The following is a 57,671-nucleotide window of genomic DNA, read 5'->3' on the forward strand; positions in this document are numbered from 1 at the left end:
GGGTGCAGAGGGCTGGGTCACGGGATTCTCCTCGGATCGTGCGGAATTCTCTGCCAGGAGTGCAGATCGTCGTACGTGCAGGCAGGCATCGGCGCAGGGTGGAGCGTCAGCGCGGAGTGTGGCGACGGTGCGGATGCGGCGGCCCGGTGGTGGGGCGCGGTGGGTCGTCATCGTCGTGGTGGTGGTGATCCGGAGTCGCTCGCCGAGGTGGCGGCTCCGGATGTGTGTCAGCGCAGGATGAACTCGTCTCGGTCGTGGGGGATGGATGCCCGCGAGTTCCGTACCGCGGACAGCTGCGCCTGGATGCTCGACCGGTTGTTACCGGGAACGATGTGATGGAGGAGGAGCTGCTGGGCTGAAGCGGAGTCAGCCACCCTCAGTGCATCGGCGACAGTCGTGTGGGACCTCAGGTGGTGGGCCCGTGAGGCGCGGGCGACGGGGTCGGTCGGCGAGCCGTGGACGGCGTTGATCCACTCTTCGTCGATCGCCTCGTGGAGGAGGATGTCGGCATTGTCGGCCAGCGCGATCATATTCGGGGTGAACGTCGTGTCCCCGGAGATCGCGACGACGCCGTCGTCGGTTTCGATGCGGAAACCGAAGGCCGGTGCCACGGGCGGATGGAGTGCCAGGGTGGCGAGCACTCGGACGCGATCGTCCTCGTAGACCGTGAACGGCGCGATCTCCGGGGCCGGATTGTCGTCGGTGTGGTAGCCGATGGACGTGGGCACGGCGATGTCGGAGGCGGTGAAGAGCTGCTTCGCGGTGGGTTTGAGCCCGTCGAGGTAGCGGTCGTTGAGGTCGGTGGCGAAAGCGCGGAAGAGCAGGTCGACCATGTCGGCGGTGCCCGGCGTCGGCTTCTCCGGGTAGAGCGGGGTGCGGGCTGCCGTGCCGTCGGAGGCTGCGGCGTGCTCCGACAGCGGTGGGGGCGTGCCGCGGTCACCGGGGCCGAGGATCTGCACGGGGTCGCTGTCTTCGCGCTTGCGGTCGTAGCTGCTGAAGAGCAGGAGGCTCGGGAGGGCAGCGACGTGGTCTGAGTGGAGGTGGGTGAGGAACATCGCTCGCATCCGGTCCATCGGCAGGCCCGCACGGACGAGGTTGCGTCCGGTGCCCGAGCCGGCGTCGATGAGGTAGAAGGCGTCGCCGACGACGACGGCGGTCGCGATGCCCGAGGGCTCTTCGGAGGCGGTGGCCGGCCACCAGCGGGGTCCGCCTGCCACGCCCAGGGTGATGACGCGGGTGGCAGTGGAGCTGGTGGATGGCATAGCGGTGACCTCTCGTCGGTGTCGGGGTTTCATCCAGTGTGGCCGAGGTCATAAAATTGATCCAATTAATTAAATGTCGAACGCACATAGGGAACTTCAATGAGCGACATCACACTGCGGCAGCTCGAATACTTCCTCGCCGCCCTCGACGACGGGTCGATCACAGCGGCAGCGCGCACGTGCAGCGTCACGCAGGCGACGGTGTCGACGGCGCTCAACGAACTCGAGCGCGCGGTGGGCACCCGTCTGCTCGTGCGCAGTCGCACAGCGGGAGTCCGGCCGACGAGCGCGGGGACGGCCCTGGTGTCACGGGCCAGAGCGATGCTCGATCTGGCCCGCGAGATCCCCGATGTCGCGATGGGGGACCAGTCGACGATCGTCGGTTTGGTCCGGGTCGGGTGCATCTTTCCGCTCGGACCGTATCTGCTGCCGCAGCTGATCAGTGATTTCGCCGAGGCGCACCCCGAGTTGGACATCTCTTTCGTAGAAGGGGCGACCGGGGATCTGCGGCGAGAGCTCGACGTCGGTCGTCTCGATCTCGTCCTCACCTTCGGCGGTCAGCTTCCGCCGACGGTGCCGGCGCAGGAGATCGCGAGCTTCCGTCAGATGATCCTCCTTGCGGCCGACCATCCGCTGGCCGGCCGCAAGGAGATCGCCTTCCGCGACGTTGCCGAGATGCCGGTCATCCTCTTCAACCAGCCGCCGTCGCGCGACAGGGTCGAGGCGATGATCCGCGGGGCCGGAGTCGAGCCCGATGTCCGCTGGGAGAGTGCGAGTCCGGAGACGGTGCGCGGACTCGTTCGCCGGGGGCTGGGCTATTCCGTGGGCAACATCGGCTCGGAGGCCGAGGGCCGGGACTCCGACGACGGCATCGCCTACATCCCCATCGATGACCCGCAGGCACCGAACTCGATCGTCGCCGTCTACGAGACCGGGCATCCGGTGCCGCGGCGGGTGAGCAGCATCGTCGACTACTTCATCGAGCAGAGCCCGACCTGGGAGTGGCTCTCCGAGTGACTTGTGTGCGATCGCCTGTGCATGAGTCGCCGACTCGTGTGCGCTGGGCCTGTGGACGCCCGGGCAGTGTCCACAGGGGTGTTCTCGGGTCTCGACGTCCGTGGTGATCGCTGACCAGTCTGGAGGTCGGTCCGCGCAGGGTGTGCGGGCCTGTCCCCGAGGAGGAGACCATGAGCACAGACACGATGAGCACTGGCACTATGAGCACTGGCACTATGAGCACTGACGCCATGCCGGCCGGCCCCGCGTGGGGGAGTGGACCCGCACCGACCGGGGGCGACGATTCAGTCGGCTCCGGGACGAGCGCCGACACCGCGTCGTCGCTCGAATCGACACCGGGCACCGATCTGCTCCCGGCCGACCCCTCCGGAGCGGGTGACCACCCCACTGGAATAGTGCGGGCAGACGCGGGGTGGGGTGCCGACACCGGGGCGACGACGGCGGAGTACGCGATCACCACGCTCGCGGCCTGCGGCTTCGCCGCGCTCCTCGTCGTCATCCTCAAATCGGAGCCGATCAAGGAACTCGTCACCGGCGTCATCCAGGCAGCTCTCGGCCTCGGCGCCTGACATGCGCGCGCCCGGGTCCCGCGGTCACGACGATGCCGGCACGGCGACCGCGGAGTTCGCCGTCGTCCTCCCTGCCCTCGTGCTGCTCGTCGTCGTGCTCGCGGGAGCCGCCGCCGTGGGATTCTCCCAGTTGAGAGCCTTCGACGCCGCGCGGTCGGCGGCACGTGAGATCGCGCGCGGCGAACCGCAGGCCGCCGTCGTCGACGAGGCGAAGAAGCATGCGGGCGCGTCCTCGAGAATCGCCGTCGGCACCGACGGCGGGTATGCGACGGTGACCGTGACGATCGCCCTGCCCGACGCGATCTTCTTCCTCGACGAGGTCAGCGCCGAGGCGACGGCGCGTTCCGAGGGCGGACGGGGAGACGGGTCATGACGAACATCGTCATCGGACTGTGCGGGATGATCCTCGCCTTCGTCACGGCGATCGGGGCCCTCAGTCAGGCGTTCGTCGCCCACAGCACCGCACAGGCGGCCGCCGATCTCGCAGCGCTCGCCGCCGCGGACGCCGCGCGGGGACTGGCCACCGGCGACCCCTGTGAGACGGCGAAGGAGGTGGCTGAGCGCAACGGTGCGACGCTGCGGGACTGTCGGGCCTCGAGCGCGCAGCAGAGTGCGTTCGTCGAAGTCGACGTCGACATTCCCGGACCTCTGCCGGCGGTGCGGGAGGCGGCCGTGGCGGGAAAGTAGGGATGCGAGGCAGCGGCGTCAGGATGAGACGCCGGTGGCCTCAGTCGAGGACGCCGCGCAGCAGGCGCAGAGCGGCAGCCTTGTCGAGCGGTTCGTTGCCGTTGCCGCACTTCGGTGACTGCACACACGACGGGCAGCCGTCGACGCACTCGCAGGCCGCGATCGCATCCCGGGTGGCGCCGAGCCACTCCTCGATGACCTCGCTGCCGCGCTCGGAGAATCCGGCCCCGCCGGCCAGTCCGTCGTAGACGAAGACCGTGGCCATGCCGGTGTCGGCGTGCAGCGATGTCGAGACCCCGCCGATGTCCCAGCGGTCGCACCCGGCGAAGAGAGGCAGCAGGCCGATCGAGGCGTGCTCGGCGGCATGGACGGCTCCGGGCAGATCCGCCTTGAGGACCTCGGTCTCCTCGATCAGTGCCTGGGGGATCGTCCACCACACCGCCGAGGTCCGCAGGGTGCGCTCGGGCAGGTCGAGGTCGTGTTCGGCGATGATCGCGCCACCGCGCTTCGCTCGCATCCGGTAGGCGATGACCTGATCGGTGACGTCGACGGTGCCGCTGGCCACGGTCACTCCCGACGGCAGGGTGCGCTGGGAGGCGGTGTCGACGATGGAGATCTCCGTCGTCGACCGCGGCTGCGTCGTGTAGTCGACGTCGGCGCGCTCGATGAACGCGACCCTTTCGTCGAGATCGAGGTCGGCGACGAAGAAGTCCGTGCCCTGATGCGTGTAGACGGCCCCCGGGTGGGCGCCGGTGTGCGCGCCTGCCTCGTCGACGGTGCCGAGCAGCGTTCCCGTGCTCGCCTCGACTAGGCGGAACTGACCGCCGCCGGTGCCGCGGATGTCGGCGAGGTCGGTGGCGGGCATTTCCTTGGCCCAGAACCACCCGGCCGGCCGGGCCCGCAGCATCTTCTGCTCGACGAGGTCGTCGACGACCTCGGCGGCGTTGTCGGGGAAATGGGTGAGGTCGGCCGGTGTCAGCGGCACCTCGGCGGCGGCCGCGCACAGGTGCTCGCTGAGGACGTACGGGTTGCCGGGATTGATGACCCCGGCATCGACGGGCGCGTCGAAGATGACCTCCGGGTGGTGGACGACGTACGTGTCGAGCGGGTCGTCCCGAGCGATGAAGACGGCCATCCACTTCTGCCCGGCCCGGCCCGCACGGCCGGCCTGCTGCCACAGTGAGGCGAGAGTTCCCGGCCAGCCGGAGATGATGACGAGGTCGAGCCCGGAGATGTCGATGCCGAGTTCGAGGGCGTTCGTCGACGCCACCGCGAGCAGACGCCCCGACCGCAGTGCGGCCTCCAGGGTGCGGCGCTCCTCGGCGAGGTATCCGCCGCGGTAGGCGGCGACCTTGCCGGTCAGGGAGTCGTCGACGGCTCCCACCTGCTCGCGGACCGTCGAGGCCAATGCCTCCGAGCCGCGGCGTGAGGCGATGAACGCGATCGAGCGGAAGCCTGCGCACATCGCGTCGGTGAGGACGTCGGCCGCCTCGGCGAGACCGCTGCGACGGTCACCGTCGGGCGACACCGGCGGCTCCCACAGCGCGAAGCTGCCTGCGGCACGCGGGGAGGCGTCCTCGGTCACCGGGTGCGCCGGCCGCCCGGTCAGCCGCGCGAACGCCGCATCCGGCTGGGCCATCGTCGCCGAAGCGCCGATGACGACCGGATGCGCGCCGTAGTGAGCGGCGATGCGCAGAAGCCGTCTGAGGATGAGCGCGACGTGGGATCCGAACACGCCGCGATACCGATGGGCCTCGTCGACGATGATGAAGCGCAGGGACTTGAAGAGCCGGGCGAAGCGCTCGTGCTGGGGGAGGATCCCGCGATGGAGCATGTCCGGGTTGGTGAAGATGATGTTCGCGTGCCGACGCGCCCAGTCCTTGGCTGCCTGCGACGTGTCACCGTCATACGCCGCCGGTCGGACACCGCGGATGATGAGCTGTTCGAGCTTCGTCAGCTGATCGGCGGCGAGTGCCTTCGTCGGGGCGATGTAGATCGCCGAGGAGGTCCGCAGGCTCTCCCGCGTCGTCTGGATCGACTCGAGCACCGGCAGCCAGAATCCGAGCGACTTGCCTGAGGCGGTGGGAGTGGCGATGACGACGTCCTCGCCGTCACGGGCGGCCTGCGCCGCCTCGACCTGATGCCGCCATGGGCGGTCGACGCCGATCGCGTGGGTCGCGTGCCGCAGCTCCTCGTCGACCCACTCCGGCCAGTCCGACTCGTGTTCGAACCGCTGTGGAATCTCGCGGGTGTGGACGATCCGATCGTCCCTGACACCGAACCCGGAGACGATGTCGTGGAGGGGGGAATCGGCCATGAAACCAGTATGGCGCAGTCGCCTGTGACTAGGATTCACCTGTGACCGAAGAGACAGCAGATGTGAGCCGCGCCCCTGACGTTCGCGATACCCCGGACAGCCGCGGCGACGGGAGCGGGACTCCGGCCCTGAGCGACGAGCAGCGAGCCGGCGCGGAACGGCTCGGTGCTGCGCTCTATGCGGCGGGGTACACCGAACCTCGGCTGCGGCAGTTCTGGGGAGGACCCGTCTCCGACGCGCTCGCCCGCAACAATGCGGCCCCCGCCCTCCGCCATTGCCGTCAGGTGCTCGGTGCGCGGCATGCAGAGACAGGGCCCGATGTCGGCACAGATTCGGGGAACGGCGCGGACTCGCCGAGCGGCGCGGGTGAGGCTCCCGGCACAGGCGCGATTTCCGGGGCGCAGACGACCGCGGACAGCATTGTGACTCCGAGCCCTGCGGCGCCGTCGGCGGACCTCTCGTTCGACGAACGACTCGCCGCGCTCGCGCTCACCTTCCTCCTCCACGACACTCTGCCGACCGCCCTTCTCGAGGCGGCGCTCGGCGCAGCCGACTGCGCGGCGGCATTCGACCTCGGCCTCCTCGCAGACGCCACGGATCCGGGCACCCGCGGTGACCGAGACCGGGACGTCCCCGCACCGGACGGCTCCGCCTCGTTCGTCACCGCACCGTTCGCCGTCGCCCCGTTCGATCTTCCCGTCGGCGTCCCGCGCGGCCTGCGACCGGGTGATGAGAACCTCTACCTCGTCAGCGACCACGGGACGCTGACGAGCCCGGACGTCCTCGACGGTGACTTCGTCCTCGGCGTCGGGGGCGCGGGACGAACGCTCGTCTCCCTCACCCCGCGCGATCCCGTCGCGCTCGCCGCGGACATCGGCACCGGCTGCGGCATCCAGGCACTCCTCCTCGCCCGGCATGCCGACCGCGTCATCGCCACCGACATCTCCGCCCGCGCCCTGCACCTGACCGCACTCGGCGCCGCGCTCAACGGGGTCACCGGCCTCGACCTGCGTCAGGGCTCGCTCCTCGACCCCATCGACGGCACCGTCGACCTCCTCGTGTCGAATCCGCCGTTCGTCATCACCCCGCGCGGTCAGGAGGCCGATGCGGCGCTGCCCGCCTTCGACTACCGGGACGGCGGGATGCGCGCCGACCGGCTCGTCCGGGAGCTCTTCGCCCAGATCCCCTCGGTCCTCGCCCCCGGCGGCCGGGCCGTGTGCCTGGGCAACTGGGAGGTCACGCCGGATTCGACGGGCGGCCCGGAGACCTGGGTCAGCAGTGCTGCCGACGGGATTCGCGAGCCCGCCGCCTCCCACGACACCGCCACCGAGCCCGCCGCCTCCCACGACACTGCCACTGCGGCCACCGCCTCCCACGACACCTCCGCCGCTGCGGAGACCTCCGTGTTCGTCGTCGAACGCGAGATCCTCGACCCTGTCACCTACGCCGAGACCTGGATCCGCGACGGCGGCATCCCCCGCGCGAGTGCCGCGTGGAACGCAGCCACCTCGGCGTGGTTGGACGACTTCGCCTCCCGGGAGGTCACGGAGATCGTCTTCGGCTACGTCCTCATGCACCGGGCAGATAACGATTCCTCATCACTTTCCCCGCAGGCCATCGGTGCCGACCAGGGTCGGACCGGCCTCGCCGAGGCGGGGGCTGAGCCTGCGTTCCGGGCTCGGGTGCGCATCACCTCGGCGCCGGCGACGAACCCCCACGGAATCGGCGCCTTCGTCCAGACGATCCACGAACTCGGGGCCTGGGCGGAGTCCGCCGGCGACGAGGAGATCGCGGCCACCGCATTCACCCGCTCACCCGACCTCGTCGAGCATCGGCACTTCGTGCCAGGGGAGACGGACCCGACGTCGATCACCGTCGAACAGGGCATCGGCTTCGGACGCGTCATCGACGTCGACACGGCCCTTGCCGGGTTCCTCTCCGTCGCCGATGGCAGTCTCACTCTGCGCCAGACCGCCGCGGCGCTCGCCCAGCTCCTCGGCGTCGACGAGGCGGCGCTGGAGGACCAGCTCATCGCGCAGGTCAGAGGGCTGGTCGCGGCCGGCATGCTGCTTCCCGGCGGCAATTGACACGACGGGACGCGGATGCCACAGTATGGGCCACCGCCAACGCACCCCGGGAAGAACCCGGACAACAACAGTGTTACATTGGCTCGGATCGACCATCTCGTCGATCACCCCGTGCCCCGAAAGGAATGAGTGAGCGTGGCCACAACCGAGAAGAAGCCCCGTCGTCTCGTCATCGTCGAGTCCCCGACGAAGGCGCGCACGATCGTCGGGTACCTCGGCGACGGCTACGACGTTGAGGCCTCAGTCGGACACATCCGCGACCTCCCGACGCCGTCCGAGCTGCCCGCCGACATGAAGAAGGGGCCGTACGGGAAGTTCGCCGTCGACGTCGACAACGGCTTCGACCCCTACTACCGTGTCGATCCGGGCAAGAAGAAGAAGGTCACGGAACTCAAGCGCCTGCTCAAGGACGCCGACGAACTCTTCCTCGCCACCGATGAGGACCGCGAGGGCGAAGCCATCGCGTGGCACCTCAAAGAAGTGCTCAAGCCGAAGATCCCCGTCAAGCGCATGGTCTTCCACGAGATCACCCCCGAGGCGATCACCCGGGCGCTGGAGAACACCCGCGAGATCGACATCGACCTCGTCGACGCGCAGGAGACCCGCCGCGTCCTCGACCGCCTCTACGGCTACGAGGTCTCCCCAGTGCTGTGGCGCAAGGTCCGCGCCGGACTCTCCGCCGGCCGCGTCCAGTCGGTGGCGACCCGACTCGTCGTCGAACGCGAACGCGAGCGCATGGCATTCGTCTCCGCCGACTACTGGGACCTCGACATCGACCTCGGACTGCCCGACGGCTCGAACCCATTCGCCGCGAACCTCACGACGCTCGACGGCTCACGCGTGGCCAGCGGTCGCGACTTCAACGACAAGGGCGAACTGAAGACCAAGGCCGCCGTCGTCGTCGACCAGGCGAAGGCCGAAGAGCTCGCGACCCTGCTCTCAGGACCGGCGAAGAACGCCCTGACCGTCTCCGGTGTCGAATCGAAGCCGTACTCGCGGCGACCCGCCGCCCCGTTCACGACCTCGACGATGCAGCAGGAGGCCGGCCGCAAGCTGCGGATGAGCGCCCGCCAGGCGATGCGCACCGCGCAGTCGCTCTACGAGCACGGCTACATCACCTATATGCGCACCGACTCCTCGGCGCTGTCCGGGCAGGCGATCGCCGCGGCCCGGCGCCAGGTCACCGAACTCTACGGTCCGGAGTACGTCCCGCAGTCCCCGCGCCAGTACGCGAGCAAGCAGAAGTCGGCGCAGGAGGCCCACGAGGCGATCCGTCCCGCCGGGGATTCGTTCCGCACGCCTGCGCAGGTGGCGAAGTCGCTCAGCGGTGACGAGTTCCGTCTCTACGACTTCATCTGGAAGCGCACCGTGGCCAGCCAGATGGCCGACGCGAAGGGTTCGACGGCGACGATCAAGGTCGCAGCCGACCTCGGCGACGGCCACGAAGCGGGCTTCAGCGCCTCGGGCACCGTCATCACCTTCCGCGGCTTCCTCGCCGCTTACGAGGAGGGGCAGGACGCGAGCCGCTACGACACGAAGTCCGGCGAATCCCGGCTGCCGCAGGTCGAGCAGGGCCAGAAGCTCTCCGTCGTCAAGGTCGCCGCGGACGGTCACACGACCGCACCGCCGCCGCGCTTCACCGAGGCGAGCCTCGTCAAGCAGCTCGAAGAGCTCGGCATCGGCCGTCCCTCGACGTACGCCTCGATCATCTCGGTCATCCAGGACCGCGGCTACGTCACCTCCCGCGGCAATGCACTCGTGCCGAGCTGGCTGGCGTTCTCCGTGGTCCGTCTGCTCGAGGATCACTTCACCGAACTCGTCGACTACGAATTCACCGCCGATCTCGAATCCGAACTCGACCGCATCGCGATGGGCGAAGAGGATCGCAAGGCCTGGCTGGCCCGGTTCTACTTCGGTGGAGAGGGTCTCGACAGGGAGGGTCTCAAGGAGATCGTCGACGACCTCGGCGAGATCGACGCCCGCGAAGTCAACACGGTGCGCATCAGCGACGGCGTCGCCCTGCGCGTGGGACGCTACGGCCCGTACCTCGAGGTCACCTCGGGGGTCGAGGGCGACGACCCGAAGCGCGTGTCGATTCCCGACGATCTCGCCCCCGATGAGCTCACCGCCGCGAAGGCCGCCGAACTCATCGAGAACCAGGGCGACGGCGACCGCGAACTCGGTGTCGACCCGGAGACCGGGCACACGATCGTGGCGAAGAACGGCCGGTTCGGCCCTTACGTCACCGAGGTGCTGCCCGAGTCCGAGGAGAAGCCCAAGCGCGGCGCGAAGAAGCCCAAGCCGCGCACCGGTTCGCTCTTCAAGTCGATGGACGTCGGCACGATCGACCTCGAGACCGCGCTCAAGCTCCTCAGCCTGCCCCGCATCGTCGGCCAGGACGAGGAGGGCACGGACATCACGGTACAGAACGGCCGTTACGGTCCGTACCTGAAGAAGGGCACGGATTCGCGGTCGCTGACCGATGAGGAGCAGATCTTCACGATCACCCTCGACGAGGCGCTGCAGATCTACTCGCAGCCGAAGCAGCGCGGCGGACGCACCGCCAAGCCGCCGCTCAAGGAACTCGGCGAGGACCCGGAGACGAAGAAGCCGATGGTCGTCAAGGACGGCCGCTTCGGCCCCTACGTCACCGACGGGGAGACGAACGCGACCCTGCGCAAGGATGACGACGTCGAGTCGATCACCCCGGCGCGCGGCGCCGAACTCCTCGCCGAGAAGCGCGCGAAGGGTCCAGCCAAGAAGAAGGCGCCGGCGAAGAAGGCTCCCGCCAAGAAGACGGCGGCGAAGAAGACGACCGCCGCGAAGACGACCGCGGCGAAGTCGACTGCGAAGAGCACGGCGGCGAAGACGACTGCGGCGAAGAAGTCGACGACGTCACGGACCACCGCGGCGAAGAAGACGACGGCTGCGAAGACCACTGCAGCCAAGCCGAAGACCCCCTGAGTCGGGCGGTCTGAGGCCGGCGGCGAGGCAGGACTCCTCGAGTCAGGCGACTGCTCTGCGTTCTGCGCGTGCGAGAGCCCCTGGGTGCGTACCCCGGGGGCTCTTCACATGCTCAGCGGTCGGCGGACCGCCGAAAAGCGGCCTCACACCGAGTGTGAGCCGCATCGACGGTGATTGTGTGCCAGCTCCAGGGTGAAATCGGAGCAGATTCCACCCTGAACCTGGCGCACAATCCGGCTGACTGCCAGTGGGCAGTAGGAAACGCTGCGGCGTAAAGGGCTATTGCACTGTATAACGAATGTCATACACTGTCTGTGTGACGGCGATCGAGTGGGATTCGCGCGCTGCCGCACACATGTGGCGGCGCCATGGTGTCACGCAGACAGAGGCAGAGGAGGCAATCGATGATCCGGAAGCCCTCCTGCTGACGCCTGATCCGGCCAGCAGATCCGGCAAATCTGATCGATACATCAGGTGGAGCTCCACGCGGGCAGAGGTGCTGGTCGTCATCGTTGTCAGGCACGAAGGCCTGCTCTACGGCGGCAATGCTTGGCCCGCCAATGAATCGCATCGCAAGCTCTACGAAGGAAGCCGTCATGACGAAAGGTAGTGTTCCTCCCGAGGCGCGCGCAGCACTGCGCGCCGAATTGGATGCCGATACCGCTGATTACCGGGACAAGTTGGCAGAAGGTGAGTGGCGCAAATCGAATCGAAGTTCCTCACCGCTGCTGACCGTGCGAGTCCCTGCTGATGTTCTTGAGAAGCTCCAGGCGCTCGCAGAGGAGTCAGGAGTGTCCGTCTCAGCGCTCACGCGACAGTTCATCGCCGAGGGTCTGTCGAATCGCGGCGACGAAGATCTCGTTGCGGCACTGGACCGGTTGGAACGCGATGTGGCGGCAGTGAAGGCGCGAGCTCAAGCAGGCTGAGCAATCTCCGGCCAGCAGTGAAGACGCAGACTCCTCGAGTCAGGCCGCTGCTTCACGCAAGTGAGAGCCCCCGGGTGCGTTCCCGGGTGCTCTTCACATGCTCAGCGGTCGTCGGGCGGCGGCGGGTGGCCTCGAATGGAAGGTGCGCCACGTCCGCGGTGGTTGTGCGCCAGGTCCAGGGTGAAATCGGCGCCGAATTCACCCTGGATGCGGCGCACATTGCTGCGGGGTGGTCTCCGGCACGCTCGGAGGCGCCTTCTGGCATCTTGCGCGATGCTCTCCCGCATCGCGGTGGGGAGAGAGCGCGGGCCCTCGTGGGGTGAACCCCGCGTGGGGTAGACCCCTCGCGGGGCGAACCGGGAGGACGGCCTCGTTACAGCACGTGCCCGGCGGCCTGCGCGGGCAGGGCGGCGAGTTCGTCTGCCGTCGGCGAACTGGGCGTGAGCGCGAAGTCGCGGGCGAAATAGGAGGCGAACGCCTCGGTGACGGCATCGACGGTGATCTCCGGATGCACCTCACTGATCGACCCGCCGGTCAGCGGATCCCACGTCACGCCCAGTGCGGCCTCGACGTCGGTGAGGACGGCGCGGATCGGATCAGGGTCGGTGACGATGACCGAGGAGGAGAACAGCCACGCCCCGGAGACGACGCGCTGCGCGGTGCCGATGGCCTTGATCCGACCGGCGACGTTGACGCTGTACTCACCCGGGCAGTATTCGCCGGGGATCTCGCCGAGGCGGGCGTCGACGCCGATGCCGCGCAGCACTGCGACGTAGTCCTCGCCGAAGCGGCTGAACCGCGCGGAGGTATTGGTGATGAAGGAGTCGCTCGGTTCGATGTGATCGATGACGAGAGAGCCCTCATGGTAGGCGGCGGCGCGTCCGCCGAGGCTGCGCAGAGCGGGAGTGAACCCGTGGTCGCGGGCGGCCTCGACGGCCGCCGGGAAACCGGGGAGGAAGCGGTCGCGGGCACCGAAGGCCACGGTCGGGGCGGGGCGGTAGAGCCGCAGCGTCGCGCCTCGGCGCCCGGCCTTGACCGAGTCGAGGAGGACACGGGCGAACGCGAGCTCGTCGGTCGGGGACAGACCCTCGGTCTCGACACGGTCCATCGGGGTGCGGGAGCCGTCTCCGGTCGTGGGGCCGGCATCGTCCGGTGCGGGTTCGCGGTCTGTCGTCACGGATCAAGAGTAGATGATGGCGCTCGTGCACCGGACGCCGGCGGGGAGGTGCGGGTCCGGACACCGTGGGACCCACCGGACACCGGCGGGACTCACCGGAGGACCAGCCGAGACTCACGGGGCTTCCAAGAGATATGTCAGAACCTGAAGATAGGGTAGTGGCGTGAGCATGTTGACGACTACAGGACATCGACTTCCCGGCGCTCCTGGCCGGTTGGTCACCGAAACCGCGGTGTGGGGCGCCCTCATCGTCCTCGCTGCGATCAGCTACGTCGTAGCCGGCACCAGCGGGTTCTTCACGACCGTCAGCGGTCGCGCGTTCACCACCCTCGCCGATACCCTCGGCGCCGGTGAGTTCGACAATCAGGCCGGCAGTCTGTCCCTGCTCATCGTCTTCGTCCTCGCGTGTGCGGGACTCTTCATCCCGTCGAAGGTCTTCGCCGGTCGGGGGCCGGCCGTGCGCAAACGGGCACTGAGCATCTCCGCCGTCGTCGAGGCGGCTCTCCTCATCGTCTTGAGCCTCGCCCCGAGCGCATGGCTGACCTGGGTGACCGGTCTCGTCCTCGGTGCCGTCATCGGCCTCCTCATGAGCCTCACCCCCTTCACGAACGAGAAGCCGTGGCGCCGGGTCGGCGTGCCCGCGACTGTGCTGCTCTTCCTCGCCTGCTCCTTCCAGATCATGGGCGGCGCGGAAGCCGGAACGAGTTCGCTGGGCTGGATGAGCCTCCTCGTCGGCATCGCCATGGTCATCGGCGCCGTGATGATCTACCTCACCCCCGAACGCGCCCTCCATGCGGAGTCGTCGACGACCGGGTCGTTCCCGGTCGCGAAGGCGCGGGTCGCCAGGCCCCCGGCGAGCATTGCGAAGCCGTGGGTGCCGATCGCCCTCTTCGGCGTCCTCGGGGCGACGTTCATCCTCGCCGAACCCACCGCCGTCGAACACGAGTACGGTCAGGCCGGATATGCGCTCATGCTCGTCGTCGCCCTCCTCGGCTGGGCGATCGGCTTCGAGATGGGGCCGACGTTCGCGCCGGGCATGTCCCGCCCCCGCGTCTCGGCGTTCGCCCTCACCGTCTCCGGCATCCTCCTCATCGCCACCGGTGCCATCGACGAACTCTCGGGCAAGGTCGTGCTCGCCGGCGTCGTCGCGTTCCTCGTCGGCATCGGCGTGCGCTCCCAGGTCTACGACTTCTCCCGCCGCGTCGGCGCTGTCGGCGGTGCCCTCATCGCCCTCCTCATCAACGCGATCGACATCACCGTGGCCCCGATCAGCACCGACGCGATCTTCACCCTGCCGCCGGCCGACGTCGCGTTCGTCGTCATCGGGTTCGCCGCGCTCGTCGCCGGCATCATCGGCCTCTGCATCTTCGACCCGCACGGCATGCAGGGACTGTCGGTCGACATCGTCCACGGCTTCCGCCCGCCCAGCCAGTCCGAGGACGCGAACAAGGACGGCGTCGGCGCCCTCGCCGACCGTTTCGGTCCCGGGTTCTTCATCGCCATCGAAGGCGGCGACGGATCGGGCAAGAGCACGCAGATCACGCGACTCTCCCGTGAACTCGCCGACGAGGGCTACAGCGTCGAGGCGACTCGGGAACCCGGCGGCACCGAGCTCGGCCGTAAGATCCGCTCGGTGCTCTTCGACGCCGAACCGCCGAGCGCCCGCACCGAAGCCCTCCTCTTCGCCGCCGACCGCGCCCACCATGTGGCCTCGCTCGTCGATCCCGGGCTCGAGGCGGGAAGCATCGTCATCACCGACCGCTACATCGACTCGACCGTCGCCTACCAGGCGGCCGGCCGCGAGTTCGACCCGAAGACGATCCTAGCGCTCAGCCGCTGGGCCACCGAAGGACTCATCCCGCACCTGACGATCGTCCTCGACATCGACCCCGAGGTGGCTGCCGCCCGGATGAGCGCCCGCGGAGAATCGAACTACCTCGACCAGGAGAACCAGCAGTTCCATCAGCGGGTCCGCCAGACCTACCTCAACCGCGCCCAGAAGGACCCCGAACGCTACGTCGTCCTCGACGCGTCCGTGACCCAGGAGGAGCTCGCCGGGCAGATCCTCGCAGCCGTGCATGCGCGGCTGCCGCACACCCTGAGGAAGGGCTCCGTCGCAGAGGCGGTGCCCGGTTCCGTGACCGACGCCGAGTCGGCGACGCCGGCCGTCGGAGGCACGGCGGCCGCCGCCGCATCCGGGCCGCAGAGCGAGAGGCCGGACAGCGCCGAGTCCACGACGCCAGCGCCCGCCGGTGGCGCGGACGGCGATCTTGCCGGCCGCGATGAGGCGAGCAGTGCCTCGAGCCGCGGGACCGGCGAGCGCGTGCTGCCTGCGACGCAGGCTGCCCCGTTGGTGCCTGAGGACTCGCCGACCGTCGGACAGCCGGCCCGCACCGCCGCGGGCGATGCGACAGGCGATGCGTCTGCGTCGGCATCGGAGGAGCGACCGGCACGTGAGACCGGCGACGGTCCGCGGGCGCGATTCGTCCCCGTCAGCGAGGTCGGGTCACCGACCGACGATGACGATGGCGTTGCCACCGACAAGGTCGACCTCGGTGCCGACCTGCGCGAGGATGCCGACGAGACGTCTGCCGACCGGAGCGAACCGTTCCTCGGCCGCAGTGCTGAGGACCGGGGCGGCGCAGACGCCGAGCGCACCGCCGAAGACACGCGGACGGCGGATGCGGGAAGCGATGCTCCCGAGGCAGAGGACGCCGATGAGGGACCGCTCGTCACCGACGGTGAGGCAGAGACCCGGGTGCACCCGGTGACCGGAGCCGCCGACCATGTCGTCGGTGATGACGATGCCGTCGAGATCGAGCAGCGCACGAGCAGCGCAGCGACGCCGGACGAACGGGAGGAAGCGGAGACCACAGTGCTCTCGGCCGGCACCTTCCGGCCACAGGCACCGGTGATTGACGAGGACGATCCCGATGAGGCGCCGACGACGATCATCGAGACCTCGGCGGCTGAGGAGTCGAACGGCTCCGACGAAGCGGCCACGACCGTGCTTCCGGCCCGCAGCGCCCGGCAGACGAGCCGCGAACGCCTCCAGGCGCAGGCCGAGATCGAACGGCAGGCCCGTGAGCGTGTGCGCCAGCAGCGGGAGCGCAACCGCAACCGCTTCAACGGTCCCGGAGGGTCCCGGTGAGCGTCTTCGACGAACTCGTCGGACAGGACGACGTCGTTCGCCAACTCGAGTACGCGCTCAATTCGCCGGCGGCGATGACGCATGCGTGGCTCTTCACCGGGCCGCCCGGTTCCGGTCGGTCGAATGCGGCCAGAGCCTTCGCAGCCGCGCTCATCTCCGGCGGTGAGGCGCCCAATGATGTCACCGCCAGGGTGATGTCCGGCCACCACGAGTCGCTGACGATCATGTCGACGCAGAAGTCGGTCATCGCGATCGACGAGGTGCGCGAACTCGTCGGCAAGGCCCAGACCGCGCCAGTCAACTCCCCGTGGCGCGTCGTCATCATCGAGGACGCCGACAGGATGACCGAGCGCACCGCGAACGTCCTCCTCAAGGCGATCGAGGAACCCCCGCCGGCGACGGTGTGGCTGCTCTGCGCCCCGAGCCCCATCGACGTCCTCACGACCATCCGGTCGCGGTGCCGTCCCGTGCGCCTGCGCATTCCCTCACGTGAGGCCGTTGCCAGCTTGCTCATCGACCGCGACCATGTCGATCCCGAGCGGGCGCGCTGGGCCGCGGCCGTCGCCCAGAACCACATCGGGCGGGCGAAGTACATGGCGCTGAGCGACTCCGCGGCCGACGAGCGGAAGAAGATCCTTGCGATCCCGGGCAAACTCACCTCGGTGGGGGCGACGATCCGGCTGGCCGGGCGCATCGTCGACGAAGCCGCGGAGACGGCGAAGGCCCGCGTCGAGGAGCGCAACGCGAAGGAACGCAGCGACCTCATGGAGACCCTCGGCATCGCCGGGGAGAAGACCGTTCCGCCGTCGGCGCGAGCGCAGATCCGCAAGCTCGAGGAGGAGCAGAAGCGGCGGTCGGTGCGGGCCCGCAACGACGAACTCGACCGGATCTTCCTCGAGCTCATGAGTCTCTACCGCGACATCCTCATGTACCAGCTGGGCATGCGGGACGGGTGGATCAATGCCGGCGAGGACGAACTCATCACCGAACAGGGCAATCGGGACACCGCGGACACCACCCTGCTGCGCATCGATGCGATCGCCGAGGCGCGGCGGCGACTGGCCACGAACATGTCACCGGTGCTCATCGTCGAATCCGCGTTCGTGCTGCTGTCGAATCCCTGGCTGCTCACCGACCGGGACGGCGCCGCCTGAGTCCTGCCCGTCCTCTGCACGGGTGGAAGCGGCCTCGGCGCGGACGCTGTCGTGGACCGTCTGCTGAGGTCAGTCCTCGTCGAGGAGTTCGCCGACGAGGGCGGCGGTGAGTTCGACGCGGCGGGGGATCCAGACCTGCAGGGCGTGTTCGGTCCGCGCGTGGGAGCCGCCGCCGACGGTGCCGAGACCATCGAGGGTCGGTGTCCCGACACCGGCGGTGAAGTTGCCGTCCGAGCCGCCGCCGACGGCCACCGACCGCAGCGGCGGGTGGCCGAGGTGCGAAGCGAGGCGCTGCGCGCGGGCGTAGAGGCCGAGTGCCATCTCCTCTTCGAGCGGACCCCGATTGATCCCGCCCTTGAGATCGAGGCGGGCGCCGGCGACGGTGGGGGTCAGCGCCCGCAGCTCGGCGTCGATGCGCTCCTGTTCGGCGACGGTTGCGGCACGGGAGTCGATGCCGACGACCGCCTCGGCGGGGACGGTGTTCGTCGTCGAGCCGCTGCGCATGACGGTGGGCACGACGGAGGTCCCGACATTCGGGGCGTGGAGGGCGGCGATCGACACGACCTGGTTGGCGATCTCGACGGTGGCGTTGATGCCCTTCTCGGGTTCGACACCGGCGTGCGCGGCGAGACCGGCGACCTCGAGGGAATAGATCGCCACGCCCTTGCGCGCGATCTTCACCGAGCCGTCGGGGGCGCCGCTTTCGAACACGAGGGCGGCTTTCGCACCGCGCGCCTCATCTTCGATGATCTGCCGTGAGCCGGGGGAGCCGAGCTCCTCGTCGGAAGTGATGAGCACGCTCACGCCGTCGAGGCTGCCGCGTTCGGAGCGGAGTCGGGCCATGGCGTAGAGGGCGATGAGGATTCCGCCCTTCATGTCATCGGCGCCGGGTCCGCGGACGACCCCGTCGGTCACGGAGAAGGGGAAGGATTCAATCGTGCCGGTCGGCCAAACCGTGTCGTGGTGGCCGATGAGGACGACCTCACGCTCTCCGGAACCGAAGCGCCACAGCAGGTGCGGATGGCCGCCGGTCTCGATGACATGCGGCGCGGCTCCGAGGAGGCCGGTGCCGATGCGGGAGAGGAGCTGAGCGCTGCGGGCCAGTGCCGCGGGGTCATGGGAGAACGATTCGCACTCGATGAGCGCTTGGAAGTCGCTCATGAACTCTGTCGAATCGAACTCTCTCACGTAATCGGCCTCTCGGTTTCGCAGTGGGTATCCACCCAAGGTTAGCGGGTCGGTCGAGTGTGACACGTGTCGCACCCGTTCTCACCAGCGGATGGAGGTCGCAGGAGAGTCGCGGATCACCGTCGTCGGGCCGGGTGAAATCGCAGATCAGCGGCGTGGACGCGCATGGGTGGGGTGGGTGGTTCCAGGCGCCGAGGTGGTCCCTCGTCCGTTTTGACCCGCGGTGCTCGGATTGGCTAAAGTTGGTGCGGTTGCCGCCTTAGCTCAGTCGGCAGAGCGATTCACTCGTAATGAATAGGTCGCGGGTTCGATTCCCGCAGGCGGCTCGGCAACAGGCCGGTTGACCAGCAGACATGCTGAGTCAGCCGGCCTGATTCGTTCCCCCGTCCAGACGACAGGACCTGTCTCACCGCACGTCGACCTTCGTGCTGTGCGCACGGTCGTAGAAGTGGGTTCCGGCAACGCCAGCCACTGCGGCGACGACCGTCGCGACGGCGAATCCCAGCAGCGTTGGCGCGATGTTGGAGAGCAGAGTCGTCGGGCTTCCCAATGACACGAGCATCTCCAGCTGAATCCCCAGGTCGAGATCGTTGACGGGAAGCGTGAGGAGGCGGGGCAGTCCCGAGTTCGCCGCGACGATGATGAGCGCAGCCACGGCCGCGAGGACACCGAACAGCGTGCCGGCGAGGTCATTGATCGCCAGCACGATGCTCACGAGCATCGCGGACAACACCCCGCTGTAGACGAGGACCGCGACGAAGCGCACCTCCGCATGCCCACCGGCATGCTGGAAGACGAACGTGCCGATGCCGGTCGCCGCAATGGCCGCGGCCACACCCAGCACCACCGAACCGACCGCTCCGATGAGCAGCTTGATCCCCAGCAGAGCCTGCCTGGGGAACGGTCGCTGGGCGCGCATCGTGCGCCACGGACCGACGAGGACGATGCTCAGCCCTGCCGCCCGATTGACGACGAACGACGCCGTCAATGCCAAGGTCAGCCCCGCGAGCGCCGACGCGATGACCACGGATGGCATCCATGCGGACGACGCCCACGCGGGCTCATTGCTGGCAGCCTCCTCGGCGACGGGGTTGATCTGGGCGGTCGCCGCAGGCGGGTTCCCGGCCGACGGCACGGACGCCGCACCGTCAGCGTCCGGGCCGAAGTAGTCGACCGGGTCGGGCCCCGACACCTCGTCGACGGTCGTCGTGAACGGTCGCTCGAACGCCCGCGCGGTCTCATCGGTCGACCGGGCACAGTTGAGGCTGCTGCCGGCAGGATCGCACGTGAGCTCGCCGGCGACGGTGCGGATCTGGTCGGCGACGAACTCGTTGGCCTGCCGGACCACCTCGTCCTCGTACTTCGTGACGATGAAGCCGTCCTCGTTGAGAGCCTGCGGTCCGGCGACGATCGTGATCGGATACGTCGGTGCCTCAGCGAGCCGTCCCGCGGAGTAGTCGCGGATGTCGGCGAGCACCGTCGGCGTGAGCTGCGCGGGCAGGATCACCGCGAGAACCGACGTCCCATCCTCGACCTGGGCCCGGGCCCCGGCGGGGGAGAGCACGCGCTCCTCGGTCCCGAACTCCTCAACCAGGGCGCCCTCCTTGAGGCGCTTGGCATATTCGTCGGAGAACGCGAGGTAGTCGACCATCGCGCTCTGCAGGGCCGGCATCTCGGAGACCGTGTCATCGACCCCGACGGCAACGGAGAAGCTCGGCGGGGATTCGACGCTCACCGCCGCGGAAACGTCCGCCGGAGGCCGCGGCTGACTGCTCGCAGCGATGGAGCGCTCGAGCTGCGCGAGCGCGGGGGCGAGGACCGCCAGCGCAAGGATGAAGACTGCGACGGCGGCGAGCAGAGGCCACAGCAGCAGACGCAGAGGACGACCGGATCCGAGGGCATTCGCCGAGACGAGGACTGAGCGCACGCCTTCATTCTCCCACCCCGGAGTGTGTCAGTCATCACACACCGGCTGGGAGGCTCGTGAGGCTTGGCCGGCCTCAGAGCATCTTGCCCTGCACATTCCATCCGTGGGTCTTGACGAGACTGAGCGCCTTCATCCGGCGGAACCCGACCGCATGGCCGGCGAGGAAGTTCGACAGACGCAGCCAGAACCCGTTCTTGTGCCGATCGACCGAGCGGATGTAGGCGTCGACGTCGACGTGCTTGGCCATGTTCTTGCCCGCGAAGAGGGCGATGAGCTTCATCGCGTCCTGCGGAGCGTAGAACGACGCGGTGCGATCGGCCGTGTACTCCTGGGCTCGCGAGAGCGACGGCGAGAGCCGGAGCAGGACGAGGATCGGCTGGATGCCGTTGCGCCACAGGTTCACGTGACCGCACTTGATGTGCCCGAGCTCGTGGGCCATGATGAAGCGCAGCGCGCCGAAGTCACCGTACATGTACGCGAGATCGACGATGTCACTGTAGACGACGACATAGCCGCGCTGCAGCTGGCACTTCGATGCGTAGGCGTTCATCATTCCGTTGCCGTTGATGACGTAGATCTGCGGGATCGTCGACATCCGTCCCGTGCCGGCACCGAAGCCCATCTCCACGGCGAGATCGTGGTAGACCCGGTAGAGCTCGGGGAACTGCTCGTCCGTGACCTCGACACCGTTGGAGATCTGTGACCAGAAGAGGTAGCGGATGTAGATGAAGCTGATGATCGGCGCGAACAGGCCGATGAGGACGCCGAGGGCCCATTCGTCGAGGGAGAGCCCGAGGAGCAGGTAGGTGAGCGCGCCGAGGGAGACGATCACGGTGAGCACGATGCCGAGGACGAGCATCGGCATCTCGGCACGATGGCGGAGCTGGCTGACCGAGGGGCCGTAGGCTCTCACCGGGGTGGGAGTCTGGTTGGCTGTCATGGAACTGTGTCCTCTTCGTCGTCGACTCGAGGAGAGCCGGGGGATGGGGATGACAGCGCCGAGGCGGCAGGGACCACCCAGCAGGCGCCGGGCTCACGGACGGGGCAGTCCAGCCGAAAGCCTGCGAAACACTAACACAGAACTCCGCAGCCCCCATTGCCGACGAGAGGGTACCTCAGCGCAGTTCCCGACAACACCGCCTGCCGCAGGTCGTCGCCGGCAGGTGCCAGGGACTCAGTCGGCGTCCGCCTCGAGCAGGTCGACACCGAGCAGCTCATACGCCCGGCGGTACTTCTCGGCCAGGCGCACGCGCGTCGCATCGTCGAGCGCGGCCTGCCGGACGGGGTCGGTGTTGTCGGCGAGGTCAGCGGTCTTGACGATGACGGCCAGCCGGTCGGACCGGACCCTGGCGAAGTAGTCCTCGACGGCCTCACCGCTGCGCTTCGTCACCGCATCAACCGCGGCGACCACCTCGGTGGGGAACTCACGACGCAGATCATCCGCGCTCACCGAGGTGTCCTCGACGACATCGTGGAGCCACGCCGCCGCGATCGCGGACTCGGCATCGGCGGAGTCCAGACCCTGCTCTTCAGCGATGGCGGCGGCATTGGCTGCCACCCGCCGCGGATGGTCGATGTAGTCCTGGCCCGCCTTGTCGACCTGGCCGGTGTGCGCCGTCCGAGCGATCGCCTCGGCGCGGGTGATGAGATCCTCGGTGCCATTCATGGTGCCTCCTGACGGGTGCGGACTCGGATGCCTTGGCGGGGACAGCCCCGGGGACCATCGGCGGTGGACGGCCCCGGGGCAGCGTCGGCTGCGATCAGCGCCAGCGCTGCCAGGCGGCCTGACGGCTGACGTCGGCGAGTTCGGCGACGCGGGCCCACGAATTGTGTTCGGCGAGCAGGCGGGCGCTCGTGCCGAGGGCCTCGCCGACTTCGGAGGACAGGGAGATGAGGGCGGAGAACGCCGCCGGATCGGGGGAGTGGGCGAGACCGTTGATCGCCTGCCGCGCCGAGGCGATGAGCTCGGCGACGGCTTCCACCCCGGGGTCGGCCTCGACATTCGGATCGGGCGCTGAGAACCGGGCGCCGCCGGCAGTCCCCGCGTTGGAGGACGCGGTGCCGGAGTCGCTGAGATCCACCGGTTCGGTGCTGTCGTCGTCGAGTGTCACAACGATCATCTCCTCGGGAGAGTTGAGGCTGCGGGTCCAACTGCGGGAGTGCCAGCGGTATTCGACCTCGCCCCTCAGGGGCCGATAGACGGCAGTGTACAGGGTGCCGAATGCGTTGTCGTAGTCCCCGCTCCAGACCCCTGGCCCGAGCATCGCCTCGGCCATCGCCTCGACTCCGCGTCCGTCCTCGAGCGCCTCGGTGAGAAGCTCCTGACGCTCGACGCTGCGGAACCGTCGAGCGTGGTCGGGGTAGTCCGGGTGGCGTCCCCGATGGTTCGTCGCGACCGGATCCTCGATGATCTCCGGGGCCATTCCCGGCCCGACGTACGCGGTGACGCTCCTGCCCGTCGCATCGACCATCGTGAGGTTGTAGTACATCGACACCGGAACGGTCTCGAGTCGGCGCAGGGCCTCGGGCACATCGCCGGCGACCTCGAGGAGGAAGCGGACGACGAGCGGTGCGGCGAAGCCGTCCCCGTCGCCGGGGCGTCCGCCGAACGCGAGGGAGACGGCCAGCCCGTCCTCGTTCAACCCGTCGAGCAGACCCCACAGGCAGTCGGAGGTGCCGATGACCCGTCGGGTGCCGTACCGGGTGGAGGCGTGGACCTGTTCGAAGAGTTCGAGGCCGTAGTCGTAGTTGCGCAGCAGCGCCGGTTCGGGAGAGGACATGGCGACCTGGGAGCAGCCGGGCAGGAAGCGTGGCGGGTTCCACAGGGTGAGCATCCGCGCGGCCGTCTCATCGTTGCCGGTGAGTTCGACGAGTCGCTCCCATGTCGGCACGAGCTCGGGCATGTGCTCACGCAGCTTGGCCTCCGCGGTGGCCAGATCGGGTCGGGCCCAGTCGCCCTGACTGAGGTACCAGGCGCGGTAGGCCGGCCACACGGTGTCGAACAGTGCCTGCCAGCGGGTCGAGGGGCGGTCTTCGGTGATTCCGTAGAAAGTGAAAGAAGTCATGTGTCAAGGCTAGGTTGACACTTCATCGCGTGTCAAGAAAATATTGACGCTGAGTCGAGAGGCATGGGCGGATTGCGGTGTTCTCCGTGGTCACCGGGCCTGTGTCGGTCTTATGGACTCTGAGGCTGTGTACCCTTGAGGGCAAGCGGCCTGGGCATCATCGGCTCCGGTCGAGGCGAACGGAGAATGACATGTCGCTGCTGGTCCACCTCGTCGTCCTGTGCGGACTGTTCATCATCATGGGCATCCTCACGACCCCGCCGGGCAACCGCGACTGGAAGCGGATCGGCGGGTTCCTCGGTGCCATCGGCCTGGGCCTGGCGATGACCGTCGTCGGGATGGTCGTCCTCATCGTCATGCTCGGCCTCTACATCGTCGGCGTCGCACTCATCAATATCGGCCCCGGACTCTTCCTCGGCGTCATCTCCGTGGCTCTGGCGTCGGGGATCATCATGTTCCTCATCGTCCAGCCGATCTTCAAGCGCGCCGGCGTCGGCCTGGAGATCCTCACGATCACCGAGTACTACATCCAGTGGTTCCTCATCTACGTCACCGTCTACCAGGTGATCTTCGACCAGCTCAACGGGCTCGGCCGCGTCGTCAACGAACGCGATCTCACGCAGGAGCTCAACTCCTACCTCTCCTCGATCCTCGACCCCTCGGCCCTCATCGCGATCCTCCTCCCGGTGCTCCTGTCGATCTGGGTCGCCGTGGCGATCGCGAAGATCCGCCTCGACGCCCCGTTCTCCACCGACGGCGACAGTGCGACGGCGGCGGTGTCCGAGTCCTCCGAGAAGTCCGCGTCCTCCGGCGCCGAGGCGGACGATCCGACCGAAGAGCCCGGTGAGAGTCGAGTCGTGCAGGTCGAGCGACTGACCGTCACGGAGGACCCCTCCGGCACCGAGGTGGGGGAGAGCACCGCGGTCACCGAACGCACCGAGGAACCGGGCTCCGCGGAACAGGCCCCGCGAGCAGCGGAGCCGACCCCGGAAACGCAGAGTCCCGCCGATCCGGAGAGGACCGACGGGACCGGGCGGCACAGGCCGAAACACTGAGGAGCGGGGCTACTTCTTCTTCGGGGTGAACGACGTCGAGCACGACCACGACGTCTTGCCCTTCTTCGCGGTGACGGTGACCTTGACCTTCTTGCCCGGGGTGGCGCCCGAGATGTAGTAGTCGAGGTTCGCCGCGCCCTTCGTCGACGCGGTCGCGTTCTTCTTCGTCTTCGTCGTCTTGTAGTGCGCGGTCGTCGTCACCTTCGCCTTCGCCCCGACCTTCGAGACCTTGACCGTCGTCCACGAGTACTGCTTCGGCTTCGAATTCGACATGGAGACCTTGCACGACTTCGTCGCCGCCTCGGCGGGGGTCGCGTCGAGGGCGATCGGGCCGGCGAGGAGTCCGGCAGCGAGAACGAGAGCGAGGCCCGGGCGCAGGCGGGCAGGGGTGATCACGGACATGATTCTCCTGAAGGATCAATGAGGGGTGAGGCGACCGCCCGGAAATGGGCGTCGCCTCATCATAAGCACTGCGGCTGTTGTCCGACGAGTCCGGAGGCGGGCCTGCGATGAGACCTTCGTCACAGTGTCGCGGGTGCCCGACGACCGCCTCGGCGAGGGGGTGGTCCGGTGTGTTGACCATCACAGCGATGCGGTGTTCAATGGTGACCGTGAGTATTAGTGAACGATCGATCAGCTTCGATCGAGCGTGAGCGCCGTCGGACGGCGCATGCCGCCCGACACCCCGATTCACCATCATTTGCAGGGATCCGCGCGGGCGATCACACGGTCGGACTGCGCGCCCTCAAGACTGTGAGGACCACATGAGCGAAGCGTTCATCTACGACGCAGTGCGCACGCCGCGCGGGAAGAACCGCGGCGGAGCGCTGCACGGCACCAAACCCATCGACCTCGTCGTCGGACTCATCGACGCCCTGCGCGAGCGCAACCCCGACCTCGACGATGCGGCGATCGACGACATCGTCTTGGGCGTCGTCTCCCCGGTCGGCGAACAGGGCTCGGACATCGCCCGCACCGCGGCGCTCGTCGCCGGGCTCGACGAATCCGTCGCCGGCGTCCAGGTCAACCGGTTCTGCGCCTCGGGACTCGAAGCCGTCAATCTCGCCGCCCAGAAGGTCGGCAGCGGCTTCGAATCGCTCGTGCTCGCCGGCGGCGTCGAATCGATGTCGCGGATTCCGCTCGGCTCCGACGGCGGCGCCTGGTCGCAGGATCCGACGACGAACTACGACACCTACTTCGTGCCGCAGGGCATCGGCGCCGATCTCATCGCGACGACCGAGGGCTTCACCCGCGACGACCTCGACGCCTATGCCGCCGAATCCCAGCGCCGCGCCGCCGAGGCGTGGGAGGACGGCCGCTTCGACGGTTCCGTCGTGCCCGTCAAGGACCTCAACGGCGTGACGATCCTCGACCGCGACGAGCACATGCGTCCCGGCTCGACCGTCGACTCGCTGTCCCAGCTGCCCCCGGCGTTCGCGAAGCTCGCCGAGCAGACCGGCTTCGACGACGTCGCCCTGCAGAAGTACCACTGGGTCGAGGAGATCGACCACGTCCATACCGCCGCGAACTCCTCGGGCATCGTCGACGGTGCCGCGCTCGTCGTCATCGGCGACGAGGAGGTCGGAAAGACGATGGGGATGAAGCCGCGCGCCCGCATCGTCGCGACCGCCGTCGTCGGCTCCGAACCGACGATCATGCTCACCGGCCCCACCCCGGCCACGCAGAAGGTCCTCGACAAGGCCGGACTCACCGTCGATGACATCGACCTCTTCGAACTCAACGAGGCCTTCGCCGCCGTCGTCCTCAAGTGGATGAAGGACCTCGACATCCCGCACGAGAAGGTCAACGTCAACGGCGGGGCGATCGCCATGGGCCACCCGCTCGGTGCGACCGGGGCGATGATCCTCGGCACCGTCCTCGACGAGCTCGAACGCCGCGACCTCAATCGCGGCCTCATCACTTTGTGCATCGGTGCAGGCATGGGCATCGCGACGATCATCGAAAGGGTCTGACATGACGAACGCTCACTACTCCCGCACCACCGACGCCGACGGCATCGTCACCGTCGTCCTCGACGACCCCGATTCCTCGGTCAACACGATGAACGACCACTTCGGAGCCGCCCTCGAGGAGACCGTCGACTGGTTGGAAGCCAACGTCGACGACATCACCGGCGTCGTCATCACCTCGGCGAAGAAGACGTTCTTCGCCGGCGGTGACCTCGACCGACTGCGCCGGGCCGATCCGGAGAACGCCGAGGCGGAGACCGCGCAGGTCGAGCACATCAAGTCGCTCCTGCGTCGTCTCGAGAAGCTCGGCAAGCCCGTCGTCGCCGCGATGAATGGCGCGGCACTCGGCGGCGGCCTCGAGATCGCGCTCGCCGCCCACCATCGGATCGCCGCCGACGACGTGAAGTCCGCGCGCTTCGGACTGCCCGAGGTCACCCTCGGGCTGCTGCCCGGTGGCGGCGGAGTCTCGCGCGTCGTGCGGATGATCGGCCTGCAGAACGCCCTGCAGAAGGTCATCCTGCCGGGCACGAAGTTCACCGCCGCTGACGCCCAGCAGCTCGGTCTCATCGATGAGCTCGCGCCCGCCGCGGACCTCGAGGATCGCGCGAAGGCCTGGATCAAGGCCAACCCCGAGGCGGTGCAGCCGTGGGACGTCAAGGGCTTCAAGATCCCCGGCGGCGCCCCGACCTCACCGTCGGTCGCGATGCTGCTGCCGGCACTGCCGTCGACCCTGCGCCGCCAGCTCAAGGGGGCCCCGATGCCCGCCCCGCGCGCGGCCATGGCCGCGGCCGTCGAAGGTGCGCTCGTCGACATCGACACCGCGCTCACCGTTGAGACCCGCTACTTCGTCAGCCTCACCCACACTGCGGTGGCGAAGAACATGATCAAGGCGTTCTTCTTCGACCTCGGCCACATCAACTCCGGCGGCTCCCGACCTGACGGCATCGAACCCCGCCAGGTGAAGAAGCTCGGCGTCCTCGGCGCCGGGATGATGGGGGCCGCGATCGCCTACACCGCCGCGCGCGCCGGCATCGAGGTCGTCCTCAAGGACGTCGAACTCGCCGCCGCGGAGAAGGGCAAGGCCTATGCCGTCAAGCGCGAGGAGGCGGCGCTGGCCAAGGGCAAGACGACCCCGGAGAAGTCCGAGGCGGTGCTCGCCCGCATCCACCCCTCGGCCTCGGTCGAGGACTTCGCCGGCGTCGACTTCGTCATCGAAGCCGTCTTCGAGTCCGTGCCCGTCAAGCAGCAGGTCTTCGGGGAGATCGAGAACATCGTCGCTCCCGACGCGGTCCTCGGCTCGAACACCTCGACCCTGCCGATCACGGAACTCGCAACCGGGGTCGAGCGGGAGGCCGACTTCATCGGCGTCCACTTCTTCTCACCCGCGGACAAGATGCCGCTCGTGGAGATCATCACCGGGGAGAACACCTCGGATGAGACGCTGGCCCGGACCTTCGACTTCGTCCAGCAGATCCGGAAGACCCCGATCGTCGTCACCGACTCCCGCGGATTCTTCACCTCGCGGGTCATCGGGACGTTCATCGCCGAGGCGGTCGCCGCCGTGGGCGAGGGCGTCGAACCCTCCAGCGTCGAACAGGCGGCCCTCCAGGCCGGCTACCCGACCGGTGCGCTCCAGCTCCTCGACGAGCTCACCCTCACCCTGTCGCAGAAGATCCGCCAGGAGACCCGGGCCGCGGTCGAGGCCGGCGGCGGCACGTGGGAGGAACACCCCTCCGAGGCGGTCATCGACTGGATGGTCGAGAAGGGACGCACCGGACGCAAGGACGGTGCCGGATTCTACGAGTACGACGAGACCGGCAAGCGCACCCACCTGTGGCCCGGCGTGCGCGAGCACTTCGACTCCGGATCGAGGGAGGAGCCGTTTTCCGATCTGCAGGAGCGGATGCTCTTCGCCGAGGCGATCGAGACGATCAAGTGCCTCGACGAGGGCGTGCTCACCTCGGTGCCCGATGCCAACATCGGGTCGATCTACGGCATCGGCTTCCCCGCCTGGACCGGCGGCGTCCTCCAGTACGTCAACCAGTACGAGGGCGGACTGCCCGGCTTCGTCGAGCGGGCGAAGGAACTCGCCGCGACCTACGGTGAGCGGTTCACCCCGCCGGAGTCGCTCATCGCCCGCGCGGCGTCGGGGGAGACCTACGAGTGAGGTGACGTCAGCCGCTGGGTGAGCTGCAGACAGCGCTCACAGACCGGAGGCCCGGACGACGCGATTCGTCCGGGCCTCCGGCGTGTTCGACCCCAAAGTCAGACCGGACGGTCGAGAGCCGTGCGCGCGGCGAGCTGCGGGTAGGTGCGGACGAGTCCGTCCTTGTCGATCGTGAGGTCCGCCGTAAAATCCCGCGTCCCGCTCGTGTACCGGACGTGGTCGGCATCGATGCCCGCGTAGATCTGCGGGCCGGCGATGACATTGAGGGAGGGCATGTCGATCCACGCCATCGTCAGCGAATGCTCGGCCGTCGTGTCGGTCTGCAGAGCGAGGCGGCGGATCGGCATCGTGTTCGTCAGCGGACACAGCCCGAGATCGCAGTCGAGCGCACCGTCGAGGGCATCGGCGTCGACAATGCCCGGGCTCGGCAGCGGAACGGGCGGTGTCCCCGACTGCGTGGTCTCACTCGACCAGCGACCCGTGTCTTGATCCCTCGTAAGCGTGAGTGTGCGCGCCCAGCCGCGGCCCTGCACGGCGACCGCGACGGTCCTCGTGATCCACCCGTCACGGGCATCGACCGTCCACGCCGCCGTATAGTCGCCGGTGACCTGTCGCCCGACACCGTAGAGACCGTCAGCGAGGAGAACCTCGGCGCTGTCGCGACGATCAGGATCATCGAGACCTCTCCATGCGACCTGCCGTGAGTGCGCATCGGCAGAGGTCGCCTCGAAGAGATCGATCGTCGTGTCGTAGTACCTCGAGGTGGCACCGAGCGGAGCCATCCCGATGCGCCGGGCCACCGCTTGTGAGGCGGGGTTGTCCGGTCGGACGACGGCGATGATCCGGTCGAGTCCGTCGGCGAAACCGGCAGCGAGCAGCAGCGCCCCCGCCTCGGCGGCATAACCTCTGCCCGCATGCGCGGTATGGGACCGCCAGCCGATCTCCACGTCGTCACCGGACTCTCCGGCGCTGTAGCGGATCGGTTTGAGGACCGCAGCGCCGACCGGGGTGCCGTCGTGGAGGGTCACGCACCACCAGCCTCGTCCCGGTGACGCCGACTCGCTGACCGTGGTGATCCACGCGGCGGCGTCCTCGACCCGGGGCATCGCCGCCGTCGGGATGAAGCGGAGGAGATCCGGATTCGCGTGGAGCTCGTGGACGAACGGCGCATCACGGTCATCGAACCGCCTGAGAATGAGCCGGGCGCTGACATAGTCGGGCGGCGGAGGATCCGCGAGCGCAGTCATGTCACGAGCCTACGCCGCGGAACTGACACCGGCGGGGACTCCGGCGGAATAGCTCCGGCGCCTGCCGTGTTGTGCGTCGCACGGGCGCACAACACGGTGTCCGCAGATCCCACCCGACAGCCCCTTTGAGGAGGCGCGATGCGCGCAGCGGTCTATGACCAGTTCACCGATGACTTCGACGACATCACCATCCGAGCGGTCGAGGATCCGAAGGTGCCGCCGGCCTCCGTCCTCATCGAAGTCAAGGCCGCGGGGGTCAACCCCGTCGACTGGAAGCTCGTCGGCGGCGGGCTCGACAAGTTCCTGCCCACCCAGTTCCCCGTCATCCCCGGCTGGGACGTCGCCGGCACCGTCATCGGCCTCGGCTTCGACACCCCGGAGTTCGAGATCGGCGATGAGGTCGTCGCCTACGCCCGGAAGGACGTCCTCGGCGGCGGCACCTTCGCGGAGAAGGTCGCCGTCCCCGTCCACGCCGTGACGAAGAAGCCCGCGGGACTGACCTGGGAGCAGGCCGGAGGGCTGCCGCTGGCCGGCAACACCGCCCTGCGCACCCTCGACGCCCTCGGCGACCTCGAGGGGAAGGCCGTCCTCATCCACGGTGCCGCCGGAGGCGTCGGCAGCATGGCCGTCCAGATCGCGAAGGCCGCCGGCGCCCGCGTCATCGGCACCGCCTCCGAGCGCAACCACGACTACCTGACAGGCCTCGGCGCCGAACCAGTCACCTACGGCGAGGGCCTGGCCGACCGGGTCACGGAGCTTGCAGGCGGTCCCGTCGACGCCGTCGCCGATTTCGTCGGCGGCCAGCTCGAGACCACGCTCGCCGTCCTCGCCGACGACGGAGCGCACGCCTCGATCGCCGACCCGACCGTGACCGAGCACGGCGGTCGCTACATCTGGGTGCGCCCCGACGGAGCGACGACGGCCCGACTCACCGAGCTCGTCGACGCGGGCAAGCTCACCGTCGATGTCGCAGAGATCTTCCCCCTCGCCGAGGTGGCCGACGCGTTCCGCTCGAGCGCGACCGGGCACACTCGCGGCAAGCTCGTCATCGTCCCCTGACCGGCCCGCACCCCGGTCGGCGCAGTCACCCGCGGCCGGGGGTCAGCCGATCCCCAGCGCCGCGGTCGCTGCCGCTCGCAGCTCGCGGCGGACCACCTCGGCGCTGGAGCTGCGGGCAAGGTACGGCGTCGAATTCATCATCCCGAACGCCGCGTGGACGCGCACGGTCGCGGCCTCGAGCGACCAGTCCGGGTGGGCCTGGGCCGCGACGGCCGCCCATTCGCTGACGTACTGACGCTGCAGACGCCGCACCGTGCGCCGTGACCCGTCGGGCAGGGCGGCGAAGTCGCGGTCCTGGATGCGGATGAGGTCGGGCTCGGACATCGCGAAGTCGATGTGGAAGTCGACGAGCGCCCGCAGCGTCGACACCGCCTCGGCGGCCTGGGAGGCGATCGCATCCCCACCGGTCTGCAGGTACTGGGAGATCCCGACGAGGAGCTCCTCGAGCACGGCCTCCTTCGACTCGAAGTGCCGGTAGACCGCGGGTGCGGAGATGCCCACGCCCTTGGCCAGGTCCTCGAGGCGGACCCCGTGGAAACCGTGCCGGGCGAAGAGCGTCTTCGCCACCGCGAGCAGCTGCTCACGCCTGGCCGCCTTCGCCGCCGCCCGCGGCGACGTCGCTTCCGTCTGCTTCATTCCCACTCACATTCGTGCTCGATGATCGTGCGCGTTGTCACACTCGACCGTGAGCAGTATCATAGCAGTCAGTTAATCACCATTAACTGAAACTGCAGTGAGGGGACCAGGGAATGAGAGCAGTGGGAACTGCGGCCAACCCGGCGGCCGGACAGGCCAACGCCGAGGCGCACGCCGAGCTCATCGCCGAACTCCGGGACCGCATCAGCGCCACCGCGCTCGGCGGGCCCGAGAAGTCCAGGCAGAAGCACATCGACCGCGGCAAGCTCCTGCCCCGCGACCGTGTCGAGGCCCTCCTCGACCCCGGCACCCCCTTCCTCGAACTCTCCCCGCTCGCGGCGAACGGGATGTACGACGACGCGAGCCCGGGCGCCGGGATCATCACCGGCATCGGCCGAGTGGCCGGGCGCGAATGCGTCATCGTCGCCAATGACGCCACCGTCAAGGGCGGGACCTACTACCCGGTGACGGTGAAGAAGCACCTGCGGGCCCAGGAGATCGCGAAGGACAACCGTCTGCCCTGCATCTACCTCGTCGACTCCGGCGGTGCGAACCTGCCCAACCAGGACGACGTCTTCCCCGACCGCGAGCACTTCGGCCGGATCTTCTACAACCAGGCGACCCTGTCCGCCGCAGGCATCCCGCAGCTCGCCGCCGTCCTCGGCTCCTCGACCGCCGGCGGCGCCTACGTCCCGGCGATGGCCGACGAATCGATCATCGTCTCCGAGCAGGGCACGATCTTCCTCGGCGGCCCGCCGCTGGTCAAAGCCGCGACCGGTGAAGAGGTCAGCGCCGAAGACCTCGGCGGCGGCGCGCTGCACTCCCGGGTCTCCGGCGTCACCGACCACCTCGCGGCCAACGACGCGCACGCGCTCGAGATCATGCGCGACATCGTCTCCACCCTCGGGCCGAAGCCGGCGCCGAACTGGGACGTCATCGAACCGCAGGAACCACTCCACTCACCTGCGGAGCTCACCTCGATCGTCCCCGTCGACTCGAAGGTCCCCTACGACGTCCACGAGGTCATCGCGCGCCTCGTCGACGGCTCGCAGTTCCACGAATTCAAGGCTGAGTACGGCACGAGCCTCGTCACCGGCTTCGCCCACATCGACGGCCACCCCGTCGGCATCATCGCCAACAACGGCATCCTCTTCGGCGAGTCCGCCCAGAAGGGCGCCCACTTCATCGAACTCTGCGACCAGCGGACGATCCCGCTCGTCTTCCTCCAGAACATCTCCGGCTTCATGGTCGGCCGCGACTACGAAGCCGGCGGCATCGCCAAGCACGGAGCGAAGATGGTCAACGCCGTCGCCACCGCCCGCGTCCCGAAGTTCACCGTCGTCATCGGCGGATCCTTCGGTGCCGGCAACTACTCGATGTGCGGGCGCGCCTACTCCCCGCGCTTCCTGTGGATGTGGCCCAACGCCCGCATCTCCGTGATGGGCGGCGAACAGGCCGCCAGCGTCCTCTCCACCGTCAAACGCGACCAGATCGAAGCCCGCGGGGAGACCTGGTCGGCCGAGGCCGAAGACGAGTTCAAGCAGCCCATCCGCGACCAGTACGAAGCCCAGGGCAACCCGTACTACTCGACGGCGAGGCTGTGGGACGACGGCATCATCGAACCTCAGGACACCCGCGAGATCCTCGCGCTCGCCCTCGACCTCGCCCGCTTCTCGCCCCTGAGCCGACCGCTCGACGCCGCCGGCTACGGCGTCTTCAGAATGTGAGCTGACCAATGTTCGACACCATCCTCATCGCCAACCGCGGCGAGATCGCCCTGCGCGTCATCCGCACCGCGAAGCGCTTAGGGCTCCGCACCGTCGCCGTCTACTCCGACGCCGACGCCCACGCCGCCCACGTCAGGGCCGCCGACACCGCCGTGCGGCTCGGTCCGGCCGCCGCCTCGGAGTCCTACCTCGACATCGACAAGGTCATCGCCGCCGCCCAGGCGACCGGGGCCCAGGCCATTCACCCCGGCTACGGCTTCCTCTCCGAGAATGCCGACTTCTCGGCCGCGTGCGAGGCCGCCGACATCGTCTTCCTCGGTCCCGGACCCGAGGCGATCCGGACGATGGGCGACAAGATCACCGCGAAGCAGGCCGTCTCGGCCCGCGGCGTTCCCCTCGTGCCCGGCACGCAGGACGCCTCGATGAGCAACGAGGCGCTCATCGCCGCCGCCGAGGACATCGGCTACCCCGTCCTCATCAAGCCCTCGGCCGGTGGCGGCGGCAAGGGCATGCACGCGGTCTTCGAGCCTGCCGACCTGCCCGCCGCGCTCGAGACCGCACGGCGCGAGGCCGCGAACTCCTTCGGCGACGACACCCTCTTCCTCGAACGACTCGTCGCGACCCCGCGCCACATCGAAGTCCAGGTCATGGCCGATGCGCACGGCAACGTCATCCACCTGGGCGAACGCGAATGCTCCCTCCAGCGCCGCCACCAGAAGGTCATCGAGGAAGCCCCCTCGGCCCTCCTCGACGCAGCGACCCGGGAGCGGATCGGTCAGGCGGCGATCGAGACGGCGAAGTCCGTGGGCTACCGGGGTGCCGGCACCGTCGAGTTCATCGTCGGCGCCGACCATCCCGACGAGTTCTTCTTCATGGAGATGAACACCCGACTCCAGGTCGAGCACCCCGTCACCGAGGAGGTCACCGGGGTCGATCTCGTCGAACTCCAGCTGCGCGTCGGCGCCGGCGAGGAGCTGCCGCTGAGCCAGGACGACATCACCCTGACCGGGCACTCGATCGAGGCGCGGATCTACGCCGAGGACCCCGCCCGCGGGTTCCTCCCCACCGGCGGCCGCGCGCTCGACGTCGTGTTCCCTGCCGGGGAGGGCATCCGCGTCGACTCGGGACTCGACGCCGGTCAGCGGGTCGCCTCCGACTACGATCCGATGATCGCCAAGCTCATCGTCTCCGGCCCCGACCGGGCCACGGCCCTCGCCCGTCTCGATGCCGCGCTCGCAGCCTCGGCGGTGCCGGGCATCGTGACGAACATCGACTTCCTCCGCACCCTGGTCACCCTCCCCGAGGTCGTCGCCGGTGACCTCGACACCTCACTCATCGACCGCCTCGGCGAGGACCAGCTCGCCCACATCGCCGGTGAGATCGACCGGCAGATCGCGACCGCCGCGGTCCTGCAGACGCAGGGTCGGGCCGGCACCGAGGTGACCGGGGAGCTCACTGCGGGCGCGCTGTGTCGGGGGACCGCCTCGGCGTGGGCGCGGGCGAATCCCTTCCGCACCTCGCGTCCGGACTTCCGCCCCACGGTCGCCCTCACCGTCGACGGGGAGACGGTCGACGTCACGAGCGCCGTCGACGACGTCACCGTCGATGACGACGGCACCTGGCACGTCCTCATCGACGGCACCCAGCACACCGGCCGGGTCTTCTCCGACGCCGGTGACCGGTCGATCTGGGTGACCGGCGACCGCGGCATCCACGTCTTCACCCGCCCGCAGGCCGACACCTCGCTCACCCCCGGGGCAGGCGGGGCAGAGGTGCTCGCTCCGATGCCCGGTTCCGTCGTCGACGTCAAGGTCGAGTCCGGCGCCCACGTCGATGCCGGCGACCCGATCGTCGTCGTCGAGGCGATGAAGATGGAGCACGTGCTCACCGCCCCGGCCACCGGCACCGTCACCGTCACCGCGGTGCCGGGCGCCCAGGTGGCCCTCGACGAGGTGCTCGCCACCGTTGTCGACGACAGCGCCGATGCCGCGGATTCCGCGACAGAGTCCGAGACGGCGGCCGCGGTCGCCGGGAAGGGCGGCGCCGCATGACCACCGCACCACAGACCGCACACACCAGTGAAACCACGCCCACCGGCGGAGAGGACACGATGAGCACTTTCGTCCCGGGCATGCTGCCCGAAGAATACGAGGACCTGCGTCAAGGCGTTGCGAAGTTCGCTGACGAGGAGGTCGCCCCCGTCAGCGCCGAACTCGACGCGAAGCACGAGTTCCCCTACGACCTCGTCGCGAAGATGGGGCAGATGGGCCTCTTCGGCCTGCCCTTCGACGAGGAGTACGGCGGCATGGGCGGAGACTACTTCGCGCTGTGCCTGGCGATCGAGGAGATCGCCCGCGTCAACCAGTCCCTGGCCATCACCCTCGAGGCCGGGGTGTCGCTCGGCGCGATGCCGATCTACCGGTTCGGCACCGAGGAGCAGAAGCGCGAATGGCTGCCGAAGCTCACCGACGCCTCCGGTCTCGCCGCCTTCGGACTCACCGAACCCGAAGCCGGGTCCGACGCCGGGGGCACCCGGACGAAGGCGACGCTCGAGAACGGCACGTGGACGATCAACGGATCGAAGTCGTTCATCACGAACTCCGGCACCGACATCACCCGTCTCGTCACCGCCACGGCTGTGACCGGGACGAAGACCTCGAAGTCGGGCCGTGAGGTGCCGGAGATCTCGACGATCATCATCCCTGCCGGCACCCCCGGCTTCACCGCCGAGCCCCCGTACGACAAGGTCGGCTGGAACTCCTCGGACACGCACCCGCTGACGTTCGACAATGTCCAGGTGCCCGAGGAGAACCTGCTCGGCGAACGCGGCCGCGGCTACGCGAACTTCCTCCGGATCCTCGACGAGGGTCGCATCGCCGTCGGTGCGCTCTCCGTCGGTGCCGCCCAGGGCTGCGTCGACGAGTCCGTCAAGTACGCGAAGGAGCGTCAGGCCTTCGGTCACCCGATCGCCGACTTCCAGGGCATCCAGTTCAAGATCGCCCGCATGGAGGCTCGCGTTGTCGCCGCTCGCGCCGCGTACTACCTCGCCGCCTCCCGCATGCTCGCGGGTCTGCCGTTCAAGAAGGAAGCGGCGATCGCGAAGATGATCGCCGGTGACGCGGCCATGGACAACGCCCGCGACGCCACGCAGATCCACGGCGGCTACGGCTTCATGAACGAATACCTCGTCGCCCGGCACTACCGCGACTCGAAGATCCTCGAGGTCGGCGAGGGCACGACGGAGGTCCAGCTCATGCTCATCGCCCGCGAACTCGGGCTCTGACCTCGCCGGTCGCGGAGTTTGCGGCGTTGCCGGGGGTCAGGGGTCGCGGTGCCCGGCGGGTGCCGGTGGCGCGGTGCTGGTCTCGCGGTGCCGGATGCGCTCATTCCGTGACCCGGTGGTGACGTCGGCGCGCGCCCGCCGCTCATCATCGCCCCGCCGAGGCGGTCCCCACCCCTGCCCCGCACGAACCGGTGCGGTCGTGCGGGCTCCGGGGGCCGCCTCGGCGGTTAGGGTTGTCCTCAACCCCACGAACGGAGGCTGCGGGTGAACACCATCGATTGGGCGAACATCAATTGGGCGACCGTGGCGTCGGTGACGTGGATCGTCATCGAGTACATCGTGAAGATCATCGCGATCGGCGTCGTGCCGGAGAATCGGCGCCCGTCATCGTCATCGGCGTGGCTGCTGCTCATCCTCTTCCTGCCCATCGTCGGCATCCCGCTCTTCCTCCTCATCGGCAGCCCCTACATCAACCGGCGGCGCGCCCGGATCCAGGCGATGGCGAACGAGCTCATGCACAAGGGCGCCGACGACCTGCCCGATGTGCCGCCGTCGCTGAAGGCCCCGCGGGATTTCGACCTCATCGCCGAACTCGGTCGCAACCTCACCGAGTTGCCGATGGTCACCGGCACCAACCACGGCATCACGATGGACTACGACCGTACGATCGAGCGGATGGCCGAGCTCGTCGACGGGGCGCAGAAGTACGTTCATGTGCAGATCTACATCATGGCGTGGGACCAGACGACCGACGTCTTCTTCGAAGCCCTGACACGCGCAGCGGCCCGCGGCGTCCACGTCCGGGTCCTCTACGACCACATCGGGTCGCGGAAGTACCCGGGATTCCATTCGCTCGGCAAACGGCTGACCGCGGCCGGGATCGAATGGCACCTCATGCTCCCGTTCATCCCATGGCGGGGCAAGCTGCGCCGCATCGACCTGCGCAATCACCGCAAACTCCTCGTCGTCGACGGGAAGCGCGCGGTGATGGGCTCGCAGAACATGATCGACTCGACCTACGACATGAAGGCCAACATCAAGGTCGGGCGGCATTGGAACGACATCATGGTCGAGGTCAGCGGCGAGATCGTCGCCTCGATCGAAGCGGTCTTCGCCACCGACTGGTATTCCGAATGCGGTGAGGAACTGGGCATCCGCGACTACGAGGGCACCGCGCCGGAGCCGGACGTCGGGGGAGACGTCTGCGGCATGCAGCTCATTCCCTCGGGGCCGGGGTTCACGACAGAGCCGAACCTCAAGGTCTTCAACTCGCTGTTCTACCTCGCCCAGCGGAAGCTCTCGATCGTCAGCCCCTACTTCATCCCCGACGAGTCCCTGCTCGCCGCGATCAACACCGCGTCCTACCGCGGCGTCGACGTCGAGCTCTACGTCAGCGAGGAGGCCGACCAGTACGTCGTCGGCCGCGCCCAGGCCTCGTACTACCAGGCCCTGCTCGAGGCGGGGGTGCGCATCTACCTCTACCCGAAGCCCGCGGTCCTCCACACGAAGTGCTTCGTCGTCGACGGCGAGTACGGGGTCATGGGGTCCTCGAACATGGACATGCGCTCCTTCGGACTCAACTACGAGATCAGTCTGCTCACGACCGGCGGCAACCTCGTCCCCGACATCAACGCGGTCATCGACGACTACCGGGAGAAGAGCCACGAGCTCACCCTCGACGAGTGGATGAAGCGGCCGTGGACACGCCGGTACATGGAATCGGCGATGCGGTTGATGTCGGCGCTCGCGTAGAGGTGTCGGCGCCGAGCGGTTCTTTCGGCGTGCCGGGCGGTTCAGTCGTGCTCGGCACCGCCGATGCCCTCGGGATCCCTGACCGTGGCGAGCCTGCGGTCGAGCGGGTCATGCCACCAGCGGTCCGTGCCGCGGTCGAGCACAGCCACGCGGGCCTCAAGCGGGGGCCGCTGGGATTCCGGGACGACGGAGGACAGGGTGGCGAAGAGCGCTCGCAGACGCCGCTGGATCTGGATCGACGAGGTCCCGAACTGGCGGATCTCGTCGGTCGCCGCCTCGATGTACTCGGTCCAGCTGCGCGTCCAATCCCGCAGCACCGAGGCGTCCGGGCTGGCCGCGAGCGTGCGCTCCTGCTGCGCGACGAGCGGTGAGAGGCCGATGAGGATGGCCTCGATCTGGTCGAGGGCCTGAACCGCTCGGGACGGATCGTTGACCGCCGGCGACAGGGCCTTGAGCGCGATGTCGACGATGGTGCGGATGGCTCCGAACGGTCCGTTCGCGGCCGATTCGATGTCGCCGAATGCGACGGCCTTCTCCAGCTCGGCGGCCTGTTTGCTGCTCAGTTCGACGCTCGTGCGGAACAGGAGCGTGCGGACCGGCACGGGGGAGCCGACGGTGGGGACGAGCTCGATCGTGCAGTGCCACGCGTCTTCGAAGTCGAGCAGACGCGGGGTGTTGACCGCCAGCAGCGCATCGCCGCCGCGGCCGGGGCGCTGTCGGTGCACCGGATGACCGTTGGGCACGGAGCGCTGGGACACCGCAGCCGCCTCGGTGGGGAATCTCTTCGGCAGGTAGCGGGTGGCTCTCCAGCCGTCACGGGCGAGTTTGCGCAGCAGGGCGCCGGAGGTGAGGAGCTGGCAGACACGGACGACGAAGGCGAGGAACATCACCGCGCAGGCGAGGGTGGCGGTGACGGCACCGATCGTGCCCACCCACGGTTTGTAGTTGTCCTCGCCGAGCGCGATGCTCAGGGCGATGAGCAGCGCATAGACGAATGTCGCGATGAACGAGCCGAGCGCCCACTGGACGACGCGATCGGCTTGGAGCAGGGGAGCCAGGCGCACTGACATCGCCGTGATGCCGAGGCTCATCGCCGTCGTCAGGGCGGCGAAGGCGAGACCGGCCAGGGTGACCATGGCGCCTGAGATGATGCCGAGCAGGGAGCCGACGCTGCCCGAATCGAGGTCCGGATAGGAACTGAAGACGGTCGTGAGCTGACGGTCGACGAACGGGGTGAGCACGCCGAGGACGGCGGCGGCGATGACGAGCCTGAGCGGGACGCCCCACATCGTCGCCGGCCGCAGGTGCCGACGGATCCTGCGCCATTCCCGCCGGTCGGAGGCGGTCTCCCGGATCTCGGTGTGCTGCCGCGGCATCGGGCCTCCTTGCGTCTCCGTCGTCGGCCACTGGGCCGGGTGGTGGAGAGTCTATCCCGGCAGCGGGCCGTCGGGGCCCGTGACGCGGGTGCCGCTCACTGCGTGACGGTCTCCGGGCTGAGCACTCCGGCATCGTGGCGGTAGAGGACGGGTGCGCGTCCGGCAGGTTCCTCCCAGCTCTCCTGCCGTCCGAGGGCGGTGAGATCGAGCATGCCGTAGGCCGGCATCATCACCTCGAGCCCGCGGGCGTAGACCGAATAGGTGTGGAAGATGTCGTCGCCGTCTCTGAGGAAGACACTGATCCCCGGTTGCTCTCCCCGATAGGTCGTCAGCCATTCCTGCCCGGCGGCGATGAGTTCGTCGGCGTCGCGGAAGTTGTAGTTCGGCGGTGCCGCCTCGGGGTCGAGGGTGGCGTGGAAGTCGAGGTTGAAGTCGCTGTTCGCCGAGGAGAACCACGGGAAGGACCAGCCTCTCGCCGTCCGGTAGGCTTCGATCTTCTCCAGCGGTGCGCGGGAGACTGCGGCGAACGCGGTGCCCCGTTTGGCCAGCTGCTCGAGGACGGCGGGCTGGGCGGCGCTGTCGGCCATCGCCGTGCAGCTCGAACAGCCCTGGTCCCAGCTGGGATCGAACATGAAGTGCTGGATGATGAGCTGCCGCGAATCGCCGAAGAGCTCACGGAGTGTGACCTCCCCGTCGGGACCGGCGAGGCGATAGTCCTTCTCGACTCTCACCATCGGCAGGCGGCGGCGCGCGGCATTGACGGCGTCGATCCGCTTCGTCAGCTCCTTCTCCTCTTCGAGCAGGCGCCGGCGTGCGGTGACCCAGGTGTCCTCGTCGACGACCTCGGGATAGCGCATGGTGACCTCCATCGCAGAACTTTTATGATGAAAGCGAGTCTAGGACTGCTTGGGCGGGTCGCACCGAGTGATGCCGGCCTCTGAGGTGGATCGAGCTCGAATCTGACGTCAGATTCGAGCTCGATCCACCTCGGTGGGGCTCTCGCCCGTGACACGAGGGCTGGGCGCGACCGGTCCGGCCCAGCTCACGTGATCGGTTCGGCTCAGCTCACGCGGAGCCGGTGACGTCGGCGCCGAGGTCGGTCTGCTGATCGAGCGGGACGTCGAGGAGATCGTAGACGCCGTCGAGGATCTCGTCGGGGCGGAACGGGTAACGGCGGACATCCTCGGCGGTCGAAATGCCCGAGAGGACGAGGACGGTGTGCATGCCCGCCTCCATGCCGGCGATGATGTCGGTGTCCATCCGGTCGCCGATCATCGCGGTGGACTTCGAGTGCGCGCCGATCTTGTTGAGCGCCGAGCGGAACATCATCGGATTGGGTTTGCCGACGACGTAGGGTTCGCGGTTCGTCGCCTTCGTGATGAGCGCGGCGATCGCGCCGGTGGCCGGCAGGACCCCTTCGGGGCTCGGCCCGGTCGCGTCGGGGTTGGTGACGATGAAGCGCGAGCCGGAGTCGATGAGTCGGATCGCCTTCGTGATCGCCTCGAACGAGTAGTTGTGCGTCTCGCCGACGACGACGAAATCGGGGTCGTTCTCCGTCATGATGAACCCGGCTTCGTGGATCGCGGTGGTCAGACCCGCCTCGCCGACGACATAGGCCGAGCCGTGCTCGACCTGGTGGGAGAGGAAGTCCGCGGTCGCCATCGCCGAGGTCCAGATGTTGTCCTCGGGAACCTCGAGACCGTTCGAGCGCAGTCTCGCCGAGAGGTCGCGGGCGGTGTAGATCGAGTTGTTCGTCAGGACGAGGAATGGGATGTCCTTGCGCCGCCACTGCGCGAGCAGCTCCGAGGCGCCGGGCAGGGCGTTGTTCTCCCTGACCAGGACGCCGTCCATGTCGGTCAGCCAGCAGTCGATCGAATCGCGGTCCATCGCTCTCCTCGGTCTCGGGTGCGGTTGCCACTCGTTGGCCCGTCGCCTTCAGCCTAGTCGGATTCCGCCCGGAAAGAGCGGGCCGCCCCGGGTGGACTTCGCCTCATTCGCCGAGGTGGTCGACCGCGGCGAGGCGATGCGGCGTCCGATTGCGGAAAGTGTCATCCTCCCTCAGCTCAGTCGGCGGGCAGGGGGCAGATGATTCAGACGAGGAGGTCGCCGATGAGGGACCGGGCGCTCTGCATACGGTGGTCATCGCCGTCGAGGCCGCGGTGGACGATCGCACCTTCGAGGATGAGGAACACATGCTCGGCGAGGGCCGCGGCCGCGGGATGTCCGCCGGTGTCGAGGATACCGGCAATGAGATCGACGACGCGCGCCTTGTGGGCCCGAATGACGGTGCGGCCGGGATGGTCGGCGGGAAGTTCGGCAGCGGCGTTGACGAACGCGCATCCGCGTTCGGCCGTCGTGTCAGCATCGAGTGAGTAGGAGTCGACGATCGCGAGCACGCGGTCGCGGGCCGCCGACCTCTCGTCGAGGCCGGCGACGTCGAGCGCTGCCAGCCGCTGCTTCAGACGAGACCACCAGGTGTGGTGCCTGACCTGCAGGTACGTGACGACGAGGGCGTCCTTCGAGCCGAACCGGTCATAGAGCGTCCGCTTCGTCCTCCCCGACTCGTGCGCGATCGTGTCGACGCCGACGGCATGGAGGCCGCGGGAGTAGAAGAGACCCGCGGCCGTCTCGAGGATGCGCTGCGCCCCGGGGGTGAGCTGCGGGGGAGTGAGGGGGTCCTCAGCCGTCGGGGTCGTCATCGGTGTCCTCCTGTCTCAGGGAAGTCGTGCGGGATCCGGCCCGGGCGGTCGCTGCGACGTGCGGCTGCACTCCCACTTTACAGATCAGTGTACTTGTGAACACACTAGTTCACAGACCTGTGAAGTCGATTGGCGGCGCTGCTCGTCAGCGACTCGACGACGAGCCCCGGAGATCTCCGCAATGACCTCGACCGACACCGGCGCAGCACTCCTCGGCCGCCGCGGCACTCTGGCCCTCGCGGCGGCCGGACTCAGCCTCATCGCCGCCTGCTACGGCCTGGCACGCTTCGCCTTCGGACTGTTCCTCCCGGCCTTCCGCGCGGACTTCGGCCTCGACGCGCAGACGGCCGGGGCGATCGCCTCGGGGGCGTACATCGCCTACTGTCTGGCGATCGTCGCCGCGACGATCCTCACCCCGCGCTGCGGCGCGCGTCCCATCGCCGTCTGCGCCGGGGTCATCGCCACAGTCGGCACCGGGCTCATCGCCGCAGCCCCCAGCACGGCGATGCTCGCGATCGGTGTCCTCATCGCCGGATCGAGCACCGGTGTCGCCTCACCGCCGCTCGCCCAGGCCGTGGCACAATCCGTGCGCTCGTCCGTCCGCGGTCGGACCCAGACGGTCATCAACGCGGGCACGGGACTCGGCGTCGCCGTCGCCGGACCGATCGCCCTGCTCACCCTCGGCCAGTGGCGCTGGGCGTGGATCGTCTTCGCCGTCCTCTCCGCCCTCGTCACCCTCTGGGTCCTGCGCGCCGTCCCCTCACCCGGCCGGACCGGGGCCGCGGCCTCCTCGCCGCGCGGGACCGGGGCCGCGGCACCCTCACCGCGCGGGGCCGAGCCCGCTCTCCTGCCCCGCCCCCTCGTCCCCCGCGGAAGCACGCCGCTGATGGCCGCCTCGGCGCTCATGGGATTCGCGAGTGCGGCGGTGTGGACGTTCGGCCGGGACCTCCTCGTCGGCGTCGGCGGCATGGGGGAGACCGCCTCGGCGATCGCCTGGATCCTCCTCGGTGCCTTCGGCATGCTCGGAGCCGTCTCCGGGGACCTCGCCGCGAAGGTGGGACTGCGCTGCGGCTGGCTCGTCGCGATGCTCATCCTCGCCGCATCGACCCTCCTCTTCGCCGCCGTGCCGGGCAGCATCGCCGGTGCCTGTGCGGCCGCGGCGGTCTTCGGGGCCGTCTACATCGCCCTGACCGGGCTCCTCCTCGTCTGGGGCACCGAGGTCTACGACCGAGCGCCCGCAGCCGGCGTCGGACTCGCCTTCCTCCTCATCGCCGTCGGTCAGGCCCTCGGCGCACCGCTGCTCGGCGCCCTCATCACCGGCCTCGGCGCCGGTCCCGCGTTCGCCGTCGCCGCCGGCATCGCCGTGGTCGGAGCGTTCCTCGGCCCGCCGCGGTCGTGATCGTGCGGTCTCCTGCGGTGCGACCGCACCCCGGCCGCCTGAGCGCGCCCGCCCGGGGCAGTCGCACCTGCCGCAGACTGTGACCCAGCTGACGGGTAAGCTCGAAACATCACGACGAAGGAGCGAGAATGAGCGAGAGCAAGGTCATCGAACAGCGCGGACTGTGGCTCGACGAGATGGAAGTCGGCACCGTCTACAAGCACGCGCCGGGCCGGACGATCACCGAGGCCGACAACACGTGGTTCACCGCGGTGACGATGAACACGCAGGCCCTCCACCTCGATGCCGCCTTCGCCGAGACCGAGCCCTTCGGGCAGCGCCTCGTCAACTCGATGTTCACCCTCGCCACGCTCATCGGCCTCTCCGTCTCCCAGCTCACTCAGGGCACGATCGTCGGCAACCTCGGCTTCTCCGAGGTCAGCTTCCCCGCCCCGCTCTTCCACGGCGACACCCTCTACGCGGAGACGACGATCCTCGACAAGCGCGCCTCGAAGTCCCGCCCCGGACAGGGCATCGTCACCCTCGAACACCGCGGCTACAACCAGAACGGCCAGCTCGTCGCGAAGGCCGTGCGTCAGACGATGATGTTCGACTCGTCCCATGCCAAGCCCGCCGAGGCGACCGCGGGGTCCTCGGCGGCACCGCAGTCCGAGTCCCCGCAGACGGAGAAGTGAGGAGACCGACCATGGCACTCGAATTCGCCCCCGCCTGGCTCTTCGTCCCTGGCGACCGGCCCGACCGGTTCCAGAAGGCCGCCGAACGCTCCGACATCGTCATCCTCGACCTCGAGGACGCCGTCAACGAGGCCGACAAGGATACGGCGCGCGAGGCGATCATCGATTACCCGCTCGATCCCACCCGCACCGTCGTGCGCGTCAACGCCCGCGACTCCGCGCACCTCGCTGACGACCTGCGGATGCTCGCGAAGACCGACTACACGGCCGTCATGCTGCCGAAGACGGAGTCGGCCGCCGACCTGACGATCCTTGCCGGGTACGAGGTCATCGCCCTCATCGAAACCGCGCTCGGCGCCCTGCGCGTCGCCGAGATCGCCGCCGCCGAGAACACCTACGGACTGATGTGGGGCTCCGAGGACCTCATCGCCGACCTCGGCGGCGGCTCCTCCCGCCGGGCCGACGGCACGTGGCGCGATGTCGTCGCCCACGTGCGCAGCTCGACCCTGCTCGCCGCCCGCGCCCACGGGAAGTACGCGCTCGATTCGATCTGGGCCGACATCCCCGACCACGACGGTCTCGCCGCCGAAGCCCACGACGCCGTCGAATCCGGCTTCAGCGGCAAGGTCTCGATCCACCCCAACCACGTGCCCGTCGTCCGCGAGGCCTTCCGCCCCAGCGACGACCAGCTCGCCTGGGCGAACGCCGTGCTCGAGCGTGCGACGACGGAGAAGGGCGCGTTCGCGTACGAGGGCAAGATGATCGACGCTCCGCTGCTCAAGCACGCCGAGCTCATCGTCGCCCGCGCCCGCTGACCCCCGCGCCCGCTGACCCCGCGCCTTCAGGAGAACCCCCGTGCAGCTCACCGACCGTCTCGTCGCCGACCAGATCCATGCCGTCCTCGCCGCGGCCGAGGCGGGCGGCGGGATCGCCCCCATCGTCGACGCCGGCGACCCGATCCTGCGGACCCCGGTGCTGCCGTTCTCCGGACAGGTCGACGATGCGACGCTGGCCCGCCTCGCCGAGGTGATGCGAGCGACCATGCACGCCGCCCCGGGCGTCGGCCTCGCCGGACCGCAGGTCGGGGTCGGACTGTCGATCTTCGTCGCCGAAGACCCTGCCGCCGTCAGCCCCGAGGCCGCCGCGGTGCGCGAGCGGGAGCCGCTGCCGTTCCGCACCGTCGTCAATGCCTCCTACGAGCCGTCGACGTCGGAGCGGGTCGCCTTCTACGAAGGCTGCCTCTCGATTCCCGGCTATCAGGCCGTCGTCGCCCGCCCGCGGACGATCGCCCTGCGCGGGAACGACCTCGACGGCACGCCGATCGCCGAGGAGGTCACCGGCTGGTCAGCGCGCATCGTCGCCCACGAGACCGACCACCTCGGCGGGATCCTCTTCCTCGACAAGGCCGAGATGCGGTCGCTGGCGACGAACGAGGCGGTCGCTCGCCTGTGGAACCAGCCTTCGACGCAGACGGCCGCCGCGGAACTCGGATTCACCCTGCCGAGCTCGCTCGTGCTCTGAGCCGTCGCCGCCTGGCCGGCGTCGCCGTCCGGCCAGCGAATTCACACCCGCGCTTCAGGTGCGCGTGATTCGATGTGGACATGCGTCTCCCCGATATCCCCCAACGCCATCGCCTCCTCGTCCGCGCCGTCTCCACGCTCGGCTCCGGAGCGCAGAGCATCGTCCGCCGCCGCGACTTCACCGCCGGTCAGGAGCCCGTGGTCCGCGCCGCCTACGCCGTGGCCACCGCCGCCCTGACCTGGCTCGGGGGAACGAAGGCCTTCGCCGATCAGGACTCCGCGTTCGCCGATGAGGACACGGCTTTCGGGCGGCTCGGCGTCGACGATGAGGACTCTGAGGCGTGGACGGTCGAGGCCACGACGTGGAAGTCGCAGGCCGTGCTCAACGCCGCCGCCGCGATCGCCGCAGGGGCCGCGAGCTGGGCCCTGTGGACGCCGATCCAGGACATCAAGGACCGCTGGGATGCGAAGCTGCCGGCCGGGGTCGGCCGGGGGCTCAACGCCGCGGTGAACTCGACGGTCATGGCCGTCTCCGCGTTCGCCCTCGACAAGGCCGAGGAGTTCGTCGCGGCCGAGGCCCTCGACGGGCACACCGACTTCGCCCCTGTCGAGATCGAACTGCCCCCTCACATCCAGGCCTCCGTCGAGGCGATCCTCGACCAGCCGCACCCGCAGTCCCAGGACGTCGCCGAGGTGGTCCGCGCCCAACTCGAGCACGCGCGGTTCTTCGTGTGGGTGCCGTACTCGACGAAGCAGTTCCCCGGCAGCGATCCGATCGAGCTCAGCGACGAGGATCTGGCGGCCCTGCTCGCCGAGGAGGACATCTCGAGCATCGACGTCTACCTCGACTCGGACGCGCCCGCCGCGGTGCCCGCCACCCAGACCTACCCCGTCGTCGGCGTCGTCGAGGCCGGGGAGGCGCTGACCGGTGCGGCAGACGACGAACCCACGGCGCTCGAGCTCAGCCTCGAGATCTCCGATGGACTGCTCGCACGCATCGAGCTGCTTGCCGCCGAGGACGGGGAGGACCTCGTCCTGGCGGCCGAGACCGCCGAGCGACTCGGCGCCTCAGCACCGGGAACCCTCCACCCCGACGGCGTGGAAGCCTACCCGGACACCCTCGATGACGAAGACGTCGACGTGGCATTCGACGACGCCCCGGAACCACCGCCGCTCACGCTCGCCGACTGGCCGCGACCGGCCGACCTCACGTTCCGCACCGACCGCAGCTGATCCGATCAGCGCCGAGCTCCCGAATACCGAGTTGCCGAGCACCGAGCGGTCAGTCATCACGCCGTCGAGCACCACCTCGTCGACTGCACTGCTGAACGATCCCGGGCGGGTCGCACACGGGCCCGGGAATACGCTGAACCGAAAGCCGTTGTACCAACTATGAGCGAACTTCGCACCCTCACGCTCGGCGCCGGATGCTTCTGGTGCCTCGATGCCGTCTACCAGCGCACCAAGGGCGTCACCTCGGTGGTCTCCGGATACACCGGCGGTGACACGCCCGACCCCCACTACCGTGAAGTCGCCGGCGGAACGACCGGCCACGCGGAGGCCCTCCAGGTCACCTTCGACCCGGAGATCGTGCCCGAGAGCATCATCCTCGGTCTCTTCTTCACCGGTCACGACCCGACGAGCCTCAACCGCCAGGGCTACGACGTCGGCACCCAGTACCGGTCGGCGATGTTCTACCGCGACGATGACGAGAAGGCTGAGTTCGAGCAGGCGATCGCCGAAGCCCAGGAGTACTTCGACGACCCGATCGTCACGACCCTCGAACCGCTCGGCACCTACTACCCGGCCGAGACCGTCCACCAGGACTTCTACACGAACAACCCCGACAACGGCTACTGCCGGGTGATCATCGACCCGAAGCTGTCGAAGGCGCGGAAGGCCTACGCGAACTGGGTGAGCTGAGTGGGGAGCAAGAAGAAGTCCGGCTGTGGGAAGAAGGCGGCGAAGAAGCCGAAGCGCTCGACCGCCGAGCGTGAGCTCGCGCGCACCCATTTCCTCGATGGGGAGACCGGTCCGTGGGCGAAGAGGCTCGCCGCCCAGGCCGTGAGGACCGCCGCCGGACCGTCGGTCGAGACCGCGCCCACCGAGTCCCGGGATCCGTCCCCGACCTCGGTGGGTTCCACCCTCGCCGAGGCGGGGGAGGAGCGGCGCCCGGGACCGGACTATTCGCAGCCGAGCTCGATCGACGCCCTCGCCGACCCGGTCCTCCACGCTCTGGCGACACGGCGCTCGATCTCGAAGGTCGACCCGGAGACCCCGAGCGATTCCGATCTGCGGGAGATCATCCGCATCATCTCCTCCGTCGCTGACCACAAGGCGCTCAAGCCGTGGCGGTTCGTCATCATCCGCGGAGACGACCGCCTCCGCCTCGGCGCCGCCCTCGACGAGGCCGCAGGCGTCACCCGCGCGCCCGGTGAGGTGAATACGAAACCCCTGCGCGCCGAGCTCCTCCTCGCGCTCGTCGCCTCGCCGACACCGCACCCCAAGGTCCCCGAATGGGAGCAGCACGCGACCGCTGCCGGTGCCGGACACCTCCTCGAACTCGCCCTCTGGCAGGCCGGCTGGGGTGTGATGTGGCGCAGCGGCACCCTGACGAACGCCCCCGCCGTCCGCCGTCTCCACCGGCTGAACGACAGCGAGCTGCTCATGGGCTGGTTCTACATCGGGGGCGTGCCCGATCGCTATCGGGCCCGTCTGACGACGAGCACCCGCCCCCTGCCCGATCCCGACCAGTTCCTCGACACCCTGTGAGAGGCGAGGAGGGGCAGCGCGACGAGGCGGCCGCCGACCTCGACGGCACCGCGCCCGCCGCTGACCGTCGCCTGCCGAAGGAGATTTACGTCCTCGTCGCGGCCGCGTTCATCGTCGCCCTCGGCTACGGCATCATCGCCCCCGTCCTCCCGCAGTTCGCGGCGAGCTTCGACTTCGGGGTGACGGCGGCGACGATCGTCGTCTCCTCGTTCGCGTTCTTCCGGTTCGTCTTCTCCCCGACCTCCGGCCGCCTCGTCGACGCCTTCGGGGAGCGGCGGATCTACATCACCGGTCTCCTCGTCGTCGCCGCCTCCACGGCAGCCGTCGCGTTCGCCCAGAACTACTGGCAGCTGCTGATCTTCCGCGGCCTCGGCGGCATCGGGTCGACGATGTTCACCGTGTCCGCGATGGCCCTCATCATCCGTCTCGCCCCCGTCGATGCCAGGGCGAAGGCGTCGAGCACGTATGCCACCGCGTTCCTCGTCGGCGGCATCGCCGGACCCGTGCTCGGCGGACTCATGGCCGGGTGGGGGATGCGCCTGCCCTTCCTCATCTACGCGATCGGCCTCGTCATCGCCGCCGCCGTCGTGCGGGTGTTCCTCGCTTCGACCGCCTCGGCGGGGTCGGCGACGAAGTCCGGACGGGCGAGGCGTGAGGCCGCGCAGGACGAGCGCGTCCAGGAGGTGATGACGTTCCGACAGGCGTGGCGGGACTCCGCTTACCGCGCAGCGCTCGTCTCCGCGTTCGTCCAGGGCTGGTCGGCGATGGGTATCCGCGTGGCGATCTACCCGCTCTTCGCGATCCAGATCCTGCGCGCCGACACCGCCGTGGCGGGACTGGCGCTGACGATGTTCGCGATCGGCAACGCCTCGGCCGTCGCCGTCGTCGGCCGCTTCGCCGACACGTACGGCCGCAAGCCCTTCATCCTCTGGGGCCTCACCGTCCTCGGAGTCTCGACTGCGGCACTGGCATTCACGGAGACGATCTGGCTCTTCTTCGTGCTCTCGATCATCGCCGGCATCGGCTCGGGGCTGGCCAATCCCGCTCAGCAGGCCGCGGTCGCCGACGTCATCGTCCGCGATCGCAAGGGCGGCCGGGTGCTCGCGAAGTACCAGATGGCCCTCGACGGCGGGGCGATCCTCGGCCCTGTCATCGCCGGCATCGTCATCGACCACGCGAGCTACTCCGCCGCGTTCCTCCTCACCGGTGCCCTCGGCCTCATCGCCGCAGCCGTCTGGATCACGGGCCGCGAGACCCGCCCGCGTGCGGCGGCCGCGGAGTAGGCGCGTTCGCCGTCGGCACCGTCGCCGGCGCGCGAGTGACGTGGGCGTCGACACCGACACGTCGACAGCAGCGTAGTCGGCGCCTTCACCGACGCTCTCAACCGACAGTGACGCCCTCAACCGGCACCGCCGCCGACATCGACGCCCTCAACCGACAAATACGCTCTGCGCTAACGGCGTATTTGTCGGTTGAGGGCGTCGAAGCGGATTCGGGGCGCCGGTGCGGCGGGGTCGGCCGACCGTGTCGGCAGGGACTCAGCGTCGGCGCGCCACCGACGCCCTCACCCGGCAGTGACGCCCTCACCCGGCAGTGACGCCCTCAACCGGCACCGCCGCCGACATCGACGCCCCCAGCCGACAAATACGCTCTGCGCTAACGGCGTATTTGTCGGTTCAGTGCGTCGTTGCGGATTCTGGGCGCCGGTCCGGCAGCGTCGGTCGACCGTGTCGGGCGCACTCACAGTCCCGGTCACTAGGATGACCCTGGTGTCGTATGTCGCGGCTCCGGTCGGCTTCCCGAGAAGAAAGTCCACGAGTGAGTTTTCTGACCCGTCTGAGTCTGAAGAACCGTGCGCTCATCGCACTCATCTCCGTCGTCGCCGTGATCTTCGGCGTCATCGGGGCCGGAGCGCTCAAGCAGGAGCTCTTCCCCTCCCTCGACAATCCGCAGGCCACGGTCACCGCGACGTACGAGGGCGCGACCCCGCAGGCGGTCGAAAGCGAAGTCACCGACCCGCTCGAGGGAGCGCTCGCCCCGCTCTCCGAGGTCGAGGACATGACCTCGGTGTCCTCGGCCGGGTCGTCGACGATCACCGTGAGCACGAAGTACGGCGTGAACTCCGATGACATCGTTCGCACCCTGCAGCGCGCGGTGTCCCAGGTGCAGTCGCAGCTGCCCGAGGGCGTCGAACCCAATGTGCTGACCCTGAGCACCGACGACATCCCCGTCCTCGCACTCTCCGTGACCTCCGACGCCGATGAGGACAAGCTCGCCGCAGAGCTCAACGACATCGTCGAACCCGAACTCTCCAAGGTCGACGGCGTCTCCCAAGTCCAGATCGCCGGGGCCCGGACGAAGCAGGTCGACATCCGCATCCGCCAGGACGACCTCGAGGACGAAGGCGCCAGCGTCGACGAGATCGCCTCACTTCTCCAGTCCAACGGCATCCCCACCTCGGCGGGGGACCTGAACAGCAGCGAGGGCACGGCACCGGTCGAGGTCGGCAGCCGCCTGCGCTCGGTCGACGCGATCAAGAACCTCGCGGTCACCGGCAGCGACGGACCGATCACGCTCGGCGACGTCGCCGATGTCGCGATCGCCGACGCTCCCGTCGAATCGATCTCCCGGACCAACGGCCAGCCCTCGCTGTCGGTGTCGGTGATGAAGGAATCCGACGCGAACACCGTCGACGTCTCCCACGCGGTGGCGGAGCGGCTGCCCGACCTCGAGCGGACGATGGGCGACAACACGGAGTTCGTCTCCGCGTTCGATCAGGCCCCCTTCATCGAGCAGTCGATCGAGGACCTGCTGGGCGAGGGCATGCTCGGCCTCATCTTCGCCGTCCTCGTCATCCTCGTCTTCCTCCTGTCGGTGCGCGCGACGATCATCACCGCGATCTCGATCCCGCTCTCCCTCCTCATCGCCCTCATCGGCCTGTGGGTGGGCGGGGAGACGCTCAACATGCTCACCCTCGGCGCGCTGACGATCTCCGTCGGTCGCGTCGTCGACGATTCGATCGTCGTCATCGAGGCGATCCGTCGTAGGCACGCCGCCGGCGGAGACAAGTTCGCCAACATCCTCGCCGCCGTCGCCGAGGTGGCCGGAGCCATCACCGCCTCGACCCTGACGACGGTCGCCGTCTTCCTCCCGCTCGCGTTCGTCACCGGTCAGACGGGGGAGATGTTCCGTCCCTTCGCGCTCACCGCGACGATCGCCCTGCTCTCGAGCCTCTTCGTCGCGCTGACGATCGTGCCGGTCCTCGCATACTGGTTCCTCAGGCAGCGGGAGTCGACGGTCAAACTCACCCGGGAGGAGAAGGCGGAGATCCGCCGCAGCCGCAGGCAGATGCTCGGGCAATGGCGCACTGAGCGGAAAGCGGCGCGCAAGGCCGCGAAGAAGCAGAGCATCCTCACCGCTGGGCGCCACGATGCCGGCGGCGCCGTCGAGACCGACGAGGGACTCGTGCCCGCGGGGTCGGCAGCCGCGGGCGGGGGATCGCGCCCGCGGTCAGGGTCCGGGGGCGCCTTCGCATCCGATGCCGCGGGGTCCGATGCCGCAAGGTCGGCCGCCTCGGTGGGGCGCGACGAGGCGGAGGTCGACGAACTCGCCGCGCTCCACTCCCCGGTCACGCGCCTGCAGAAGACGTACATGCCGGTGATCTCGTTCTCGACCAAGCATCCGGTCATCATGATCCTCGCCGCGGTCATCATCCTCGTCGGCACCGGACTCATGGTGCCGCAGCTGAAGACCGAGCTCTTCGGCGACACCGGCCAGGAGCAGCTGCAGGTGAGCCAGACCTTCGATCCGGGCACCGACCTCACCGAGGCCTCCGACCAGGCACGGCAGGTCGAGGACATCCTCGCCGCTGATGAGAACGTCGAGTCCTATCAGGTGTCGATCGGCGGGTCGAACTTCGGCTTCGTCGACGATTCGGGCCTGACGGGCACGTACATCGTCAACACGAAGGACGGTGTCTCGGCGCAGTCGGTCACGACCGAGCTGCAGAACGAGTTCGACGCCCTCGAGGGCGTGGGTCAGGTCGAGGTCGAGGATCAGAGTTCGACGCCGGGTGCGCAGACGATCGACGTCACCCTGACGTCCACCGACACGCAGGTCCTCGAGGAGACGACGCAGACCGTCGCCGACCGGCTCGAGCAGGTGCCCGGCACCCAGTCCGTGACGAGCGACGTCGAGGCCGTCCAACCGGTCATCGAAGTCACCGTCGACTCGGAGAAGGCGGCTGAGGAGAACCTCACCGAGGCGGCGATCGGCCAGTACGTCCAGCGGGCGATGCGCGGGCAGACGATCGGCGACGTCGTCATCGACGACGTCACCCATTCCGTCCTCCTCTTCGACCGCGAGGCGACGACGGTCGACGAGCTGCGCAGCCTCGAGATCCCCGCCGCACCCGAGACCCCGACCGCCCCCGGCGGTGCCGGAGCTGGTGCCGGAGCTGGCGCCGGAGCAGGTGCCGGCGCTGGTGCAGGTGCCGGCGCTGGTGCAGGTGCAGGGGCTGCGCCGCCGGCCGAGCCGCGGTTCATCGAACTCGACGAGGTCGCCGACGTCAACGAGGTGAAGACCGCACCGAACATCCGCCACACGAACAGTCAGCGGTCGACGACGGTGTCGGTCACCCCCGCCGGAGACGACCTCGGCACGCTGTCGGCCGATGTGCAGACGGCCCTCGGCGAGGTCGACATCCCCGACGGCGTCACCGTCGACACGGGCGGCGCCACCGAGGAGCAGCAGGACGCGTTCTCCCAGCTGGGGCTGGCGATGCTCGCCGCGATCCTCATCGTCTTCGTCATCATGGTCGCGACCTTCAAGTCACTGCTCCAGCCGCTCATCCTCCTCGTCTCGATCCCGTTCGCGGCGACCGGATCGATCGCGCTGCTCCTCCTCACCGACACCGCGATGGGGCTCACGGCGATGATCGGTCTGCTCATGCTCATCGGCATCGTCGTGACGAACGCGATCGTCCTCATCGACCTCATCAACCACTTCCGCGCCCGCGGGGTCGAGCTGCGGCCGGCGATCGTCGGCGGTGCGCGCCTGCGGTACCGACCGATCCTCATGACGGCGGCGGCGACGATCTTCGCGCTCATCCCGATGGCGCTCGGGCTCACCGGCGGAGGCGTGTTCATCTCGAAGCCGCTCGCGATCGTCGTCATCGGCGGACTCGTCAGTTCGACGATCCTCACGCTCATCCTCGTCCCCGTCCTCTACCTCCTCCTCGAGGGGGCGAAGGAGCGCCGGGCCGAGAAGCGGCACGTGAAGAACATGGCCCGCGGGCAGGTCCTCGACGTCGCCGAGGCGCGCGCCGCCGACCGGGAGACCGCGACCGTGGGTGCCCCGGCCGGGTCAGCGCCAGTCGGGTCAGCGCCGGCCGGATCCCTGTCGCCAGGATCCCCGACCGCGGCCGCCGGATCCGAGCCGGAGTCCGGATCCGAGTCCGAGGCGGGTCCCCGGACAGGTTCCGCCGCGGGCCGCGACGAACCGAAGCACTGACGACGAACCGAAGCACTGACGACGAGACGGAGGAGAACGACGGTGAGCACGGAGACCGCGGCCGCCCCGCGGGAGCGCAGACGCCTGTGGATCGAGCTCGGGCTCGTCGCCGCGCTCTCCCTCGGCCAGTCCGCGGTCTACGCGGTCGTGCGGCTGGCCGACATCGTCACCCGCGGCCCCATCAGCGACGCCGAGGCGAAGCTCAACACCTCACTCAACCCGCGGCCGCTCTTCGACCTCGTCTACCAGCTCCTCGACATCGGGTTCTCCCTCGTCCCCGTCGCGCTCGCCCTCTACCTCCTCACCCGTGACTCCGACCGAAGGCCCCTGAACGAACGCCTCGGCGTCCAGGGCCACAGAGTCCGCGACTTCGGCCAGGGCGTGGGCCTCCTCCTCGTCATCGGGATCGGCACCCTGGGGATCTACGCGGGCGGCAGGGCACTCGGGATCACCGCCGAGGTGCAGCCGGCCAACCTCGGCGACCATTGGTGGACGATCCCCGTCCTCATCCTCGCGGCGGCGAAGAACGGGATCCTCGAAGAGGTCCTCCTCTTCGGATTCGGCGCCGAGCGCCTCCGCGAACTCGGCTATCGGCCGTGGACGATCATCATCGCCCTCGCCCTCTTCCGCGCGAGCTACCACCTCTATCAGGGGATCGGGCCGTTCCTCGGGAACTTCGCGATGGGCATCATCTTCGGGTGGTTCTTCATGCGCACCGGTCGGCTCATGCCGCTCGTGTGGGCGCACACGCTCATCGACGTCGTCGGATTCGTCGCCCCCGGGGTGCTCGCCCTCGTCGACCCCCGGTGATCCGACAAGGGTCCTTCGGCATTCACCTCGCGTTCACCGTCTCGTCGGCTGGCCGCCAACCGGCGCTGGAAGCCTCGGGCGAGTGTGCACCGCGGGTGCGGCTGCCGCGACCCGGCAGCACAGCGGTGCCGAGCGAATCGTCGGATCCGAGGAGACCACCCGATGGCACCATTGCGCCAGCTGCTGCCCATGGCCGGACACGTGCGCGGCAAGCGCAGCCCTGTGACCTGCGCTCTCAAATGCGACAACGCGTGTGCGAAGGAGATCTGCAACACCTCGTCCAACGGCTACTTCCGCGACATCGTCGGGGCGCAGCTGAGCCGCCGAGGCGCCGAAGTTCGACCCGGAGAACCAGACCGTCGAGGCGCAGCGGAAGCAGTTCGGCTACAACAACGACTTCCTCCAGATCCAGATCGACGACTCCGGGGACGGCAATCGGGCAGTGCTCTTCGCCAATCAGGAGTACACGAACGACGCCATCATGTACCCCGATGACATGGAGGAGTCCCGCAGACGCGCCATCAGCCGGGACGCGCACGGACTCACCGTCGCCGAACTGAAGCGGACGAACGAGACGACCCCGTGGACGCTCGACGTCAGCGGGCAGCGCAACCGCCGGTTCCTCATCGACACCGAATACGCGTTCACCGGTCCCGCCGCGGGCACCGACATGCTCCGGACGAAGGACTACCCCAACGGCGACCGGGTCCAGGGCACGCTCGGCAACTGCGCCGGCGGGCTCACCCCGTGGGGCACCCTGGTCTCCGGGGAGGAGAACTTCAACTCGTACTTCAGGGCGGTGGGCACCTCGGCGGCGGACAAGCGCTACGGGCTGACCGACGAGCCGTCCGCGTACGGATGGGAAGCCGATCTCGACCGCTTCGACACGAACTCCGCCGGGTACGCCAACGAAGCCAACCGCTTCGGCTGGATCGTCGAGGTCGATCCGTGGGACCCGAACTCGACCCCGCTCAAGCACACGAACATGGGCCGCTTCAAACACGAGGGTGCGAACATCACCATCGCCGACTCCGGCCACGCAGTCGCCTACATGGGTGATGACGAGAAGTTCGACTACCTCTACAAGTTCGTCTCGAAGGACACGTACGTCGAGGGTGACCGGCAGCGGAACATGCGACTGCTCTCCGAGGGCGACCTCTACGTCGCGAAGTTCACCGGCAACTCGCCGAAGGGCGAGATCGACGGCAGCGGAGCAGTGCCGTCCGACGGTGAGTTCGACGGGTCCGGGCAATGGCTGCCGCTGGTCAAGGACGGACAGTCGCAGGTGGCCGGCATGTCTGTCGCCGAGGTGCTCGTCAACACCCGTCTGGCCGCCGACAAGGTGGGCCCGACGAAGATGGACCGCTGCGAGGACGTCGAACCCAACCCGGTCAACGGGAAGATCTACGTCGCGTGCACGAACAACTCCGACCGCGGGACGGACGGAAAGGCCGCCGCCGACGAGGCGAACCCGCGCACGGAGAACCGCGACGGGCACATCGTCGAGATCACCGAACGCGGCGGCGACCACACGGGCACCGAATTCGACTGGACGCTGCTCCTCGTCTGCGGCGACCCGAAGCAGGGAGACGCCACGTACTTCTCCGGGTTCCCCGCCGACCAGGTCTCGCCGATCTCGTGCCCGGACAACGTCACCTTCGACACCGCCGGGAACCTGTGGATCTCGACCGACGGCGCCCCCGACGGCATCGGGTACTGCGACGGACTCTTCAGGGTGACCATCGAGGGCGATGAGCGCGGTCGCGTCGAACAGTTCCTCTCCGTGCCGCGGGAAGCCGAGGTCTGCGGTCCGCTCGTCCACGACTCCTACGACTCGGCATTCGTCGCCGTCCAGCATCCGGGTGAGGACGGCGAGTGGTCGAATCAGCACTCGCGCTTCCCCGACTACGTCGAGGAGACCGACGTCGACGCCGGAGTCGCCGCCCTGCCGCGACCGACCGTCGTCCAGGTCATCAAGGGCAGCGGCGAGGATCCGACCGCCCCGCCGACCGAGGACCCCAAGGACGCCGACCAGGACTCCGACGGCGGAAACGGCGACGAGGACTCGGACAACGGCGACGAGGACGGCGCGAACGCCGGATCGGCCGCTGACTCGTCCGGCTCGACGAACGGGTCGCAGGACGGGGCGAAGGATGCCGCAGCCGCCGGTGCGGCGGCCGCAGGCGATGCGGGCTCGGGAGGGTCCGGCGCGGGCTCGGGTGGTTCCGGTGCAGGCTCCGGGTCCGGCGGATCGGGCTCGGGAGGTGCCGGCTCGAACGGCGGCGACCTGCCGCGGACGGGCACCGACGCCACTCTGCCCCTCCTCGGCGGGGGAGCGGGACTGCTCGCGGCCGGTGGTGCACTGGCCACGGCCGCTCACCTCAAGCGGAAGAAGGCCGCCGAGGCGGTCCCGACGGACCCGACCGACGGCACCGAGGGCCCGACCCCGGCCTGAGGCTGCGTTTGCACAGCACCGAGGTGATTGCGCCGGTTCGGCGCAATCACCTCGGTGCTGTGAGGACA

Annotated in this window: 43 protein-coding genes, 1 tRNA gene and 1 pseudogene; 30 read left to right on the forward strand and 15 right to left on the reverse strand. The window is 68.8% G+C overall.

Annotated features, from left to right (window positions below; all coding sequences use genetic code 11):
- Nucleotides 1-227 precede the first annotated feature (227 nt).
- Complete coding sequence (locus tag FFS20_RS05060; RefSeq protein WP_137824838.1) at nt 228-1,262, reverse strand: MBL fold metallo-hydrolase; 1,035 nt, start codon at nt 1,260-1,262, stop codon at nt 228-230.
- A 99-nt stretch (nt 1,263-1,361) separates the two neighbouring features.
- Here FFS20_RS05060 and FFS20_RS05065 point away from each other — a divergent pair, with 99 nt between their 5' ends.
- From FFS20_RS05065 to FFS20_RS05080, 4 genes are all read left to right on the forward strand, one after another.
- Nucleotides 1,362-2,279: a LysR family transcriptional regulator gene (locus tag FFS20_RS05065; RefSeq protein WP_137824839.1), complete on the forward strand. Its 918-nt coding sequence runs from the start codon at nt 1,362-1,364 to the stop codon at nt 2,277-2,279.
- Nucleotides 2,280-2,494: 215 nt separating this feature from the next.
- Complete coding sequence (locus FFS20_RS05070; RefSeq protein ID WP_249356676.1) at nt 2,495-2,848, forward strand: DUF4244 domain-containing protein; 354 nt, start codon at nt 2,495-2,497, stop codon at nt 2,846-2,848.
- A gap of 1 nt (nt 2,849) precedes the next feature.
- Nucleotides 2,850-3,221 (forward strand): TadE family type IV pilus minor pilin, encoded by a 372-nt coding sequence (locus FFS20_RS05075; protein WP_137824840.1) that lies wholly within the window; start codon nt 2,850-2,852, stop codon nt 3,219-3,221.
- On the forward strand, nt 3,218-3,535 hold the full coding sequence (locus FFS20_RS05080; protein WP_137824841.1) for an Rv3654c family TadE-like protein: 318 nt from the start codon (nt 3,218-3,220) through the stop codon (nt 3,533-3,535). The genes FFS20_RS05075 and FFS20_RS05080 overlap by 4 nt, the downstream gene beginning before the upstream one ends.
- Before the next feature lie 40 nt (nt 3,536-3,575).
- Here the strand turns inward: FFS20_RS05080 and FFS20_RS05085 are convergent, their stop codons facing one another.
- Nucleotides 3,576-5,852, reverse strand: coding sequence for a DEAD/DEAH box helicase (locus FFS20_RS05085; protein WP_137824842.1), 2,277 nt, complete (start codon nt 5,850-5,852; stop codon nt 3,576-3,578).
- Between the two features lie 41 nt (nt 5,853-5,893).
- Between FFS20_RS05085 and FFS20_RS18225 the strand changes: the two genes are divergently transcribed.
- From FFS20_RS18225 to FFS20_RS05110, 4 genes are all read left to right on the forward strand, one after another.
- A complete protein-coding gene (locus FFS20_RS18225) occupies nt 5,894-7,939 on the forward strand; it encodes a class I SAM-dependent methyltransferase (protein ID WP_249356677.1) in 2,046 nt (681 codons plus the stop codon).
- Nucleotides 7,940-8,074: 135 nt separating this feature from the next.
- Nucleotides 8,075-10,903, forward strand: a complete 2,829-nt coding sequence (gene topA / locus FFS20_RS05100) for a type I DNA topoisomerase (protein ID WP_137824843.1) — start codon at nt 8,075-8,077, stop codon at nt 10,901-10,903.
- 316 nt (nt 10,904-11,219) lie between these two features.
- Nucleotides 11,220-11,513 carry a BrnT family toxin gene (locus FFS20_RS05105; protein ID WP_212743290.1) on the forward strand — a complete coding sequence of 98 codons (294 nt, stop codon included), beginning with the start codon at nt 11,220-11,222 and terminating at the stop codon, nt 11,511-11,513.
- On the forward strand, nt 11,500-11,829 hold the full coding sequence (locus FFS20_RS05110) for a ribbon-helix-helix protein, CopG family (protein ID WP_171006996.1): 330 nt from the start codon (nt 11,500-11,502) through the stop codon (nt 11,827-11,829). Before FFS20_RS05105 ends, FFS20_RS05110 begins: the two co-directional genes overlap by 14 nt.
- A 373-nt stretch (nt 11,830-12,202) precedes the next feature.
- Here FFS20_RS05110 and FFS20_RS05115 read toward each other — a convergent pair whose 3' ends face one another.
- Nucleotides 12,203-13,006 carry a lipoate--protein ligase family protein gene (locus tag FFS20_RS05115; RefSeq protein ID WP_349290513.1) on the reverse strand — a complete coding sequence of 268 codons (804 nt, stop codon included), beginning with the start codon at nt 13,004-13,006 and terminating at the stop codon, nt 12,203-12,205.
- A 214-nt stretch (nt 13,007-13,220) separates the two neighbouring features.
- On the opposite strand from FFS20_RS05115, the gene tmk reads away from it, so the two are divergent.
- Together tmk and FFS20_RS05125 are read left to right on the forward strand one after the other, a co-directional pair.
- Nucleotides 13,221-16,157, forward strand: a complete 2,937-nt coding sequence (gene tmk, locus FFS20_RS05120; protein ID WP_137824845.1) for a dTMP kinase — start codon at nt 13,221-13,223, stop codon at nt 16,155-16,157.
- Entirely contained in the window at nt 16,154-17,311 is a 1,158-nt protein-coding gene (locus tag FFS20_RS05125; RefSeq protein ID WP_137824846.1) for a DNA polymerase III subunit delta', read from the forward strand. The genes tmk and FFS20_RS05125 overlap by 4 nt, the downstream gene beginning before the upstream one ends.
- A 69-nt stretch (nt 17,312-17,380) precedes the next feature.
- Here the strand turns inward: FFS20_RS05125 and FFS20_RS05130 are convergent, their stop codons facing one another.
- The gene (locus FFS20_RS05130; RefSeq protein ID WP_249356678.1) at nt 17,381-18,472 is read right to left on the reverse strand and encodes a M20/M25/M40 family metallo-hydrolase; all 1,092 of its coding nucleotides are present in this window, start codon (nt 18,470-18,472) and stop codon (nt 17,381-17,383) included.
- A gap of 280 nt (nt 18,473-18,752) precedes the next feature.
- On the opposite strand from FFS20_RS05130, the gene FFS20_RS05135 reads away from it, so the two are divergent.
- Nucleotides 18,753-18,825: transfer RNA gene (locus tag FFS20_RS05135), tRNA-Thr, on the forward strand.
- A gap of 80 nt (nt 18,826-18,905) precedes the next feature.
- Here the strand turns inward: FFS20_RS05135 and FFS20_RS05140 are convergent.
- The 4 genes from FFS20_RS05140 to FFS20_RS05155 all read right to left on the reverse strand — a co-directional run bounded on the left by FFS20_RS05140 (nt 18,906) and on the right by FFS20_RS05155 (nt 23,491).
- Entirely contained in the window at nt 18,906-20,426 is a 1,521-nt protein-coding gene (locus FFS20_RS05140) for a hypothetical protein (RefSeq protein ID WP_137824848.1), read from the reverse strand.
- A 73-nt stretch (nt 20,427-20,499) separates the two neighbouring features.
- Nucleotides 20,500-21,366, reverse strand: coding sequence for a M48 family metallopeptidase (locus tag FFS20_RS05145; protein ID WP_137824849.1), 867 nt, complete (start codon nt 21,364-21,366; stop codon nt 20,500-20,502).
- A 234-nt stretch (nt 21,367-21,600) separates the two neighbouring features.
- Entirely contained in the window at nt 21,601-22,092 is a 492-nt protein-coding gene (locus FFS20_RS05150) for an HD domain-containing protein (RefSeq protein WP_137824850.1), read from the reverse strand.
- Between the two features lie 94 nt (nt 22,093-22,186).
- Nucleotides 22,187-23,491, reverse strand: coding sequence for a C45 family peptidase (locus tag FFS20_RS05155; RefSeq protein WP_137824851.1), 1,305 nt, complete (start codon nt 23,489-23,491; stop codon nt 22,187-22,189).
- 191 nt (nt 23,492-23,682) lie between these two features.
- On the opposite strand from FFS20_RS05155, the gene FFS20_RS18075 reads away from it, so the two are divergent.
- Nucleotides 23,683-24,546 (forward strand): hypothetical protein, encoded by an 864-nt coding sequence (locus FFS20_RS18075; protein WP_181365655.1) that lies wholly within the window; start codon nt 23,683-23,685, stop codon nt 24,544-24,546.
- A gap of 9 nt (nt 24,547-24,555) precedes the next feature.
- Here FFS20_RS18075 and FFS20_RS05165 read toward each other — a convergent pair whose 3' ends face one another.
- A complete protein-coding gene (locus tag FFS20_RS05165) occupies nt 24,556-24,948 on the reverse strand; it encodes a hypothetical protein (RefSeq protein WP_137824852.1) in 393 nt (130 codons plus the stop codon).
- 362 nt (nt 24,949-25,310) lie between these two features.
- Between FFS20_RS05165 and FFS20_RS05170 the strand changes: the two genes are divergently transcribed.
- Together FFS20_RS05170 and FFS20_RS05175 are read left to right on the forward strand one after the other, a co-directional pair.
- On the forward strand, nt 25,311-26,519 hold the full coding sequence (locus FFS20_RS05170) for an acetyl-CoA C-acetyltransferase (protein WP_137824853.1): 1,209 nt from the start codon (nt 25,311-25,313) through the stop codon (nt 26,517-26,519).
- Between the two features lies 1 nt (nt 26,520).
- Nucleotides 26,521-28,683, forward strand: a complete 2,163-nt coding sequence (locus FFS20_RS05175) for a 3-hydroxyacyl-CoA dehydrogenase NAD-binding domain-containing protein (RefSeq protein ID WP_137824854.1) — start codon at nt 26,521-26,523, stop codon at nt 28,681-28,683.
- A gap of 98 nt (nt 28,684-28,781) precedes the next feature.
- Here the strand turns inward: FFS20_RS05175 and FFS20_RS17875 are convergent, their stop codons facing one another.
- Nucleotides 28,782-29,930: a putative glycolipid-binding domain-containing protein gene (locus tag FFS20_RS17875; RefSeq protein ID WP_171006997.1), complete on the reverse strand. Its 1,149-nt coding sequence runs from the start codon at nt 29,928-29,930 to the stop codon at nt 28,782-28,784.
- A gap of 138 nt (nt 29,931-30,068) precedes the next feature.
- On the opposite strand from FFS20_RS17875, the gene FFS20_RS05185 reads away from it, so the two are divergent.
- Nucleotides 30,069-30,989 (forward strand): NADP-dependent oxidoreductase, encoded by a 921-nt coding sequence (locus FFS20_RS05185; protein WP_137824855.1) that lies wholly within the window; start codon nt 30,069-30,071, stop codon nt 30,987-30,989.
- A 42-nt stretch (nt 30,990-31,031) separates the two neighbouring features.
- On the opposite strand, the gene FFS20_RS05190 is transcribed toward FFS20_RS05185, so the two are convergent.
- A complete protein-coding gene (locus tag FFS20_RS05190) occupies nt 31,032-31,625 on the reverse strand; it encodes a TetR/AcrR family transcriptional regulator (protein WP_137824856.1) in 594 nt (197 codons plus the stop codon).
- A gap of 113 nt (nt 31,626-31,738) precedes the next feature.
- Between FFS20_RS05190 and FFS20_RS05195 the strand changes: the two genes are divergently transcribed.
- The 4 genes from FFS20_RS05195 (at nt 31,739) to cls (ending at nt 38,387) form a co-directional block, all read left to right on the forward strand.
- Nucleotides 31,739-33,352, forward strand: coding sequence for a carboxyl transferase domain-containing protein (locus FFS20_RS05195; RefSeq protein ID WP_137824857.1), 1,614 nt, complete (start codon nt 31,739-31,741; stop codon nt 33,350-33,352).
- Nucleotides 33,353-33,360: 8 nt separating this feature from the next.
- The gene (locus FFS20_RS05200; protein ID WP_137824858.1) at nt 33,361-35,403 is read left to right on the forward strand and encodes an acetyl-CoA carboxylase biotin carboxylase subunit; all 2,043 of its coding nucleotides are present in this window, start codon (nt 33,361-33,363) and stop codon (nt 35,401-35,403) included.
- Nucleotides 35,404-35,462: 59 nt separating this feature from the next.
- On the forward strand, nt 35,463-36,635 hold the full coding sequence (locus FFS20_RS05205; protein WP_137824859.1) for an acyl-CoA dehydrogenase family protein: 1,173 nt from the start codon (nt 35,463-35,465) through the stop codon (nt 36,633-36,635).
- 264 nt (nt 36,636-36,899) lie between these two features.
- Nucleotides 36,900-38,387 carry a cardiolipin synthase gene (gene cls / locus FFS20_RS05210; protein ID WP_137824860.1) on the forward strand — a complete coding sequence of 496 codons (1,488 nt, stop codon included), beginning with the start codon at nt 36,900-36,902 and terminating at the stop codon, nt 38,385-38,387.
- A gap of 41 nt (nt 38,388-38,428) precedes the next feature.
- Here cls and FFS20_RS05215 read toward each other — a convergent pair whose 3' ends face one another.
- From FFS20_RS05215 to FFS20_RS05230, 4 genes are all read right to left on the reverse strand, one after another.
- A complete protein-coding gene (locus tag FFS20_RS05215) occupies nt 38,429-39,763 on the reverse strand; it encodes a DUF2254 family protein (protein WP_137824861.1) in 1,335 nt (444 codons plus the stop codon).
- A 95-nt stretch (nt 39,764-39,858) separates the two neighbouring features.
- Nucleotides 39,859-40,632: a DUF899 domain-containing protein gene (locus FFS20_RS05220; protein ID WP_212743291.1), complete on the reverse strand. Its 774-nt coding sequence runs from the start codon at nt 40,630-40,632 to the stop codon at nt 39,859-39,861.
- 196 nt (nt 40,633-40,828) lie between these two features.
- Entirely contained in the window at nt 40,829-41,650 is an 822-nt protein-coding gene (locus tag FFS20_RS05225; protein WP_137824862.1) for an HAD-IIA family hydrolase, read from the reverse strand.
- A 203-nt stretch (nt 41,651-41,853) separates the two neighbouring features.
- Nucleotides 41,854-42,462, reverse strand: coding sequence for a TetR/AcrR family transcriptional regulator (locus FFS20_RS05230; RefSeq protein WP_137824863.1), 609 nt, complete (start codon nt 42,460-42,462; stop codon nt 41,854-41,856).
- Between the two features lie 181 nt (nt 42,463-42,643).
- Between FFS20_RS05230 and FFS20_RS05235 the strand changes: the two genes are divergently transcribed.
- From FFS20_RS05235 to FFS20_RS05285, 11 genes and pseudogenes are all read left to right on the forward strand, one after another.
- Nucleotides 42,644-43,861: an MFS transporter gene (locus FFS20_RS05235; RefSeq protein WP_137824864.1), complete on the forward strand. Its 1,218-nt coding sequence runs from the start codon at nt 42,644-42,646 to the stop codon at nt 43,859-43,861.
- 128 nt (nt 43,862-43,989) lie between these two features.
- A complete protein-coding gene (locus FFS20_RS05240) occupies nt 43,990-44,535 on the forward strand; it encodes a MaoC family dehydratase (RefSeq protein WP_137824865.1) in 546 nt (181 codons plus the stop codon).
- Between the two features lie 11 nt (nt 44,536-44,546).
- Nucleotides 44,547-45,350 (forward strand): CoA ester lyase, encoded by an 804-nt coding sequence (locus FFS20_RS05245; RefSeq protein WP_137824866.1) that lies wholly within the window; start codon nt 44,547-44,549, stop codon nt 45,348-45,350.
- A 40-nt stretch (nt 45,351-45,390) separates the two neighbouring features.
- Nucleotides 45,391-46,056 (forward strand): peptide deformylase, encoded by a 666-nt coding sequence (locus FFS20_RS05250; RefSeq protein ID WP_137824867.1) that lies wholly within the window; start codon nt 45,391-45,393, stop codon nt 46,054-46,056.
- A gap of 80 nt (nt 46,057-46,136) precedes the next feature.
- Nucleotides 46,137-47,288 (forward strand): hypothetical protein, encoded by a 1,152-nt coding sequence (locus FFS20_RS05255; RefSeq protein WP_137824868.1) that lies wholly within the window; start codon nt 46,137-46,139, stop codon nt 47,286-47,288.
- 159 nt (nt 47,289-47,447) lie between these two features.
- Entirely contained in the window at nt 47,448-47,978 is a 531-nt protein-coding gene (gene msrA, locus FFS20_RS05260; RefSeq protein WP_137824869.1) for a peptide-methionine (S)-S-oxide reductase MsrA, read from the forward strand.
- Nucleotides 47,979-48,827, forward strand: a complete 849-nt coding sequence (locus FFS20_RS17880) for a nitroreductase family protein (protein ID WP_171006998.1) — start codon at nt 47,979-47,981, stop codon at nt 48,825-48,827. It abuts the gene before it with no gap.
- Nucleotides 48,824-50,110 carry an MFS transporter gene (locus tag FFS20_RS05270; protein WP_137824870.1) on the forward strand — a complete coding sequence of 429 codons (1,287 nt, stop codon included), beginning with the start codon at nt 48,824-48,826 and terminating at the stop codon, nt 50,108-50,110. Before FFS20_RS17880 ends, FFS20_RS05270 begins: the two co-directional genes overlap by 4 nt.
- Nucleotides 50,111-50,645: 535 nt before the next feature.
- Nucleotides 50,646-54,338 (forward strand): efflux RND transporter permease subunit, encoded by a 3,693-nt coding sequence (locus FFS20_RS05275; protein WP_137824871.1) that lies wholly within the window; start codon nt 50,646-50,648, stop codon nt 54,336-54,338.
- A 42-nt stretch (nt 54,339-54,380) separates the two neighbouring features.
- A complete protein-coding gene (locus FFS20_RS05280; protein WP_137824872.1) occupies nt 54,381-55,148 on the forward strand; it encodes a CPBP family intramembrane glutamic endopeptidase in 768 nt (255 codons plus the stop codon).
- 162 nt (nt 55,149-55,310) lie between these two features.
- Nucleotides 55,311-57,060: pseudogene (locus FFS20_RS05285) on the forward strand (PhoX family phosphatase); the annotation flags it as partial.
- Between the last annotated feature and the right edge of the window lie 611 nt (nt 57,061-57,671).

Origin of the sequence: Brevibacterium sp. 2SA (assembly GCF_005502845.1) — a bacterium.
Taxonomy (GTDB): Bacteria; Actinomycetota; Actinomycetes; order Actinomycetales; family Brevibacteriaceae; genus Brevibacterium.

Coding starts and splice junctions, on each gene's coding strand:
- FFS20_RS05060 (WP_137824838.1), bottom strand. CDS start 1,262: ATGCCATCCACCAGCTCCACTGCCACCCGCGTCATCACCCTGGGCGTG.
- FFS20_RS05065 (WP_137824839.1), top strand. CDS start 1,362: ATGAGCGACATCACACTGCGGCAGCTCGAATACTTCCTCGCCGCCCTC.
- FFS20_RS05070 (WP_249356676.1), top strand. CDS start 2,495: ATGAGCACTGACGCCATGCCGGCCGGCCCCGCGTGGGGGAGTGGACCC.
- FFS20_RS05075 (WP_137824840.1), top strand. CDS start 2,850: ATGCGCGCGCCCGGGTCCCGCGGTCACGACGATGCCGGCACGGCGACC.
- FFS20_RS05080 (WP_137824841.1), top strand. CDS start 3,218: ATGACGAACATCGTCATCGGACTGTGCGGGATGATCCTCGCCTTCGTC.
- FFS20_RS05085 (WP_137824842.1), bottom strand. CDS start 5,852: ATGGCCGATTCCCCCCTCCACGACATCGTCTCCGGGTTCGGTGTCAGG.
- FFS20_RS05110 (WP_171006996.1), top strand. CDS start 11,500: ATGACGAAAGGTAGTGTTCCTCCCGAGGCGCGCGCAGCACTGCGCGCC.
- FFS20_RS05130 (WP_249356678.1), bottom strand. CDS start 18,472: ATGAGCGACTTCCAAGCGCTCATCGAGTGCGAATCGTTCTCCCATGAC.
- FFS20_RS05145 (WP_137824849.1), bottom strand. CDS start 21,366: ATGACAGCCAACCAGACTCCCACCCCGGTGAGAGCCTACGGCCCCTCG.
- FFS20_RS05150 (WP_137824850.1), bottom strand. CDS start 22,092: ATGAATGGCACCGAGGATCTCATCACCCGCGCCGAGGCGATCGCTCGG.
- FFS20_RS05155 (WP_137824851.1), bottom strand. CDS start 23,491: ATGACTTCTTTCACTTTCTACGGAATCACCGAAGACCGCCCCTCGACC.
- FFS20_RS18075 (WP_181365655.1), top strand. CDS start 23,683: ATGTCGCTGCTGGTCCACCTCGTCGTCCTGTGCGGACTGTTCATCATC.
- FFS20_RS05165 (WP_137824852.1), bottom strand. CDS start 24,948: ATGTCCGTGATCACCCCTGCCCGCCTGCGCCCGGGCCTCGCTCTCGTT.
- FFS20_RS05170 (WP_137824853.1), top strand. CDS start 25,311: ATGAGCGAAGCGTTCATCTACGACGCAGTGCGCACGCCGCGCGGGAAG.
- FFS20_RS05175 (WP_137824854.1), top strand. CDS start 26,521: ATGACGAACGCTCACTACTCCCGCACCACCGACGCCGACGGCATCGTC.
- FFS20_RS17875 (WP_171006997.1), bottom strand. CDS start 29,930: ATGACTGCGCTCGCGGATCCTCCGCCGCCCGACTATGTCAGCGCCCGG.
- FFS20_RS05185 (WP_137824855.1), top strand. CDS start 30,069: ATGCGCGCAGCGGTCTATGACCAGTTCACCGATGACTTCGACGACATC.
- FFS20_RS05190 (WP_137824856.1), bottom strand. CDS start 31,625: ATGAAGCAGACGGAAGCGACGTCGCCGCGGGCGGCGGCGAAGGCGGCC.
- FFS20_RS05195 (WP_137824857.1), top strand. CDS start 31,739: ATGAGAGCAGTGGGAACTGCGGCCAACCCGGCGGCCGGACAGGCCAAC.
- FFS20_RS05200 (WP_137824858.1), top strand. CDS start 33,361: ATGTTCGACACCATCCTCATCGCCAACCGCGGCGAGATCGCCCTGCGC.
- FFS20_RS05205 (WP_137824859.1), top strand. CDS start 35,463: ATGAGCACTTTCGTCCCGGGCATGCTGCCCGAAGAATACGAGGACCTG.
- FFS20_RS05215 (WP_137824861.1), bottom strand. CDS start 39,763: ATGCCGCGGCAGCACACCGAGATCCGGGAGACCGCCTCCGACCGGCGG.
- FFS20_RS05220 (WP_212743291.1), bottom strand. CDS start 40,632: ATGGAGGTCACCATGCGCTATCCCGAGGTCGTCGACGAGGACACCTGG.
- FFS20_RS05225 (WP_137824862.1), bottom strand. CDS start 41,650: ATGGACCGCGATTCGATCGACTGCTGGCTGACCGACATGGACGGCGTC.
- FFS20_RS05230 (WP_137824863.1), bottom strand. CDS start 42,462: ATGACGACCCCGACGGCTGAGGACCCCCTCACTCCCCCGCAGCTCACC.
- FFS20_RS05235 (WP_137824864.1), top strand. CDS start 42,644: ATGACCTCGACCGACACCGGCGCAGCACTCCTCGGCCGCCGCGGCACT.
- FFS20_RS05240 (WP_137824865.1), top strand. CDS start 43,990: ATGAGCGAGAGCAAGGTCATCGAACAGCGCGGACTGTGGCTCGACGAG.
- FFS20_RS05245 (WP_137824866.1), top strand. CDS start 44,547: ATGGCACTCGAATTCGCCCCCGCCTGGCTCTTCGTCCCTGGCGACCGG.
- FFS20_RS05255 (WP_137824868.1), top strand. CDS start 46,137: ATGCGTCTCCCCGATATCCCCCAACGCCATCGCCTCCTCGTCCGCGCC.
- msrA (WP_137824869.1), top strand. CDS start 47,448: ATGAGCGAACTTCGCACCCTCACGCTCGGCGCCGGATGCTTCTGGTGC.